The organism is Kitasatospora sp. RG8 (assembly GCF_017813315.1).
GTDB lineage: Bacteria > Actinomycetota > Actinomycetes > Streptomycetales > Streptomycetaceae > Kitasatospora.
The window spans coordinates 57,022-114,692 of sequence record NZ_JAGIYX010000020.1; the positions used below are offsets into that span (position 1 = coordinate 57,022).

Here is a 57,671-nt window from a genome sequence, read left to right on the forward strand (position 1 = left end):
CGCGCACAGTAGTTGGTCGGCGGTCGCTGCGGAGTGGATGGCTGCTCGGCAACAGCCGAGAGGCCATCCGGACGGTTCGACTCACAGCAGCTGACCCTCGGACTCAGGCAGAAGACAGGGTGTTCGACAAGTCCGTAGCCCGTCGCCAGTGGTTCAACTGCGGGTCGGTTGCGCAGGGAAGGCGGCCTTGAGACTCCAGGACCTCACCTCGCGTGTCCAGTCGAAGGATCCCGGTGCCAGGAGGCTCCTTGCCCTCGCCTGACTCGGCCACCCGGGCCCGTGCTGCCCTGAGGATGCGAGATCCGCCCGTGCAATCCCAGAAGCCCGGCGCGGAGGGGCGCCTGGCCGTGGTGCCGCGCTGTACGGCAAGGTGGGGTCCATGGCAAGTGTGGCGAATCCTGCGGCTTGGCGCTCTGTCCGCGAGGCGGCCCTCTCACAGGTGTCCTCGGAGAGTGAAGGGATCACGCTCTCGGTCCTGGGCACCCGTGCCCTTCTGCTGTACCGGATCGATGAAGGTGAGCATCGCAGGCGGGAAGCGGTTGGCGCTGAGCGGCTAAACAGCATTCCCGTGTTGGAGTGCCTGCTCGGCCTTCCGGTCGACCTTCCCGTTCCGGTGGGCTCGGTCCCGCAGCGAGTAGAGGTTCGTTGTTTCCCTCACGGAGCGGTCGAGTCGGACACGGGGCTGGTGACACGTCGAGCGGTCCGGCCGCTCGCCGTTGACCTCGCGGTTGTGTCGGCCACCGACTGGCGGCGGGGTCTCGAGCGTGCAGGCCGATTCGCACCGTTCTGCCGCCGAGCCGTCCTGCTCCGCCGGACCCCGTGCGCGGGACTGGACGAGATCTTGACGGAGGCCGCCTTCTACGGCATCGGCGTCTTCGTCCATGAGCAGGACGGGATTCGGATGGCCCTGCAACCCGAGGCGTACAGGCCGCTGCGGCACACCGCAGCGGCCTGGCACTTCGTCGAGGAGCTGTACGGACGACTTGGTGAACAGCCCGCCTCTCAGTCCGCTCCTGCGCCTGTCGACGTCGAAGGTGCCGTCGCATCGAGGAGGGACCACCGCAGCAGTTGAGGCTGGACCCTGAATCCGTTCGGCTGCTGGATGGCGGCGTTGACGAGCGGATAGCGGTTCACGGCGGCACGGCAGCGTTCCTGCCACCACCGTTGGCGGTCGGGCCCGGGCGTCAACGTCTGCAACATCTGCTGCCAGGAAAGCAACACGGACGTGTTGTGCTGTGCTGCTGGCCGAGCGTCACGATTGCTCGGGAAACTGTCCAGCGGCCGATGGCCGCAGGCCGTGCACTCGCACACTGGTGCGTGCGTCGCAGCGAAGCGGCGTGCGAGGGTCTTTCCGAGGAAGAGGGCCATCAACTCGGGGAACAGGACGGACGGGGAATCGGCGAACCCCGAGCTCTTCGTCGGCTCGCCGGGTGGCACGACGTGCCGGAGGCGCCCCGAAAGCCCGTAGCCGGCGAATGCCGCGCCCCCGGCGAGCGCGCCGAACGCCGCGAGATCGGCCCGCAGCAGGGCGGTGCCCGGTACCTGAGCCAGGACCCGGGTCAGGCCGGTGAGAGCGTCGGGGAAGCTCGCCAGTGGGTCCAACTGGCCGCCGAGCATGATGGCCTTGGATCCCGGTGCTGTGCTCAGTTCATCGATGAGACTTCCGACCAGGTCAATCTGCAACCAGCCGACGTCGATCGGTAGCGCGAGCACGATTCGAGGATCCTCGCGCACGACCACCTCGCGCACAGCAGCCCGCACAGCGGCCGTGTCCCCGGCTCGGAGGTACCCGGTTGGCGTGAGTGCCGCCGTCGCGCCGACGGCGAGCTGCTCCTGGACTGCCTGACCGAGCGGGTCGGTGGCGGGGAACTCACCAGTCCGCTGCAGGTAGGGAAGGTCTGCCGTCGCGATGCCGACCTCGTAGAACGCCGGGTCGGCGAGGAGCACGTCCTCATAGCCCTCCTCCCGTAGGTCCAGTGCCTTACTGAGAGCCTTCGGACCACCGATCACGAGCCCGCTCCGGCCTGTGTTGAGCTGGTCTCGCACCCACCCCACTCGCGTGGCGTCCACATGGATGAGCAGTCGTTCGGCGAGCAACTCCGGTTGGGTGAAACGAGCTTGGTCGATGAACCGGGACCTCCGGCGTCGGGAGGATCCACGGGAACGGGAGCGCGGGACGGAGGAGTCGGACATTGCCTCGCCTTCGAATCGGCGGAAACACTCGACGACGTACTCGTGGCTCTATTGTACGGAGCGGAGCGACACTCCGCGGTTCGCAGCGATGCCAGTGACTGGAGGAAACAAAGGAGTTGACCGAGGGTCAGGTGACTGCGGCCAGAACGACGTCATGTGTTGAGGGGCAGCGGGCGTCGTACGGCTGGTAGGGCGACCCGGTCGCCACCCAACGGGCGCGATATGCCAGGTAGTAGTCATTGCAGGCTCGACTCGAGATCGTTGAGAACGGCTAGGACCGGGCCCCAGCACATCATGACGGTGTCGTGGTCGGGGTCGATCCCGCGTTCCCGCTGCTGACGAAGGTGGACGAAGTTGCGGTACTCGCGGACGATTTTCATGAAGTCGTGAGCGTCGACCTGAATCCAGCCCCGAGACCGTGCAGTGTCGAGTAGCAGCGCCAGGCTGGCCTTTGCCGCCGGCACCGGCCTTCCTCCGTTGGGATTCGGGAATCCCTGCGCCAGGCTCGGTTCGCGTTTGGTCAGCACGTCGAGCAGTAGACCTTCGGTGAAGCTTCCGATGCCGATGAGGGCGAAGACGTACGCACCGTTGTCCGCGCAGATACGGGTCTCGTTCACCCGCTGCATGAGCTGACGAGTGATCTCGTCGCTGCTGACCAGTCGTCGGACACGTGCCTCCAAGTCGTCGGGTGGACTGAAGGTGGTCGATCGGCCGTCCTCGCCGAGCGAACCCAGCATCGGGCGGCCGCCGACGTAAGTGATCGACAGCTGCTCTGCGGCGAGAACCTGGTTGAGTCCCTGCCGGAGGAGGTCGGCGGACGCCATGCCGTCCTCGTACTCCAGCGGATCGCAGATGCGGCAGAGGAAGCGGCTGACAGCGGCTTCGTCATGGGCCGACTCCGTGATCGTCTCGGTGAGCCAGGGCACCCTCGCCGTGCCGTCGTATTCAACTGGTACGGGCCAGGCCGCTCGTTTCAGCAGCTCGGCCAGCTGGTAGCCAGGGCGTTCGAAAGGGCCGTCCGTGTCCACGACGAGTCGCGCGATGCGCTGGATGGTCATGGGATCGAGCTGGGGCATCAGATGTGCTCCTTGTCCGCGAACTGCTGAGAGTGATCGAACGCCTGGTTGAGGCGTTCGACGATGACCCGTCCTCGCTTCCGGAAGCCGAGTTCGGTCATGGCCTGACTGATCCGGGTATCACGGTCGAGCTGGTAGCCGTCGCTGAGAATCCAGCCGGCGAGTGCGCGGAGGTCCATATCGGAGTAGGTGCCGATGCTGCCACCGGGCCTCAACGACGGTCTAGGTCCTCGCCGACTCGAAGGCTCCTCTGCCCGGCGTGGAGCGGGGACCGGGTCCTGAATCACTCTGCCGCTCGGCGGTTCATCGGCCGCGCGGACGACGTCCTGCCAGACACCGACAAGTCGGTCCGTCTCGGCCTGGGGGTCAGCGAACCAGTCCGCGGCCCAGATTCGATGGAAGTGCCAGCCGAGCCGTTCCAGGTGCGCCTGGCGGAGCCGGTCACGGTCTCGTGCGCTCACTGTGCGGTGGTAGCGGTCGCCATCCGTCTCCACAGCGAGCAGCATCTGACCGGGGCGCTCCGGGTGGGCCAGTGCGAAGTCGATACGGTAGCCGGAAACGCCCCATTGCGGGACGGCGGGGACGCCCGAGGACCGCATGGCCTCCAGAACCTCCCGCTCGAACGGGTTCAGCTCGTACGACTCCTGGCGACCGCCGGACCGGGAGAGGTCACCCTGGACAGCGCAGTATTCGAGGAACAGGCGCAGCAGTTCGGGGCCGCGGTTCTTCGTCTCGGCACGCGGGCCGAAGTCGTGATGGGAGAACGAGCTGACGACCGTCATACGCTTGCGGGCGCGCGTGACGGCGACGTTGAGCCGACGCTCTCCCCCTTCGTTGTTGAGCGGCCCGAAACGTTGGGCAAGCCGGCCGTTGGCGGCCTTGGCGTACCCGATGCTGAGGATGATCGCGTCGCGTTCGTCGCCCTGTACGCGTTCGAGGTTCTTGATGAAGAAGCGTCGGCCGGGGCCTGCCTCGGGGCTGAAGTAATCCTGTAGGTCCGGCTGCTCCTCGAGGGCTCTGCGCAAGACGAGATCGATGCGATCGGCGTGCCGTTGGCCCATGGTGATGATGCCGAGGCTCAGGTCGGGGGTGCGGGCGGCGTGGTCGAGCGCCAGCTCCACTACTCGTTCGACCTCCTGAGGTGCGGAGCCGTCTTGGCCGGGCAGCGTATGGCCGTCGACGACTTCCAGACGGATCGGACTCTCGACAGCGGTCCCCGGAAACGTGACAAGCCGGTCGCCGTAGATCTCGCGGTTGGAGAAGGCGATCAGTCTCTCGTCACTGCTCCGGTAGTGCCAGCGGAGGGTGTGGACGTTGGGCAGCCGACTGCTGAGCAGGTCCAGGAGCGATTCGAAGACGCCGGGATCGTTCCCGCCCTCCTCATCAGCGTTCTCCTGGCTGTCGGTGCCGCTTAGCACGCGGCTGAAGAACGAGGTGGGCGGCAGCTGGTTCCGGTCACCCGCGACGACGACCTGGCGACCCCGCATGATCGACGTCATGGCGTCGTGCGGCAGGATCTGGCTGGCTTCGTCGAAGACCACCACGTCGAACAGCCGGGTGGCCGGTAGCACTCGGCTGACCACGAGCGGCGACATGGCCCAGCAGGGTTTGGCTGCCATCAGCACGTCGGGGGCTTTGGCTACCAGCTTACGCAGGGGCAGGTGGCGAGTCTTGCGCGCGGCCTGGTCGCGGACCACGGCGTTCTGGTCGCGATGGGCATCGCGGGCCTTTCGCAGCCGGGCCGCCACGGAGTACCGCACGCGGCCGGCGTTGGCGGCCATGTGGTCGCTGTCAGTGCGGCGGAACTGTGTGACGGCGTGATCGTGTTCCCGTCCGGTGAAGGTGCGAACGTGCTGGGAATGCATCTTGATCTCGTCGAGAACGGATGACCACCAGGCGAACTGGAACCGGGCGACCGCCGCCTCGGGCGTGGGGAGGTTCTGGGCCAGCTCGTCGAGCAGCGGGCCAAGACCGGCGGCCTCCAAGCGGTCGGTCAGCTGATTGAGTTCGGGCATCTGGTACAGCGTCGCGCGGTGGGCGTCGAGTTCTCGCACGATCTCGGCGACCTCGTCGGCGGGCTTCTGTGCCCAATCGTCGACACCGGCAAAGAGGGCCACTGCGGCGAGCCGGTCGCGAAGTTCGGTGAAGTTTTTCAGAGCGGCGCCGAGCTCAGGGACGGCGGACGGCGGCGCGCCGTCCAGCGACACGCTCTGCCAGCGGGTCCGCTGCTCCTGGGCCTGGACCAACCGGGTGTGGAGAACCCGGCGATCGCGCAGTCCGTCCCGATGGACTGCCCTGGCATCACGGACCAAGGAGCGCCGCTGCCACCAGCCGATGGGTTGCCCATGCTGCTTGCGCCAAGCTCGGTCGGCGGTGGCAGCGACGAGCCGGTCGAGCTGCGGTCCGAAGACCTCTGCAGTGAACTCCTCGAAGGTGCCGGACACGGCTTGCAAAAGGTCCAGCAAGTGCTGCCAGCCGTGGATGTCCTGTGCCTGGCACAGCCCCGCTGCGGTGATGAGTGCCTCGATCTCCCGGCGGGTGTCCACGAAGGCCGTGCCCGCCAGGTGGTCCAGTCGTTCGAGGACGGGCCGGAGTTCCGTGGCGTCCCGTACGCGGGTGCGCGCCCAGGGAGATTGGCCGCGCCGAATCTGCAGCCCCTTCCGGCTGACGAACTTGTGCAGGTCCTGCTCTACGTGTTGCCGGGCATCCCGGTCCAGCTGCCGCAGGGCACCACCACGCAGGCGCCAGCGGGTCTGTTGCTCGGACGGAACTCCCGACAGCTCCGTCAGCGCTTGGTAGGCGCTGACCCCCCACGGGGACCTCGGCTCGTGGAACTCGGAGACGTGCCGGCCGATCTGACCGCGGAAGTGCTCGAGCGAGGCGTGCAACTGATCAGGGCGCGGCGGCGGCTCCTGGCCGGACCGGTCAAGGGTCTCAAGAAGCTGTTGAGCGAGCTGGCGGCGGTTCAGCTTGTTCCCGTGGAGATCGAGAACGAGTCCGTCGAGGTCGACTTGGGCGAGTCGGTCGGTGACCGCCTCGATCGCGGCGCGTTTCTCCGCGACGAAGAGGACGCGGCGTCCCTCAGCAGCCAGTGCGGCGATGAGATTGGCGATGGTCTGGCTCTTGCCCGTTCCGGGAGGGCCCTCAATGACCACGTGCCGGCCGGCCAGTACGGCGCGGATCGCCTGCTGCTGAGAGGCATCGGCGTCGTGGACGAGGAACTCCTGCCGCGGCGGGACCTCGCCTCCCGCAGGAGAGATCTCGGAGTCCTCCAACAGCGAGCGGGCCGCCGTGCTGTCACCGGCGATGGCGGCGATGACGGGGTGCTGGGCAAGCAATGAGCTCGAGTTCTTCAGGTCGTTGACCATGGGTAACCGGTCAAAGCTGAAGGCCCCGACCACTAGGCGTTCCTCGAACGACGCGGACAGCCCGCTCCGGTGAAGGGCCTTAGCGAGGAGGTCGTATACAGCGCGCACCCGGGTCCCCGGATCCGATTGTTCCTCAAGCGTGGTTGATGCCTGGTCAGCCAATTGGTCGAGGTCGGTGTCCAGACCATACTGGCGGCTCAGCGCGTAGAACAGGACCGGATTGATCTCCGGCTCGCCGTCGACCTGAAGGACGAAGTCGTTCTCGGTGGCTGTGCGCGGCTGGATCGTCAGGGGCAGCAGCACTAGGGGAGCGCGTAGTGGGAGGACGGTGGTTGTGCCACGTGTCTTCGGCGGGTCCACGTTGAGCAGTCCGCAGGCTAGGTGGCCCGCCTCGATACCCTGTTCCTCGTCCAGTTCCTGGATCCGGCGCCGCAGGTAGCGTGCGCGGAGGCAGGCGGATTTGTGATCGGACGAATCGGGGACGAGACTCGCGAGCCGGACCTTCCGGCCGGTCAGCAGCGCGTGCTGTGCCTCGATCGAGACGGTGGTCAGGTCGAGGCTGCCAGTCTTGGTGTCCTTGAAGTGCAGCAATGTGTTGCGCGCTCCGAAATCAATGAGTTCGTCGGCCCATCGCTGAGCCTGGGAGGCCACGGCCTCCTCCCTCGCGCGGCTGGCGGTGCCGTCCACTTGCTGACCCTCCGGTCCGTCGTCTTGAGCTCACCTGGTCGGTAGGCGAACGCACCAGGGTACGGCGCAACTTGAGAGGACGAGTATGGATTCGGAGCTTGATCGGAGATTGGGGGGAGCGCATAGGAGTGCCACTTGCCTGAAGTCTTGCGCCCCCGTGCGCCGGGCAGGGATCGGGTATCTCGCAAAGGCTCACTCAGCGACAGGCGAGGTGTGGGTTCTAGGTTCCACGGCCGTCAGGTGTTTGGCCCTGCCCGCGGGTGTCGGGTCGTGGTCGGCCGACCGGCCATCTCGTTTGTGAGACGCGGGCTGACCTCTCTGAACCGTAGACAATGAGGTCTTCATGGTCGACCGATAGAATGACAGCCCGTTCGACGCGCCGAGGGCTACCACCAACGCTTCGGCCTCGTCCACGTCGACTTCGACACGCAGACGCGCACCCCGCGGGCCTCGTACGCCTGGTACCGCGACCTGATCGCCGCTCACCGGGCAAGGAGCGCGAGGTAGAGCGCGGGTCGTTCCCGGGCGAGACAGTAGACGGGGAGTCCGGCCGCACCGAACGGCCGTGGGACCGGATCCGGGAGGTCGAGCGGCGGTAGCGGGACTTCAGGCGCAACGGGGCATTCTCGTCTGCGCGCCGGCGGCTCAGTCCTGGGTGAGGGCGTCGTCGGTGGGCCAGGTGCCGTCGGCGGGCATCTCAAGGCTTTCTGCCAGCGTCTCCCGCCAAGGGGGTGGGGTGAACGGCTCGCCCCAGTAGTCGGTCACCCGGACCGCACTTCCGGCTTCGAGCTCGGCGATGGAGACGTTCCGGTACACCCGGCCGTCGCCGTAGTCGGTGCTCCACTCGACGACGACGGTGTCGCCGCAGGTGTGCCGCCTCCCCACCCCGAGTCTCAGCCCGACGAAGTGGGACTCCACCTCGGCGATCCGTGACCTCCCCCTGATGAGTTCGCCGCTCTGCGGCCACTGCCGTACCGCGTCCTCCGAAAGCTGAACGCCGAGGATGCGCTCAAGGCGGGTCGAGTGCGTGGGTTCTCCCATGGAGCGCACAGTAGAACCGATCGCCCCGCCGTCCCCGGAGGCTCGCCCTGCCCGGGCCCGGGAGTCAGGAGGGCACGTGCCAGGGCGGTCCCCGACCCCCGACGGGCGGTTCCTCCTACTCCTCCTCCGCCCAGCGGCGGCACACGCGGTCGCAGCCCTGCGCGGATCCGGAGGGCTATCGGGTCACCACGACGTGAACCGGGTAGATCCTCGGCTGCGGGTTCTGAACCCCCAGTTCGTTCAGAATCGGAACGATGACCTCGCCGAACTCCCGGAACGCCTCCTCCGACTCCCACACGTCCACGACGAGCCAGCCGTCCGCGGTGGGCGCGGCGGTGTGCGAGACGAGCCCAGGTACCGGCCAGTCCTCCGGGCTCCTGACCGGTCCCGGACGGCCTGCAACCATCTCCGCGCTCTTGTCGTACTGGGCCTCGGTCATCCCCGACAGCTCGAAAACCGCCATGATCGCCATGCCGCACTCCCTGGACACCGGTCGAACTCCGACAGGCCGAGTCGACCACCCCGGCAGCCCGCCCGCACACCGATCGAAGCGAACGGGTGTGTCCAGGGGCGTGTCGCGAGTGCCTACCGGGTCCTCCCGGTTCGCTCTGCCGCTGATGGCTCGCGGTCGGCGATGGCGTCGAAGACGTCCGCCATCGCGGCGAGGCTGTGCCCGCTCACGAAGGCGTCGCAGTGCGGGAGCGCTGCCGCGATCCCGGCGGCGAGCGGGGCGTAACCGGGCGCGGCCTTACGGGGGTTGACCCAGACGACGCGATGGGCGAGTCGGCTGAGCCGGGCCGTCTCCCGGCCGACGGCTGACGGGTCCTCGCCCTCCCAGCCGTCGGAGAAGATCACCACCACCGCTCCCCGGGCCATGCCGCGCCGTCCGAAGCGGTCGTTGAACTCCGCGAGGGCCCGCCCGATCAGCGTGCCGCCTGACCAGTCGGGGGCGGCCCGGCTCGCCCGGCGCAGCGCGGCATCCGGAGCCGTGTGCCGCAGCACCGGCGTCAGACGGGTGAGCCGGGTGGCGAAGACGAAGATCTCTGCGGTCACCCCGGACCCCGCCCGTGCGCACAGCCGGGAGAAGAACCGCACGTAGACGCGGGTGTACGGCTCCATGGAGCCGGAGACGTCGCACAGCAGCACCAGCGGTCGGCGGCGCAGCCGGCCGTGCGACCGTGCCAGCCGGACGGTCTCCCCACCGGTTCGCAGGCTGCGCCGCAGGCTCCGGCGGAGGTCGATGTGGCGCCCCTGCGGGTCGGCCTCCCGGCGGCGGGTGCGGCGCAGCGGGAGGCTGATCGCGAGGTTGTCCAACAGGCGGTCCAGCTGGGCCAGTTCGCCCGGTCCGAAGGTGCCGAAGTCCTGCTGCGCGAGTGCTTCGGCGGTGCTGCCGACCAACCGCTCCGCGCCGGTGCGGGTCGCCCGCTCGCGCGCTTCGTCGGCGGCGTCCCGGTGGAGCGCTCCACTCGGCAGGGGTGCGGCCGCGGGGCGGGGCGGTGTCGGGAAGGCGGCCGGGGGTGCGCCGGGTCCGGGTTCGAGGCCCGGGAGCGGCGGATCGTCGGGGGACCCCCTGTTGTCGGCGGGGTCCGCCCGTCCGCCGAAGAGCGCGGCGAAGACGCGGTTGAACGGCTCGATCTGTTCATGGGCCGTGACGAAGGCCAGCCGGGCCGCCCAGTACAGCGTCGGCCGGTCCACGGGCGGTAGCAGGTGCAGTACGTCCAGGAAGCGGCCCGATCGCTCGGGCGTGACCGGGACACCCGCCCGGTGCAGCGCGGCGCCGAAGCGGGCGGCGAAGGCGGGCCGGTCGAAAGGCGGGAGCCCGGCGGGCGGTGCGGCCACGGGGATCAGTTCTCGGGTCTGCCGACCAGCCAGGCGAGCCCGCGGTCGCGCACCAGGTCGATGTCCTCCCGGTACTTGAGGAGGACCCCGAGGGTCCGGTCGGCGGCGGCGTCGTCGAGCCGCTCCACGCCGAGCAGGGTGAGCGCGCCGACCCAGTCGATGCTCTCGGCGATGCCGGGCGGCTTCTGGACCTCCAGGGTCCGCATCCGGTGTACCGACGCTGCCACGTCGGCCGCGAGCGAGGGCGTGGTCCCGGGGACGCGGCGGCGCACGATCTCGACGACCCGTTCGGTGTCGGGGTAGTCGATCCAGTGGTAGAGGCAACGCCTTTTGAGGGCGTCGTGCAGGTCGCGGGTGCGATTGGAGGTGAGGACGACGACCGGTGTGACGGTGGCACGCACGGTGCCCAGTTCCGGGATGGTGACACTGGCGTCGGCCAGCACCTCCAGGAGGAAGGCCTCGAAGTCGTCGTCGGCGCGGTCGATCTCGTCGATCAGCAGCACCGCGGGCAGGGGGCCCGGGTGGGTCAGCGCGGCGAGTACCGGGCGGCGCAGCAGGAAGGCGTCGGTGAAGAGGTCGGCCTCCTCCAGTGCCACGCCCCGGCTCTCGGCGAGCCGGATGCTCAGCAGCTGGCGCGGATAGTTCCACTCGTACAGCGCCTCGGCGGCGTCGAGTCCGTCGTAGCACTGCAGCCGGATCAGCGGGCTGCCGAGGACGCCGGCCAGGGCACGGGCGGCCTCGGTCTTGCCGACGCCGGGTTCGCCCTCCAGCAGCAACGGCTGGGGCAGGCGCAACGCGAGGTAGAGCGCGGTGGTCAGGCCCGGGTCGGCGAGGTAGCCGAGGGAGTCCAGCGAGGCGTGCAGGGTCGGCGGGTCCGGTACGGCCCGCGCGACCGCCGCCCGGGCCGACTCGGTCGTCGCGGGTGTGGCGGCCCCGGTCACAGCGCCTCCGCGGGCTGGGCGGTCTCGGCCTCGAAGCGGTCGCGGCAGCCGGTCGAGCAGAACCAGTGCCGGTGCCCGCGGGCGTCCGAGTACGGGGTGTCGGCGACGACGGCGACCGTCATGCCGCAGACCGGGTCGAGCGCGGTCCGCGGTTCGGCGGACGGCGGAGCCGGTTCGGCGGTCGTCTCCTCGGTGTGTACCGACAGGGCGTGCCGCGAGGCCACCAGCTCGGCCAGGATCGACACGGCGATCTCGCCGGGCGTGCGGGCGCCGATCCACAGCCCGGCCGGCGTGTGGATCCGGTCCCGCTGCTCTGCGCTGAGGTCGAGGCCGCCGAGCACGGTGGCGCCGCGACGGCGGCTCGCGACCAGCGCGACGTACGGCACGTCGGCCCGCGCGGCACGGGTCAGCAGCCCCTCCTCCTGTCGTCCGTGGGAGGCGATCACCACGGCCGCCACGTCGGCGAGTTCCTCCGCGGTGACCTCCTCGGCGGCGGTCCGGATGTCGTACTCGAGCCCGGCGCCGAGTGCGACCAGGCTCCGGCCGATGGGGGTGTCGCCGAGCACGAGCACCACCGGATCGGGACGCAGCGGCTCCAGGAAGACCTCCAACTCGCCTCCGGACAGGCACGGGTTGGCGACCACAAGGGTGCCCGCCTCGCCTTCCTCCTGCGGCTGCGCGGGAGCGCCGGGCGAGATCCGCAGCAGCAGTGACTCACCGGTGCGCAGCAGCCGCAGCGCCTGCACACGGACGGTCGCCTCGGCGCAGACCCCGCCGACGAAGCCCTCGATCCGGCCGTCCTCCAGGACCAGCGCGGTGTCTCCCGGCTGCGCGCTGGTCGGGTGCAGCGCGCGCACCACGGTGGCCTTGACGAACGGCACCCGACTGCGCGCCAGCTCGGCCATCCGCTGCTCGACCGCCAGGCCGGCACTCATGCGGCCGCCTCGCAGAACCCGGCAGGTGCTTCGCGCGCAGACGCCTTCTGATCGCCGGCCCCGCTCCGCCCGCTCACTGCGGCGCCTCCACACCTCCGTGCATCGCCAGCCACACCCGCCCGGGGGTCAGCGGCATGTCGGCGTGCCGGACGCCGATGGCGTCCATGACCGCGTTGACGACCGCTGCGGGCGAGCCGACCGTCGCGGACTCGCCGACGCCCTTGGCTCCGATCGGGTGGTGCGGGGACGGTGTGACGGTGTAGCCGAGCTCCCAGGCCGGCACTTCCAGTGCGGTCGGCACGAGGTAGTCCATGAAGGAGCCGGACAGGCAGTTGCCGTCCTCGTCGAAGCTGATGATCTCGCTCAGCGCCATGCCGACGCCGTCGGCGAGGCCGCCGTGCACCTGCCCTTCGATGATCATCGGGTTGATCCGGGTGCCGCAGTCGTCGACCGCGACGAAGCGGCGCACCTTCACCACGCCGGTGCCCGGGTCGACGTCCACCACGCAGAGGTACGCGCCGTACGGGAAGGTGAGGTTGGGCGGGTTGTAGACCGTGGTGGCCTCCAGATGGCCCTCCACGCCCTCGGGCAGTTCCAGCACGCCGTGCGCGGCGAGCGCGATCTCCTGGATCGTCTTCGCGGCCGTCGGGTCGCCCCTGACGAACCAGCGGCCCTTCTCCCACTCCAGGTCTTCGGGGGAGACCTCCATCATGGCGCCGGCGATGATCCGTGCCTTGTCGCGGACCTTGCGGGCCACCACCGCCGCCGCGGCGCCCGAGACCGGAGTGGAGCGGCTGCCGTAGGTGCCGAGTCCGAACGGCGTCTGGTCGGTGTCGCCGTGCACCACCTCGATGTCCTCCGGCGGGATGCCGAGCTCCTCGGCGACGATCTGGGCGAACGTCGTCTCGTGCCCCTGGCCCTGGCTCTGGACGCTGAGCCGCACCACCGCCTTGCCGGTCGGGTGCACCCGCAGCTCGCAGCCGTCGGCCATGCCGAGGCCGAGGATGTCCATGTGCTTGCGGGGCCCGGCGCCGACCGTCTCGGTGAAGAACGACAGCCCGATGCCCATCAGTTCGCCGCGCGCGCGGCGCTCGGCCTGCTCGCGGCGCAGCGCGTCGTAGCCGGCCAGATCCAGCGTTTTGCGCAGGGTGGCCGGGTAGTCGCCCGAGTCGTACTCCCAGCCGGTCTTGCTCGGGTACGGGAACTGCTCGGGCCGGATCAGGTTCTTCATCCGCAACTCGGCCGGGTCGGTGTGCAGTTCGTCCGCCAGGCAGTCCACCAGCCGCTCGATCAGGAACGCCGCCTCGGTGACCCGGAACGAGCAGGCGTAGGCGACGCCGCCGGGCGCCTTGTTGGTGTAGACGCCGGTGACGGCGCAGTGGGCGGCCTCGATGTCGTACGAGCCGCTGAAGACGTGGAAGAAGCCGGCCGGGAACTTGCTGGGCTGGGCGGTCCCGTTGAACGCGCCGTGGTCGGCGATCACCGTGACCCGGACGCCGAGGATCCGGCCCTCGCGGGTCGCCGCGATCTCGCCGTTCATGTGGTAGTCGCGGGCGAAGCCGGTGCTCATCAGGTTCTCGGAGCGGTCCTCGACCCACTTGACCGGCTTCTTGGTGAGGATCGAGCCCACGACCGCGCACACGTAGCCGGGGTAGATGGGGACCTTATTGCCGAAGCCGCCGCCGATGTCCGGGGAGATCACCCGGATCTTGTGCTCGGGCAGCCCGGCGACCATCGCGTACAGGGTGCGGTGGGCGTGCGGCGCCTGGGTGGTGGACCAGAGGGTGAGTTTGCCGTCGACCGGGTCCATGTCGGCCACGCAGCCGCAGGTCTCCAGAGGGGCCGGGTGCACGCGCGGGTAGAGCATGTTCTGGGCGACGACCAGCTCGGCGCGCGCGAACACCTCGTCGGTGGCCGCCTTGTCGCCCGCCTCCCAGTCGAAGATGCGGTTGTCGGTACGGCCCTCCTGGTCGTCCCGGATCACCGGGGTGTCGGCGTCCAGCGCGTGCCGCGCGTCGACCACCGGGGGCAGCGGCTCGTACTCGACGTCGATCAGCTCGATGGCGTCGCGTGCCGCGTAGTGGTCGTCGGCGACGACGAACGCCACCTCCTGGCCCTGGAAGCGCACCTTGTCGGTGGCCAGCACCGCCTGGGTGTCCATCGACAGGGTGGGCATCCAGGCCAGGCCCAGCCCCTCCAGGGTGGCACCGGTGATCACCGCCCGGACCTTGGGGTGCGACTCGGCCGCGGAGGTGTCGACGGACACGATCCGGGCGTGCGCCAGCGGGCTGCGCAGCACGGCGCCGTGCAGCATGCCGGGCAGTTGCACGTCGTCCACGTAGTGTCCCTTGCCGCGGACGAACCGCGGGTCCTCCTTGCGCTTCAGCCGCCCGTAGCCGATCGGGCGCTCCTCCGCGGGCGCCGACCCGGTTTCCTGAACGGCGGTCATGGCGTGCTCCCCGCGCTCGCATCGGCGGCGACGGTGGCCTCCGCCGGGTGGTGCGCGGCCCACCGGACCGCGCGGACGATGTTCAAGTAGCCGGTGCAACGGCACAGTTGGCCGGAGATCGCCTCGCGGATCTCCTGGTCGGTGGGGTCCGGATTGCGGTCCAGGAGCGCGCGGGCGGTCATCATCATGCCCGGCGTGCAGAATCCGCACTGCAACCCGTGCTGCTCGATGAACCCCTGCTGGACCGGGTCGAGGCCGTCCGCGGTCTCCAGGCTCTCCACGGTGCGCACCCGGTGTCCGGCCGCCATGGCCGCCAGCATCGTGCAGCTCTTGACCGGCTCGCCGTCGAACAGCACGACGCAGGTACCGCAGTTACTGGTGTCGCAGCCCCAGTGGGTGCCGGTGAGGCCCAGGTCGTCGCGAAGGAAGCGGACCAGCAGGTGCCGGGCCTCCACCTCGGCCGTGCGGTCCTCGCCGTTGACATTGATGGTGACCTGCATCGTGAGCGTCCTTTCCGGTCCGTTCAGGTCCTTTCCGGTCCATTCCGTCCGTTCAGGCCGTGGTCGCGGCCTGCCGGGCCCGTTCGGCGGCCCGGCGAAGCGCGCGTTCGGTGAGCTCGCCGGCCAGGTGCCGCTTGTAGGCGGCGGTGCCGCGGGTGTCGGTGACCGGATCGCAGTCCTCGGCGGCGATCCGGCCGGCCTCGGCGAACGCCTCCTCGGACGGCTCGCGGCCGACCAGGCTCTCCTCGGCGCGCCGGTAGCCGACGGCCGACACGCCGACCGCCGCGAGCCCGACGCCGGCCGTCCCGATCCGCCCGTCCGCCAGCGACAGGGCGGTGCCGGCCGCCGCGATGGCCCAGTCCCCGGTCTTGCGCTCCACCTTCTCGTAGGCGCTGCCGGCGTTCGGCAGGATCGGCACGCGGATCTCGACCAGCATCTCGCCGAGCCCCACGTCCGTCTCGTACGGCCCTTGGTAGAAGTCCGCCATCGGCACCGAGCGCCGCCCTCCGTGGCCGAGCACCACCGCCACTGCCCGGACCGCCGCGCAGACCGCCGACAGGTCCTCCGCCGGGTCGGCCTGGCAGAGCGAGCCGCCGATGGTGCCCCGGTTGCGCACCGGCGGGTCGGCGATCACCCGTTCGGCGTCGTGGAAGATCGGGAGGAGCCGGCCGACCAGCTCGGACTCCAGCAGGCCGCGGTGGCGGGTGAGCGCGCCGATGCACAGCTCCGCGCCCTCCTGCCGCACGTAGTCCAGTTCACGCAGGTCGTTGATGTCGACCAGAAGCCCCGGACGGGCCAGGCGCAGCTTCATCATCGGCAGCAGACTGTGCCCGCCGGCGATGACCCTGGCCTCCTCACCGAACCGCTCCAGCAGGGCGAGAGCGTCGTCCACGCTCTCTGCCCGCCGGTACTCGAATGATGCGGGAACCTGCACGACGGCCTCCTGGTGCAGTGCCACTGGTGACGGCGGGCCCGCGGCAAGGACCGGACACCGCACGAGCGCACTGTCGCCCCGGCGGCCACCCGGGTCAACGGCGACTGAAGGGAATGCTTAAGAGCCGTCCACGGCTGACACACGGGGGTGGCCTGCTATCGCGGGAGGCGGCGATGACCCTCACACAGCTCAGGGCGTTCGTCGCGGTGGCCCGGCTCGGCTCGGTCAAGGCCGCGGCGATCTCCCTCGGGGTCAGCGAGCCCGCGGTCTCGGGCGCGGTCGCCGTGCTGCGCCGCGAGCTCGGCGACCGGCTCTTCGTCCGGGCGGCGGGCGGGATCACCCTGACGGCCGGCGGGCGGCGGCTGGCCGCGGGCGCGGCCGAGATCGTGGGCCTGGCCGAGGAGACCCGTCGGCAGGTCCGGCAGGCCGGCGCGGACAGCTCCTCCCTGCGGGTCGCCGCCACCGAGACGACCGCCGAGCAGATCGTTCCGCCGCTGCTGGAGGCCTTCGTCCGGCGGCACCCGGGCGTGGAGACCACCACCCTCGCGGTGCCGTCCACCGCGCTCGGCGAGCTGCTGTTGGACCGGCGCGCGGACGTCGCGATCAGCCCGGCCGCCGCCGAGCCCGGAGCGGTCGCCGCACCGCCGAGGCCGGACACTCTCGAACACATCCCGTTCCTCCGTATCCAGCTCGTGGTGGTTGCCTCGCCGCACCACGCCGGCGCCCGGCTGGACCACATCGGTGCAGCCCGGCTGCACCTGCCGATCGACCGGCTGTCCCGGGAGCACTGGCTGCTCGGCCCGGGCGGGCTCGACCCCGGGACGCCCGGCGGCGCCTTCCTGACGCGGCACGGCGTCGGCGACGCCGACGCGTCGATCTTCCCCAGCGCCAGCGCGGCGCTGGGCGCGGCCGTCGCCGGCGACGGGCTCTCGCTCGCCGTGCTCCACCTCGTCCGCGACGAGCTGCGCCACGGCACCCTCACCGTGGTCGCCGTGCCCGGCACCCCGGTCAACGGCGTGCTGCGAGCCGCCGCGCTGCACGGCGACCGGCGCTCACCGGCCGCGTCCGCGCTGTTCCGGTTCGTGACCACGCCCGCCGCCGTGCAGAGCCTGCTGGCACGGGCCACCGGCGTGCCGGTGGACCACTATCGGCCGACCGTCCGGGTGAGCCTGTGGAGCTGACCGGAGACGGCTCCGGCGGGAATCGCCGGGTGGTCGGTCGTCGTTGGAACGTACGTCGACGGCCGGAATTCGGGGAACCGGGCAGATCCGGGCAAGGAGGCCCGTCCACATGGAGTTCACCAACGAGTTCCGCGTGAGCCTGCCGATCGAAGCGGCCTGGGAGCTCTTCACCGACGTCGAGCGGATCGCGCCGTGCATGCCGGGGGCGCAGCTCACCGAGGTCGACGGCGACCGGTTCCACGGCACGGTCAAGGTGCGGGTCGGCGCGGTGACCGTGCAGTACCGGGGCACCGCCGCGTTCGACGAGTTGGACGAGGCGAACCACACCGTGCGGCTCACCGCCTCCGGACGCGACACGCACGGCCAGGGCAATGCCGACGCGCACATCACCGCACGGCTGGTCCCGGACGGCGACGGCACCCGGGTGACCGTCGAGACCCGGCTCAGCATCACCGGGAAGGTGGCCCAGTTCGGCAAGGGCGTCATGACGGACATCAGCCGGAAGCTGCTGGGCCAGTTCACGGCCTGCCTGGAGGAGCGGCTGGCCGCCGAGTACGAGACCGGGGGCGAGGCCGCGCCGGCCACGCAGCCGGCCGCCGAAGCCGCCGCCGGGCCGTCCGCCGCCGAACCCGCCGCCGGGCCGGCGGCACCCGTGGGGGAGCCGCAGGCCGCCCCGTTGGAGGGCGAGCCGCTGGACCTGCTCGCTGTGGCCCGCGGACCGGTGGCCAAGCGCTTGCTGCCGATCGTCCTCGCCGGGTTGGTCCTGCTCGGGGTCGCGCGTCGGCTGCGTGGGGCCTGCCGGCGTTCGCAAGGGGGACACCGTGCGTGACATCCTGGACGAGGTGTACCCGTGGTACCGCGCGGGCGAGAGCTTCGGGCTCGCCACCGTGGTCAGCACCTTCCGGAGCGCCCCCCGCCGGCCGGGTGCGGCGATGGCGGTTTCGGCCTCCGGCACGGTGGTCGGCAGCGTCTCGGGTGGCTGCGTCGAGGGCGCGGTGTACGAAGAGGCCGAGGAGGCCCGGATCTCGGGACGCCCGGTGCTGCGGTCGTACGGGGTGAGCGACGGCGACGCCTTCGAGGTGGGGCTGACCTGTGGCGGCACGATCCAGATCTTCGTCGAACCCGTGTCCAGCCGGACCTTCCCCGAACTGCCGGACGTGGTGACGTCGTTGAGCGCAGGCGAGCCCGTCGCGGTGGCCACCGTGGTGACCGGCCCGGGCGACGGCCCGGGCGCGCTCGGGAGCCGCCTGGTCGTCTGGCCGGACCGCGCCTGCGGCACCCTCGGCTCCGCCGTGCTGGACCGCGCGGTGGGGCTGGACGTCCGCGGCCTGCTCGAACACGGCACGACGGCGCTGCGCCACTATGACGCCGCGGGCCGCTGCCTGAACGGTGAGGAGTTCGCCGAGCTCGGCGAACTGTCCGTGTTCGTAGGGTCGTTCGTCCCACCGCCGCGCATGCTGGTGTTCGGTGCGATCGACTTCGCCGCCGCGGTCGCCGAGTTGGGGTCCTTCCTCGGCTACCGCGTCACGGTGTGCGACGCGCGGGAGGTGTTCGCCACCGCCTCCCGCTTTCCGCACGCGGACGAGGTCGTGGTGCGATGGCCGCACCAGTACCTGGCCGAGGAAGCCGCGGAGGGTCGGATCGACGGCCGTACGGTGGTGGCCGTCCTCACCCATGACCACAAGTTCGACGTGCCGCTGCTGGCTACCGCGCTGCGGTTGCCGCAACTGGCGTACATCGGCGCGCTCGGCTCGCGCCGAACCCACCGCGACCGGCTGGCCCGTCTGCGTGAAGCCGGCCTGGAAGAAGGGGAGTTGGCTCGGATGGCGGCCCCCGCCGGGCTCGACCTCGGTGCCCGCACGCCGCAGGAGACGGCAGTCTCCGTCGCCGCCGAGATCATCGCCGCCCGCTGGGGCGGCACCGGTCGGCCGCTCACCCGGACCGACGGCCCGATCCACACCGCCACCGCGGCCGACGAGCAGCCGCCGTCCCCGGTTGAGGCCGACTGAGGACGGGTCCGACCGTGCTGGTACCCGAAGCGGTGGGATGGTCGCGATCGGGTCCTGCTTGTCGACAGGGCGGCCCGGGGTGTCCGGGACAGCCGGCCCGGACACCCCGCCCGGACCGCCGATGAGGCGTTCAGGGGGATGCGGTGTCGTCGTCCATCGGGACGACGACGACCGGGAGGCGGGCGTGGTGGACGACCTCGGTACTGGTCGACCCGAGGGTGAGGCGTCCCCAGGCACCCGATCCTCGGGAACCGACAACGAGAAGGCAGGCGTCCCTGCTTGCCTCGAGGAGGACCTGCGCCGGACGTCCGCGTTCACACACGATCTCCACTTCCACCGGCGGGCCGCCGAGCTGTAGCTGCAGTTCCCTGACGGAGTCGGCCACGGACTGCATGACGAGATCGCGCTGCTGCGGGATGGGACCGCCGTCGGGGCCGGAGCCGGCCGTCCGCTCGAAGCCCGAGTACTGGGTCGGGGTGTACTCGAATGCACAGGCGGCCCGAAGACCGGTGCCACGCAGCTGCGCCTCGCGGAGCGCGAAGATCACGGCTTGCCGGGCTGGGGCTGACCCGTCCGTGCCGACCACGATCGGGTGGGTCGGGCGGGAGGCAGGAGTATCGGTCATCGGGAACCTCCGGCGATTCGGCGGGCGGGGAGGTACGGTCTCTGCGCAGCGAGGGCCGGGATGTCTCGGGTGCCCCGCTCGATTGCCACGTGCGCGGATCACCGTGCACCGCTGCCGATCCCTGCTCGGCCGCCCCCAGGACGCTGGTCCGAGCGGGCCTGACCAGAGGTTGGTAACCCGTGCTTCTCAGCCTGCGCCCGTTCGAGCCCGGGCACCAGCGCACGGCCGGCGTCGGTGGCAAGCGCGCCTTCCCGCAGGACGCCGGGCCCGACTCCGCGATCGGCGGTTCCTGTACGACGACCGTTGGGGGACGGTGCAGCCGGGCGACCCGCATGACGGTCGGTACGGTCCCGGGCGGCTCGATCGGACGGGCAGCCGCGGCGGGGAACCCACGCGACGGTATTCGTCCACCCGACGGGCCCTGTTACGGGCTTTTCCGGAGTAACCTGGAAAGTGCCGGAGGACTTACCGGTAGGACGATCGCGAGGAGTTGAAATATGCAGATCAGCGGAGCAGGAGCCCTGATTCTGCGACTCGTGGTCGCTAAATCCCAGCCCAGCCTTCAGGCCGGGGCATAAGGGGACCGCGGAGGTGGCGGGGGCGCAGGTGCAAATCCTGTTGTTCAGATCAGCGTTTATTCAGGGCGTGGGCCGTTTTCGCAGAGATGCGGAGGCGGCCTTTTTGTTGTTTCCGCCGGGCGGTATTCGCAGTGCGATCCCATCGCGCGGCCATAGGCGTTCGGGCCGTTTCTGCCCCTGCGATCCGGCGGGTGTCCGAGCGGTTCGGGAATGCCGTGGAAGCATGTCCGTCTCCTCGCCCGGTGACCGCGCGGGGGGCGCGATCGCCAGGGACCGGCCGACCGGATCGGGACGTGTTGTGGGCGGCTTCCCCTGGCTGCCTGCGGTGCGGCGCGCAAACGGTGGCCGACCGGTGCGCTCACCGTCGGGAGGAACAAGATGAGTCCCGCGACGACGTAGATGACGTGCGGCTGTTGGGGCCGATCGGGGTGGTCGACGGCGCGATCCGGCATCTCCTCCCACTGCGGCCCACCGGCCCACTGCAGGGCGACCTGGAAGACGGGCGGGAGAACGCCCTTCCGGGCACTGCCGGTTCGGATTCAGCTGACGGCGATTCCGCTGATGGCGGATGGGGGTGGACCAACCGGCACATCGGTGAGGACAGTGGTTGGCATGCGACTTCTCATGCTCGGTGGATCCGGCTTCGTCGGACGCGCCATCGTCAACGAGGCCCTGTCCCGGGACTGGGACGTGACCCTTCTCCATCGTGGCAACCGCCGACCGCCGTCCGGCGCCACCGTCCTCCAGGGCGACCGGACCGCCCCCGACGGACTGGCCGCGCTCGGTGCCGCCGAGTGGGACCTCGTCGTGGACACCTGGTCCGCGCGGCCCTCGGCCGTACGCGACGCGGCGGACGTGCTCGCGAAGCGCGTCGGCCGGTACGTGTACGTCTCCAGCGGATCCGTGTACGCCGACCCGGTCGACCACAGTGCCGCCGAGAACGGCGTCCTACTGGACGGCTCGCCCGACGACGGCGATGTCCCCTATCCGCAGGCCAAGCGCGGAGGGGAGCTCGCCGTCACCGGCGCGTTCGGCGAGGACCGTTCGCTGCTGCTGCGCGCCGGCCTCATCCTCGGCCCGGGCGAGGACGTCGGCAGGCTCACCTGGTGGCTGGACCGGATCGCCCGCGGCGGCCCCGTGCTCGCCCCCGGCCCGCGCGACCTGCCACTCCAGTACGTCGACACGCGTGACCTTGCGATCTGGGCCCTGGACGCCGCCGTGCGCGGGCTGTCCGGCCCGTACAACCTGGTGAGCCGGCGCGGTCACGCCACCATGGGTGAGCTTCTGGAGGCGTGCGTGGCCGCGACCGGATCGGATGCGGAGCTGCGCTGGACCGACCCCGAGCGGATCGCCGCCGCCGGAATCGCACCGTGGACGGAGCTGCCGATCTGGGCACCGCCAGGCGAGCTGCACGAGTTCCTGTACGGCGCCGAGACATCCAAGGCGTTCGCGGACGGGCTGCGCTGCCGGCCGGTCGCCGAGACCGTCGCCGATACCTGGGCGTGGCTGAAGGAACTGGGCGGAGTCTCGCCGCAGCGTCCCGACCGCCCGATCCTGGGGCTGGCCCCCGAAGCCGAGATCGCCGCACTTCGCGGTTGACGGGCTGCTGCCCACTCCGGGTTCCGGGGCGTAGACCGTAGGCCGTAGACCGACGCCGTCCCGGGGAGATCGTGCGCAGCGGCTCACGGAGCCCGGCCGTGGGCCGTTGCCACCGATGGTCGAGTACACGCGCTCGGCCCGCTGTCCGCAGCCGGCCGGGCCCACGTAGCCGGCCGGCCCACGCGAGCGGCCGGGCCGGCCGGATCGGCAGGCGCAGCCGCCCCATTGGCGAAGGCGTGCCTGCGGGTGGCCTCTCCGGCGCTCCGGACCGCCTCAACTCCACGATGACACCGCACACCTGCTGGGATCACACCATGCCTACTCTCATTGCGCCTGACGGCACCGAGCTCGCCTACCGTGTCCTCGGGGAGGGCGCCGGCGCCCCCGTGGTCTGCCTGCCCGGCGGACCGATGCGGGATTCCGTCTACCTCGGCGACCTCGGGGGCCTCCCTGCGCACCGGCGGTTCGTGTCGACCACCGTGCGGTTCCTCGGCTGATACGCCCGACCGGGCGCCGCTCGGCGGGCAGTCCGACGTGGCGGTGGCAGCGGACGGGGCCGGGGCTCCTCCTGGCGGCGCATGGGGCGGGCCGTCCGATCCTCGGCACGCCGTCGGCGTCGCGTGACGCAGGGGCAGCCATCACAACGCGTGAACTGCCCGGATCGGTCGAATCCTCAGGCTTTCCCGTACTCGTCGTGGCGGCGCAGCCAGTGGGTCTCCTCGCCCTCCTCGTGTCGGCCCATCGGCGTCCGGTCGAGGAGGCCGTAGTAGGCCATGGCGGGCTCAAGGCCGCGCGCAGTGGTGACGTACGTCCGGTGGACGGTGCCGTCCGAGAGCGCGTAGGCGCTCAGTCCGGGCCCCTCGGTGACGTACCCGGGCACGTCGGTGCCGCAGGCCTCCGCCATCTGCCGGACGGTCGGAGGGATGTCACCGTCGAGGAACGGCCTCAGCTCCTCCTCGGTGTACTGGAAGCCGAGGTCGCGGTGGAAGTCGCTGCCGGCGGTGGAGACCCAGTCGAAGCTCCAGCCCATCCGCTCCCGGTAGGCGAGGAGCTTGTCGATCGGCGCCCGCGAGGAGCAGATCAGCGTCACGTCGCGGGCTTTCAGGTGGACCGCGCTGGGGTTGAGGGTGTCCGCGATCGAGGAGCAGACCGGGCAGCCGGCCTCGTACGGCGGGCCGAACATGAAGTGGTAGACAAGCAGCTGCGAGCGCCCGCCGAAGAGGTCCGCGAGCGACTTGGTGCCGCCCTCGGTCTCGAAGCCGTAGTCCTTCTCGACCGGCACCCAGGGAAGCTCCCGCCGCTTCCGCGCGAGCTCGTCACTTCGGCGGGTGAGCTTCTTCTCCTCTGCCAGCAGTTCCGCTCGGGCCGCCTCGAACTCCTCCTGCGTGCCGATCCTGTGCTCGGGCATGGCCTATCCCTCCTGTATGGGGAGCAGGGCACCGCGTGGCGGCGTGCGGTCACCCGCGGTGGCAGCCAGCAGCGCCTGCCACCGGCTACCCGTCCGGCCGTACATCCACCGTACGCGCGCGGCGGCGGGCCTTCGAGGCCACGCGAATCGCCTGGTCGGCGTCGCGCTCACGTCGTGCTCGTGTCGTGCTCACGTGGTGATCACAGGGCGGGACGGAGGCGGGCGACCCCCGCCGTGTGAAGCAGGTCAGGGTGAACGCGGGCGCGTCGGCGGCCCGGTCGGGTGTGCGGTGGCAGGGCAGCGGGCGGCGGCAGCCGTCCGCGGGCAGGTGGGTCCTGACGGTCGGCCCGCCGTGCGAACGCCCGGTGGTGTGATGGTCGGGTGCTCCGTCAGGCGTCGCCCGGGGTCGCTCGCTAGCATGGGAGCCTGCCGAACGAGCGGCAGGAACCGGGCCCCCTTCTCCAGGAACGGGCCCGCCCCACAGGTGATTCCGCCAGCAGCCGACGCGCGGACGCACCCCGGAGGGAAGAGCCAACCGTGAGCACTGCTCCCGCCGGCGGATCCACGCGCTACCTGGTACTGGCAGCGATGATCTTCGCCGTTGCGATGACCTTCATCGACCAGACCATCGTCTCGATCGCCGTACCGAACATCCAGCAGGAGTTGAAACTGACCAGCACGGGGGTGCAGTGGGTGATCAACGCCTACCTGCTCACCCTGGCGGCGTTCTTCGCCTTCGGCGGTCGGCTCGCCGACACCGTCGGTCACCGCAGGACGGTGGTGCTCGGGGTGCTGGTCTTCGCGGGCGCCTCGGCCTGCTGCGGCTTCACACCCACCGGGAGTCTGGCCGAGGCGTGGCTGGTCGCCTTCCGTGCCGTCCAGGGCTTCGGCGGCGCCATCATGTTCCCGGCGGCGCTGGCGATCGTGGTGCAGAACTTCGCGCTGCGTGAGCGGGGGCGGGCGCTGGCCCTGTTCTTCGGCATCGCGGGCGGTCTGACCGCGATCGGACCGGTCCTCGGCGGCTACCTGACCGAATGGACCTGGCGGGCCATCTTCTGGGTGAACCTGCCGGTGGCGGCGATCGCGCTGGTGCTGACCGCGATCTCCAAGCCGGTGACGGAGAGCCGGCCCGCGCCCATGGACTACCGGGGCCTGGCCCTGATCGCCGGCGGTGTCGGGCTGAGCGTCTTCGGGTTCCAGCAGTCGCAGGTCTGGGGCTGGTCGAACCCGGCGATCTGGCTCTGCATCGTGGCCGGTGTCCTGCTGCTGGTCGGCTTCGTGATCGTCGAGAAGCGCACCGTCTCGCCGCTGATCCAGGTGGACATCTTCCGGATCCGCGCGTTCTCCGTGCAGAACCTGGTGCTCGGCATCTCGATGCTGGTCTTCGTCCCGGTGTTCTTCTTCTCCAGCGAGTATGCGCAGATCGCGCTGGGTGACTCCTCCTCGGGTGCCGGTGTCTTCCTGCTCTACTTCTTCATCGGGTTCGTGATCGCCTCGCAGATCGGCGGCCGGATGCTCGACCGGGGCGGCGCGAAGCGGCCGGTGGTGATCGGGTGCGTCCTGGCCGCGGTCGGGTTCTACCTGTGGGCGGGCGACGCGACCACGCTGAGCTTCAGCACGCAGCAGTGGGACATCGTGCTGGCCGGAGCGGGCATGGGCTTCATGCTCAGCCCCGCCAGCACGGACGCGGTCAACCGCGCCTCGCGGCTGTCCTACGGCGAGGCGACCGGCATCACCCAGACGGTCCGCAACTACGCCGCGAGCCTGGGACTGGCCGTGCTGGGCACCGTCCTGGTCACCGACCTGCGGACCCGGCTGACCGACTCCCTGGTCGCCCAGGGCCTGCCACATGCGCAGGCGGCCGCCGAGGCCACCCACCTCTCCCAGGTCCAGGCACAGAGCAGCGCGAGCGGGAGCACCGCGACCATCCCGCAGTTCTTCCGGGTCGACTTCGCCCACGCCACCCAGACGGTCCTCTACTGGATGGCGGCCATCATGGCCGTGGCCGCCGTGGTGGCGATGATCGGGCTGCGTCCGGGCGTGCAGGCCGAGACCACCGCCGACGAACGGGAGGCCCTGGCCTCCGGACGCGAGCCGGGCCAGGTCTGAGGAACTCCCAGCGGCAGTGGTGGGCTTGGCCGGGCCAGTGGTCGCTGCCCTGCACGACCGTGAGCCGGGCGCGCGGGGGAGCGGGCTGCTGCCGTCGCTGGACGTCCCCCGATCGGGTCACAGCAGAGATGCAGGGAGACGTCGGACCGCCCCGCCGGTCCCGGCGGGGCGGTCCCGGCGGTCAGCGGGAGGCGAAGTCGGCGTTCCAGGAGGCCGTGCCCGTGCGGGCCAGCCCGACCTCGGTGTAGTCGCCGAGCATGATGGCCAGGTGGCCGGAAGACCTGATCCAGCCGTCGACGGCGGCGTCGATGTCGGTGGGTCCGTAGAACGCGATCTCACCGAACCCCCTCCACGTGTAGCCGAGGCCCCGCGCGATGTTCGCCGAGTCGCAGAAGTGGCCCGACACGTGGCGCTGGTCCATCTGGTCGGCGTTGCACTTGGCGGCCTGGGCGAGCGTCTGGTTGAGGCGTACCGCCGGCTTGCCGTTCTGGGCGCGCACGGCGTTGAGCCGGTCGAGGAAGCGCTGCTCGACGGAGGTGCCCGTGCCCGTGCCCGGCCCGCTCAGGTCGAACCGCTGGGACATGCTGCCGTCACAGTTCTCGACGGTGACCTCCCGGTCGAGGCCGTGGTAGGTCAGGCAGCGGTTGTCGCGGGCGTTGTGGATGTAGGTGCCGCCCTCGGCGGCGGACTCCAGGGTCCACTGCTGGTTGTCGCCCGCCCACCAGTGGATGAACTGGGTGGACCGGCCGTCGTTGAGGTCCATCTCCAGCACGCGCTCGGTGCCGTTGACGTTGCGGGCGAAGTCCACCCGGCCGCCCGGCTTGTTGGAGATCCAGAACGAGGTGGAGGCGTTCTGGTAGTTGCGGGCGATGATCCGGGAGGCCTCGCCGTCGGCGCTGGCCAGCGAGTGGTGGTTCTGGTGGTCCTGGATCGTGATCATCTGCTCGACCACGTCCGCCTGCGCGGCGCTCGCCGGCGCGGCGAACAGCGGGAGGCTGCACACGGATATCGCGGAGACGGCGAGCGCCAGCCCCGCCAGCCGGGCGCGGGGGCGGAGGCGGGGGCGGGGGTCTCGGGTTGTGGGGTGGGACACGGGGCTCTCCTACTGTCGGTGGACCGCGCGGTTGCTGCTGCGGACACCGACAGGACACCAGGCGGGTGTTGACGATCGATCAGCACCGCGTAGACGGCCTCGGTTCGACCGCCCGCCGACCGCCCGCCGGGTGTCGGCCGGGTGTCGGCCGAGAGCTTCGGGTGGGCCCGTTCGGCGTCAGCCTGTGGGCAGGTCGCGTGTCGCCGGGAGCCGGGCCGCGCGGAGGATGCGATCGCGGGAGGCGGCGGCCTCGGCGCGCAGCGTGGGCAGGTCGACGTCGAGAACGCGGCCCGCCCATTTGCGAACCTGCCCGCCGACGAGGACGGTGTCGATGTTGCGGGCGTCGCTGCCCAGGACGACGGTGCCGGTGGCATCGTTCAGCGGCAGGTTGTTGATCTCGTCCGTGGTGATCACCAGCAGGTCGGCCTGCTTGCCGGGCGTCAGCGAGCCGGTGACCTCGGCCAGGCCGCAGGTCCGTGCACCCTGCAGGGTGGCGAAGTCCAGTACGTCGTGGGTGCCGATGCGTGCCGGCTCGCGGTCGGTGCCGTGGGCTCCGTGAACGGCCCGCATGCGCTGGACGGTGTGCAGGGCGCGCATCTGGGTGAACATGTCGCCGGCCAGGGCGACTTCGACGTCGATGCTCAGACCTGGCCGCACGCCGACCGCCAGGGCCTCGTCGATGGCGGGTACAGCGTTCTCCAGCCCGATCTGCGCGTCCGACGTGGGCGCGAGGGACACCGTGGTGCCGCTGGCCGCGATGGCGCGCCACGCGTCGGGGCTCAGCGCGGTGGCGTGGATCAGGGTCAGGTGCTCTCCGAGTAGCCCCTGCCGTTCCCAGCTGAGAATCGCTTCCGAGGACGCTTCTCCGAAGACCGCGTCCACGCTCACGCCGATGCCCAGCTCTTCTGCGGTGCGCGCGAGTTCCGGGCCGTAGGCCAGAGCGGGTCCCGCTATCCGGTCGGTGGCGAGGGCCGCGAGGCGGACGGTCGTCAGCCGGTCGGTGTACTGCGCGTGCAGGCGGGTCAGGTCGGCGGGCCACTGCCGGTCCCAGGCGCCGAAGTGCGGGCCCATCGCGGCGTGTATTCCTCGGATGCCGCTGTCGACCAGGGCTCGGACGGCGGCGTCGGAGTGGTCGGCGCTGCGTGAGTTGTGCGAGAAGTCCAGCATCGTGGTGATGCCTGCGTCGATGGCGGCCAGTGCCGCCAGCCTGGTGCCGACGTACATGTCGTGGGGCCGGTAGGCCGGGGCGTACCCGGCGAGCGTGGTGGAGACGTAGCCGGCCAGGTCGTTCACGTCGGGCATGGTCCGACGCAACTGGGCCTGCCAGGCGTGACGGTGAGTGTCCACGAAGCCGGGGGAGAGGATGGTTCCGGCGGCGTCGACCACGATCGCGTCCGTCGCGGCCCCGTGGGCGCGAAGGTCGGGGCCGACGGCGGCGATGGTGCTGCCGGTCACGAGCAGGTCGCCGGCGGCGAGGGTGCCCAGGGCGGGGTCCATGGTGAGGACGGTGGCACCGGTGAACAGGATGCGGCGCCCCGGGTCGCCGGCGGTTCGGCGCAGCCGCTCCAGCAGGGGACGGCGTGCGGTGTCGGTAGGACGGTGGACAGCGTGCATGGCGGACTTTCCGTTGGGGCGGGAATGGTGGCTGGCCGGTCGGGGCTACGGGGCCGACGGCGGGGCGTCGGCGCGGTGGAGGACCAGGTGCTCGTGGTGGAGCACGCCGTCGCGGACGTCCCCGGTCGCGGTGAACCCGGTGTCGTCGAGGTAGTCGATGTGGGAGCCGGTGACGGTGTAGCTGCCGGTGTAGGCGCTCGGCCGGTCGCCGCGGGCCTCGTCGTAGCGGCCGTCGGCCCGGAGTTCCTGGCGGACGAAGCCGTCGGCACTGACCCACAGGCCGATGTACGGGTGGAATCGATCGTTGCTCATGACCACCCAACCTGGCACCGCCCGGGGGAGGCTTCCAGGCCGCGCTGTTCCTGGGTGCGCTGCACCGTGGATCAGGGCTTCGGCCCGGTGGCACGTGGGCCTTAGCCTCAGGAGCATGCGCACTGACGAGACCCTGTCGCGTGGCAACCCCCTCGGGGAGTACCTGCGTGCCCGCCGTGAACAGCTGCCACCAGAGCTCGCGGGCATCACCGCCGTCGGCTACCGCAGGGTCTCCGGCCTCCGCCGGGAGGAGGTGGCCCTGCTCGCCGGGGTGAGCAGCGACTACTACACCCGCCTGGAGCAGGGGCGCGAGCGCAACCCCTCCCGGCAGATGCTGAACGCCGTCGCCCGCGCGCTCCAGCTCGACGAGGAGGCCGTGGCACACCTGCTCCATCTGACCGCTTCGCCCGGGCCCCGCCGCCGGCGGGGCCCGGAGCGGGTCTCACCCGCACTCCGGCAGCTGCTGGAAGCTCTGACCACCCCCGGCCTCGTACTCGGTCGCTCGCTGGACGTCCTGGCGCTCAACCCGTCCGCAGGTGCCCTCTACTCGGCGTTCGCGCGTACGGACAACCTGGTGCGGATGACGTTCCTCGACCCGGCCGCGCGGTCGTTCCACCGCGACTGGGACGAGGCGGCCCGCGCCTCGGTCGCCGCCCTGCGCAGCGCCGCGGGCAGGGACCGCGAGGACCGGGGGCTGACCGAACTCGTCGGCGAACTATCGCTCAAGAGCCAAGAGTTCCGGGTGCTGTGGGCCCGGCACGAGGTGCACGGCAAGTCGGGCGGCGCGAAGCGGCTGCGCCACCCGCAGATTGGCGACCTCGATCTGTGCTACGAGACGTTCACCGTCAACAGCGCCCCGGAGCAACAGCTGGTGGTGTATCAGGCCGCAGCCGACCCTGCGTCCGGTGAGGGCCTGGCGCTGCTTCGGGCCCTGGCCCCCTGATGTGGCGGCCAGGCGGCCAGGCGGCCAGGCGGGCTGCCGGGGGTAACCGGTCCACGTCGACTTCGAGACGCGGTGCCGCGCCCTGCGATGCGAGCTCGCCCGCAACGACACGGAGCCGGAGCATGGGAGGATCGCCTCACCAGCACCATCCGCACCAGAGCGGCCGTCGAAGCCGTACCAATCGTGATCGAGGAGCAGCTGTGACCGAGCAGCCCGGCCCGCAGCAGCGCATCGCCGACGCCATCCGCCCGGCCATGCTCGCCGGCCTGCAGGACGCCTCCCTGATCGGCGAGCAGGGCACCGGTCGGATCAACGAATGGGTCGACTGGATCGCGGCTGTCATCGCCGGCCAGGTCGTTCAGCCGATCGCCGCCGAGCGCGACGCCTTCGCGGACCGGGTGGACACCCTCACCGACGTCGCCAAGCGCCACAAGGAGGCGTACAAGGACGCGGCCCGGGACGTGCAGCGACTCGATGCCCGTGTCGCCGAGCTGGAAGCGGAGGTGGCGCGGCTGCGTGCAACCGGTGTCATGGCCGCCGACCCGGAGGTGGAACCCGACGCGGAATCGGTGGCGGACAGTCCCGCCCAGTCCCTCCGGGACCGGCTCCGAGCCAAGTACCCCGCGACCGCAGAGGCTCTGGACCGCCGGGATGCCGAGGCCGACCCGGCCCGGAACGCCGAGGCCGACCCGAGGCGGGACGCCGAGGACTGACCGGATTCCCCGGACGACCTGGCGCACCCGCGGAGCCGCCCCGGGCGCGACGAGCCTGCGGCACGGTGACTTCCCGGCCGGGGACACGCGGCCCGGGAACTCGGGAGCTGGGGGTCTGGGATCGCGGGGCGTAGGTCCAGCGGTAGGGCTTGGCGTCGTGTTCGTCGTAGGCCAAGACGAAGGTGGCGCTCGACGATGCCGGCGATGGGAACCTCGCGCCGCTCGGGATCCCAGGGTGTAGCCAGCACCACCCTCAAGAAGGAAACCAGTGTGATCGAGCGTCAGGGCAGGGCCGGGCAGGATCGTTCCCGTGAACACCACCTCGAACCGCAAGCGCCGTATCAGCGCTGTCGCAATCCTGGGTCTCGCCGCATCAGTGGCCGCGACCGGCACCGGACTCGCCGCCACCACCTTGCCGTCCACCGTGCACGCGACCACCGCCACAGCTGCCGCCGCGCCCACGCGGTCCTTCCAGGGCACGCTCCCCGCGCCGACCGGCCCCTACGCCGCCGGCGAGGACGTCATCCACCTCACCGACGCGAGCCGTCCCGACCCGTGGGTGCCGTCCTCCGGCCCCCGCCAACTGGCCGTCACGATGGTCTACCCGGCCGTCCCCGGGACCGGGACTCCGGCCCCTTACATGACCCTCGCCGAGGCAGCCGGAATCGTCCAGCGGCAGAATGTGCCGGCGAGCTCCGGCGTCACCCCGCAGACCCTTTCCGGCGTCACCACTCACGCCTTCGACGGCGCGCGGCCGCAGCGCGGCAAGTATCCGCTGGTGGTCCTCTCGCCCGCGTACGAGGACCCGCGCATCACGCTCACCTCGCTCGCGACCGACCTGGCCAGTCACGGCTACGTCGTCGCGCTCGTCGGCCACACCTACGAGGACAGCGGCGAGACGTTGGCGAACGGCCGGACGCCGCCGTGCGCGATCTGCGATCACCCGGAAACGCTCGACTTCGACTCCGTCGCCGCCAGCCGCGCGCTGGACGTGTCCTTCGTGATCGACCAGTTGACGCATGGCACTACCGCGTGGCGCCTGGCACACCTCATCGACAAGCACGAGATCGGCATGGCCGGGCACTCCCTCGGCGGAGCGGCGGCCGCCGCCACGATGATCGCCGACCCGCGAGTACGGGCCGGAGTGAACATGGACGGCTCCTTCCACCCGGACCCGACGCCCGGCCAGATCAACCGGCCGTTCCTCATGCTGGGTACGACCGCCAACACCGATTGGGAGCACCCCTGGGCCGCCCTCGGCGGCTACAAGAAGTGGCTGACGGTCGCCGGCGCCGACCACTTCAGCTTCAGCGACCTGGACCTGCTTCACGAGCAGGCCGGGTTCCCGACGCCGCCCCTCTCCCCGGAACGCGGGGTGGTGATCACCCGCGAGTACGTGACAGCGTTCTTCGGCCAGACGCTGAAGGGGATCCACAGTCCGCTGCTGGACGGCCCCTCGCCGAACAATCCGGAAGTACTCTTCCAGCACTAACCAGGCGCCGGCAGCGAGGCCTGCTCGTACCGGGCCCCCGGCGCGAACCGGCCCCCGTCGGGGACGGGGGCCGGTGGAGTAGGGCGGCTACGGGCACTTCTCGTCGATCTTGTACTGGAGCGCCTTCGGGTAGTCGTGCCGACTGAGCCGGACGCGGGCCAGGATCGGGGCGTGGTTGAGGTCGTTGCCGGGATCGGCGATGTCCTGCAGGAGTGAGCCGAGCTCGGCGTGGGTGGTGAGCTCGTAGCCGTGCATCCGGTCCTTGTCCGTGCCGAAGACCTCGGCCAGCTTTTCGTAGCGCCACGGGTGCAGCACGTTGTAGAAGTCGGCGCCGTTGGACGGCTTCTCCTTGTAGTAGCAGGGGCTGACCAGCATCTGCTCGATGCCGTAGAAGCCCTCGTTGTCCAGGACGAAGACCACCGGCCGCAGGTGGTGACGTACCTGGGTGGACAGCTCCTGGCAGATCTCCTGGAACGAGCCGTCCCCGACGAACACGAGCGGGCGCTTCATCGGTTGCTGCCGGCCCAGTGCCACGCCGGTGGCCGCGCCGACGGAGTAGCCGATGGACAGCCAGCTGTTCTGTGCAAGGAAGCCGGCCCGCTCGGTGATCCGCAGGTTCATCGAGCCGAGCAGCGCGAACGCCGCGTCCGAGACCACCGTGAACGGCGAGGGGGCCTGGGGGTCCCCGCCGGTGGCCTGGTGCTCCAGGAAGTGGTTGACGTGCTGGAAGAAGCTGTCGTACGTCAGTTCCGCCGGGTACCGGGCGGTGCTCAGTCCGTCCAGGAAGTCGGCCGTGCTGGCCGGGACGTCCAGGCCGGCCGCGTGGGCGAGGGCGAAGTGGTCGGCCTGGAAGGTCTGTCCCGCCAGGGCGTTGCGCAACGCCGTGATGAACCGGCCGAGCTGGACATCGGGGAAGTACCCGGCGCCGACGCTGACGCCGTCGCGTGCCGCCACGATCCAGTCGTCGCCGATCGACTGGTCGCCGCCGAGGTTCTTGGACGTGGACCAGGTCCCCAGGCCGATCCGGCAGCCCGCGTTCTTGAAGGCCGTCCGGATCTCCGGCAGGCTCGCCCTGCCGTTGTAGACGCCGGCGAACAGCGGGTGCCGCTCGGAGACCACGGACTTCGCGCCGACGGTGGTGCAGAACTGCATCCGGGTGGTCTGCACGAACTCCAGGAGCTCGTTCTCCAGCCGCCGGCGGACCAGTTCCTCGCCGGCCCAGACGATCGGTGTGCCGAACTTCCTGATCAGCTCCACCGCCGCCGTGACGGCCTTCTCCAGCATCTCGTCGTTCCGTTTGGTGAACGGCCTCTCGTGGGCGCGGAGTTCGCCCTGTGGCGGTTCGCACGGCGCGTGCCAGAGGTCCTCCATCACCTCCAGGTAGACCGGCTTGCGTTCGGTCAGGCACGCGGTGATCGCGCCGTCGATCTGTGAGGGGGCGAGTCCCGGGTTCGAGAGCACCTGTGCGTCCACCGTGACCTGCCGGTAGACGTCCAGGTTGCTCTCGCGGCGCGGGCTCATGTGCGAGGTGAGCAGGCCGACCGCCTGCTGGTTGAGCCACTGCTCGTAGGACGGCGCCGCGTTGATCGCGATCAGCGGCACGTCCTCGACGTAGGCGCCGCCGACGGTGTTGAGCAGGCTGAACGCACCCACCCCGTAGGTCACCGCGACCGCTGCGACGCCCTGTTCGCGTGCGTCCGGGTCGGCGTCGGCGACCCGGACCCGGGCGTAGGCGTCCGCGGCGTAGCCGGCGCCCATCTCGGTCGGGGTGCCGATCCAGCGCACGCCGGTGGTGGCCTGCATGATCGTCAGGAACGGGCCGAGGAAGTCCCCCGGCACCCCGAACAGGTACCGGATGCCCAACTGCTCCAGCCTGGTGGCCAGGTAGCGGGCCACCGTCCACTCGTCGGCGCCGCTCATCCGTGCATCGCCCCCTGTCGGCTCTCCGGCCGGACCTGGACCTCGGGCCGGATCTCCGGTTGCGCCGGGGGCGGCGGCGGTGGGGCCTCGTGCACGGCGATGGCCGCCCGGACGGCGGTTTCCACCGCGCCCTCGATCCAGGCGTGCTTGAGCGAGACGTGTTCGCCGGCGAAGTGCACCGGGCCCTCCGGCTTGACCACGTCGAGGTGGAAGCTGGTCATCTGGTGCGGGGTGTAGACCGCGGCCTCACCGAAGGCGTACGGGTCGCGCAGCCAGCTCTGGGTCTTCCCGTAGCCGGTGTAGAACACCTCGATCCGTCGGCCGTGCACCGACTGGAGGTTGCGCAGCGCGTAGACGTACCGCTCGTCGTCCTCCATGGAGTCCCAGCGCACCGCGTCGTCGGACCAGCTGTAGCTGGCCAGCACCACGCCGCCGCCGTCGGCGCCGGGCACCGGGTGCGAGGGGTAGTACATGAAGCGGTTCGGGTTGTCGGTGGTCGAGCCCCCGCCGAAGCAGTTGGTGGTGGGGCGCACGCTCGCCCGGAGCAGCGGGGTGTGCTGGTAGACGTCCCGCTGGGCCGGGCTGATCCGGCGCTCGTCCACGCTCGCGTGCGCGCCGAGGAGCACCTCCGGCAGGTTGCGCGGGGGCCGGTGGCCGTTGTGGGCGGCGGCCACGGCCGCCTCGGCGTCGTCCTCGCCCGCCCGCTGGTAGTACTCGTACAGGCCGGGTGCGATGGAGTCGAGTTCGACCTTCCAGTCCGCCTCGGTGAACTCCCACCACCGGCGGGAGAACTCCAGCAGCACCTTGGTGGCCTGGTCGTAGTGGGTCTCGATGATCGCCCGGCGCTTCTTGTAGGAGAACGGCGGCGTCACCTGGACGAACCGCAGGGCGGAGAACGGGACCGTGACGATCGCGAAGTCGCCCTTCCAGACGGTGGGTTCGGCCTCCGGGTCGTCCTCGGGGACGGTCTCGACGGCGACCTGCGGCCCGATCGGGCCGACGTTGCGGGCGCCCCCGCCGTCCCGACGCGGGTCCCAGTACTCCATCCGGATCATCCGCCGGCCCATCCGCAGCTCCTCCCGGAGCTCCTCGGCGAGCGCCTCGGGCAGCTTCGAACTGCCGCCCGCGATCTCCCAGTAGGTGGCGGTGGGATTGATGTCGCTGCGGCCCAGGAAGGTGTGGAAGAAGGCCAGGTGCAGCCGCGAGGTCATGTTCTCGATCGTGCCGATCGCCTCGACGGCCTCGTCGCTGAAGCCCGCGTACTCGCGGAGGAATCGGCCCATCGAGTAGCCGTCGAAGTCGCGGATCACCCGGGCCCAGCCGTCCAGCCACTCGGCGAACGGCTTGTTCACCCGCTTGCCGTCCCTGATCACCGAGTAGTAGTCGCGGACCGGTTCCAGGGCCTGGTTGACCATGTCGGTCGCGGTGATCCGCACCTCGTCGCCGGTGAGGTGGAAGCCCTCGTTGACGCAGCTCGGGTCGGCGGCGTACTCCTTGCGGCGGGCCTGGATCCGGTTGGTGCGGATCCAGGAGTTGAAGCGCTTGACCGGTTCGCGGAAGTCGGGGCTGTCCGTGCCGTACTTCCAGACCCTGCCGGGCTCGAAGGACTCGTAGACCACCGGCGGGACGGGCGCGTTCTGGTTGCCGGTGTCCGGGTCGACGTCGACGTTGAAGAACAGCTGCCGGCCCAGGCCGAGGCTGTCGACCAGTGCCAGCGTGAGCGGGTGGAAGCTGGGCAGCCGCATGGCCCCGGCCTCCGCGTACTGCTCCGGGTCGTGGAACGGTCCGTCGGGCTCGTCGTCGGTGGAACGGAAGGTCTTGATCCGCCCGCCCACCCGGCTGGCGTTGGCCTCCAGGATGGTGACGTTGTGTCCGGCGTCCTTGAGCAGCTTCCCGGCCACCAGGCCCGCGATGCCCGCGCCGATGATCAGCACGTCCTTGGGCTCGTCCGTCTCCGGGACGCCGTCCTTGATCAGGACGTCGAGGTAGCGCAGCTTCAGGTCCTTGTCGTCCGGGCCGACCAGCAGCAGCTCGCGCGCCAGCTGCCGGCAGGTCTGCCAGCGGGCGCGGTCACCGGCGGTGCCTTCGATGAGGGGGTTCTCCATGGTGTCTCCTCGGGGCGATCGGCGGTCAGGAGCCGACCGGCTTGTTGGGGAGGTCCTTGCCCTCGGCGAGGAGGCGCAGCGTGCTGATCGAGGGGGTGAAGGCGTAGAGCGCGCCCGTGGTGCGGACGAAGCGCTTCATGTCGACCGTGCCGGAGGTGCCGTCCGCGAGCCCGATCTCGGCCTTGCCGGCGAGGCCGATGACCTTGTCGAGGCCGTTGGGGACGTGCGGGGAGCCCGTCGGGTCCCCGGGAGGGAAGTTCGCGTCGTTGGCCCAGTGCTGCTGGACCAGCTCGAACTGCATTTCCAGCGACGTGCCGTAGCAGACGAACATCAGCCCGCGGTCCTTGCCGTCGTCCGCGCCGCCCTGGAACTGCGGGCCGTACGGGATGCCCCGGCGCATCAGCCGGTGGCTCTTCGGCTTGTCGTCGCCGACGCCGGCGAAGGCACGCGGGTGGGTGCGGCGGATGTGCGCGACCCAAGGGGTGTGCTTGCCGGTCGGGTCGTTCTTGTAGTCGAAGTCGTTGCGGTCGGAGCCGAGGCCGGTCAGGGCGCCGCACGGCGGTGCGAGCGGCGTGCCGTCCTTCGCGCGGCCGACCAGGCAGGCGCCGAGCCGGTCGGGGTCCATCGTCCCGGTGAAGTTCTTGACGCCCTCCACCACGGCCTTGTTCCAGCCCGCGACGTCCTGGCGCAGCCGACGCACCACCTGGAGCGAGCCGTTCTTCATCCAGGCGGGCGCCTTCCGGTCGCCCGCCTCGCTCTTGTGGCCGAAGACGAACTCGCCGGGTTCGATCAGCTCGGTCCCGGCGTGGTTGTCGCGGAAGCCCTTGTTCTCCGGGTCCTCCCGGTGGAAGTCCTTCACGCCGGGCTGGGAGATGCCGTCCTTGTAGCCGAAGTGCTCGTGGCCCTTCAGCGGGCCCGTCAGGGTGCGGCCCTGGTCCACGTGGACCCGGGTGATCTGGTGCGCGCTCTCGACCGCGTCGAGGTTCTTCAGCTTCTCCTTCAGCAGCTCCTCGGTGTCCGCGGCGACGATGAGGACGGCGTGCACGACCTTGTCGCCGGTCCCGGCGCCGAACAGCCAGTGCTTGGGGTCGCTCTCGTCGGCGTCCCCGAGGTCCCCGGCCCGTGCGGCCGCGCCCGCGCAGAACGCGGGGAAGCCGCTGAGGTCCTTCTTGACCTGGTCGGGCTTGTCGGCGACGGTCACCAGGCCCTCGAAGGTGAGCGAGACCCCGCAGCGGACGGCCGCGATGGCGGGGTCGCGGCCGAAGGCCCGGCGGGACAGCGAGAACTGCTCGTTGAAGTCCTCGGTCTCGTTCGTGGTCGCGACGGTGTTGAGGATCGCGGAGAGCCAGCCGCGGCCCTTGGCGGCGTCCGGGAAGTGCAGGTAGCGGAAGTCCGTGAAGTCCTTGTTGAACGCCGCCAGGACGTTGCCCTGGATGTCGGTGTCGGTGCGCAGCTTCGGCTGGGGCAGTTGCTCGATGGACGGCACGGCGGTGGGACGGGTGGGGGTCGTGGTCACGCTCGGGCTCCTCGCGGGAGGGGGTGTCAGGCAGAGATGGTCACAAGATGTGACAAGCCTGATACCAAACGTAGCCTCGCCGTCGAGAGTCCTGTCAACCGGAGGTCGGCCTCCCGACGGGTGCGCGCGGTGTCACCGGGCGAGTCGGGCCTGCTGCCGTCCCTGCGGCCCGCCGCCGCCCCCGGGGGCGGGGCGACCGCAGGGTTCCGGCTTCGTCAGACGGTCTGCGGCGTCAGGGCGGGGAAGGGCCGCCCGTCGAGCGTCCAGTGGGGGTCCGGGGTGATGCCGAGGGCGGCGTAGACGTGGGCTGCGACGTCGGCGTGACGCAGTTCCGGGGCGGCCGCGCCGGCGGGGATCGCGGGCCCGGAGGCGGCTATCCAGGCGGTGCGCTCCAGCGGGCTCCGGCCGCCGTGGCCGCCTTCCTCGCGGTGGCCGTGGTCGGTCACCGCGATGACGGTCCACTCCTCGGTCCGGGCGTCCGGCCGCCCGCGCACGGCGGTGAGGAGCTGTCCGAGGAGTCCGTCGGCGGTCTCGATCGCGCGGCGGTACTCGGGGCCGCAGCCGAGGAAGTGGGCGGTCTCGTCGACCGCGCCGAGGTAGACGAAGGAGGCGTCCAGGTCCTCGCCGGAGCCGAGGACCCGTGCGGCTTCGGCCGTCACGCTCCGGTCGCACTCCTCCCAGGCCTGCGGGGTGTCCTCGCGCGGGGCGATGTAGGCGAGCCGGCCCGGGGCAGCGAAGAGCGGGCCGCCCTGCCGGGCCAGGAACAGGGGTTCCCAGCCGCCGGCCGCGAAGGTCCGCAGCCCGTGGTCGGCGGCGAGCCGGGTGGTGAAGTCGGGGAACACCCCGAGCCGGTTCCCGGTGAGGTTGTTGCCCCAGACGCCGTGCTTGGCCACGCCGACACCGGTGACGATCGTGGCCCAGCAGGGGCCCGACATGGTCGGTGTGCCGTCGTCGACGTGGACGGGCGCGAGGAAGCCGGCCTGCGCGAGCCTGTCGAGGTGGGGCGTGTCCAGCAGCGGCAGCAGGTCGGGGCGGACACCGTCGATGCCGACGACCAGGACGCGGGGTGTGGCCATGTTCTCGGGTCCTCCGTGAGTCGGGTGCCGAAGGGGGGCGGAGGTGCGGAGGTCAGGTGATCCGGTGCAGCCGGATCAGGCGGCTGGCGTAGTCGCCGGCGGGCAGCCGCAGGTCGATGCCCCGCCGGGTCAGGACGGCGCCGCTGTGGGCGGTGCCCTCGTCGACGTCGAGGTAGCGGGCCGCGGGGTCCAGGGCCGGCAGGGCGAGGCCGGGGGACTGGTGGCCGAACCGGGTCGCGGGGCGCCAGGCGAGGACGGCGTGTTCACCGCCGTCCTGGGCCGCGTAGTGCACGGCCGTCACTCCGCCGGGGCCGTGCAGGCGGTGCTGGCGGCCGTGCTGGACCAGGGGGCGGATCTCCTTGTAGCGGGCGACGAATGCGGCGGCCTCGTCGAGTTCCTCCTCCGACCAGGCGGTCAGGTCGGCGCCGAGGCCGAGCGCGCCGGCCATGGCGACGTGGAAGCGGAACCGCAGGGGGGTGGTGCGGCCGGTGCTGACGTTGGGGCTGTCGGTCACCCAGGCGGCCATGGCCTGGGCGGGGAAGAGCTGGCTGAACCCGTGCTGGATGCCGATCCGGTCGACCGGGTCGGTGTTGTCGGAGGTCCAGACCTGGTCGGTGCGGGCGAGGATGCCGAGGTCGGCCCGTCCTCCGCCGCCCGCGCAGGCCTCGATGCGCAGGCCGGGATGGTCGGCGCGGAGGCGGTCCATGATCCGGTGGACGGCGCGCGTGTGGTCGATCCAGAGCCGGTCGGGGTCCGGGTCGCCGGCCCAACCGGCCTCGGTGACGACCCGGTTGGCGTCCCACTTGAGCCAGTCGACGTCGTGCTCGCGCACCAGGTGGTCCAGGGTCCGGTGGGCCCAGGCCTCGACGTCGGGGCGGGCGAAGTTCAGCATGAGCTGGTTGCGCAGCTCGGTGGCGTCGCGGGTCGCCGCGTGGACGACCCAGTCGGGACGGGCGCGGTAGAGGTCGCTGTCGCGGTTGACCATCTCCGGCTCCACCCACAGTCCGAAGGCCATGCCCAGGCGGTGCACCTCGTCGGCCAGGGGGCGCAGCCCGTCGGGGAACGCCGCCGGCCGGGGTGTCCAGTCGCCGAGGCCGGCGCGGTCACTGGTGCGGCCGCCGAACCATCCGTCGTCGAGGACGAAGAGTTCGGCGCCCACGCGTGCGGCCAGCCGGGCCAGGTGCAGCTGGCCGGCCTGGTCGACGTCGAATCCGGTGGCCTCCCACGAGTTGTAGACGACGGGCCGGTGGCGTTCGGGGCCGGGAATGACCTCGGTGCGGATGTGGGTGTGCCAGGCGCGGCTGGCGGCGCCGAAGCCGCCGGGGGTGTAGAGGCCGGCGAAGACGGGGGTGTGCAGGTGCTGTCCGGGCCGGAGGGTCCAGCTGATTCCCTCGTGGCCGAAGCCGCCGGTCCAGGTGGTGCGGCCGACCGGGTCGCGGTGCACGGTGACGCGCCAACTCCCGCTCCAGGCCAGGGCGGTGCTCCAGACCTCGCCCTGTTCCTCGTCGGCGGTGCCGTCGTCGAGGGCGAGCCAGGGTCCGGCGTGGTGGCTGGTGACGCCGCGCCGGCTGGTGAGGACGGTCTCGGCGACCGGGAGCCGGTCGCGGTGCAGCTGGAACTCGCTGTTCCAGCCGCCCACGAGGTGGCTGAGCCGGTAGTCGGGCAGTGCCGGCGCCGTCCAGGAGGCGGAGTCCAGCCGGTCGACGCCGATCGGGCCGGAGTCGTCGGCGCCGGTGTGGGTGAGTTCCGTCCAGCGCTCGATGACGTCACTGCCGGGGCGGACGCGGTAGCACAGTTCGGCGGCCAGCGGGTAGTGGCGGTCGGCCAGTCGCAGCCGCAGCTCCCCGCCCCGGACCGTGTGCCCGGTGAAGGACCACTGGGCGCCGCGGGTGCCGTCGGCGAACCGCACCTGGAGGCCGGCGGGCCCGAAGCGCGCGCCGGTCTGCGGGGCCAGCTCGTCCGGCGCGGGGTCCGCCTCGAAGCTGCTCGCGGCGGGTGAGGTGGGCGCGGGCAGTCCGTCGAGGGCGTCGGTGTCGATCTCCGCCCCCCAGTGCAGGTGCCGGGGGCTGCCGTCGGCGCCGATGCGTACGGCGTAGACGCTGTTCGGGGTCCGCAGGACCGCCAGCCCGCGGGCGGGGTCGAAGGATACGGATGAGGTCGTGGGAGGCACGGGAGGTCCTGAGGGGGGTGTCGGGCGACGCTGGGGGGGCGGGCGCGGGCCGGAAGGGTCCGCCGCCATGGTGAACGACTCTGGAAGCGCCCGGAGTTGGGCCAGAGCGTAGGACCGTCCTGACGGGAAATCAATACTGGACGAAGTTATTTATTTACCGGTAGGTTGCCGCCGTGTTTCCAAACCACTCGCAGCCGCTGGTCTCCGCTCCGGCCGAAACCGCCATCCTCGCCATGCTGCTGGCCGAGAGCCCGCTCAGCCGGGTGGAGCTGGCCCGTCGGACGGGCCTGTCCTCGACTGCCGTGACCAAGGCCGCGCGGCCGCTCATCGACGACGGCTACCTGCACGAACTCCCCCCGGAGCGCACCGCTCCGGGGGCCGGACGTCCCGTCAACCCGCTCGCCGTCACTCCCGACCGGGAGTTCTTCGTCGGTGTGAAGATCAGTGCCGACACCCTCTTCGGCACGGTCTGCGACTTGCGGGCCCGGATGCGCACCACCGCCGTCCGCCCGCTGGGCGAGCGCGACCCCGCCGCCGTGTGCGCGCTGCTGACCGACCTCGTCGCCGAACTCCTCGACGCGAGACCCGAGTACCGGGCCCGCACCCGGCACCTGGGCATCGCGGTCTCAGGCGACGTGGACCGCCCCAGGGGGCGTGTCCGCTACTCCGTGCTCCCCGGCTGGCACGACGTGCCGCTGGCCGAGACCGTCGCGGCGGCGACCGGCCTGATCGTCACCGTGGAGAACGACGTCAAGGCCCTCACCGCCGCCGAGCACTGGTACGGGGAGGGCATCGGCACCGAGTACTTCGCACTGGTCACCATCGGAGCCGGGATCGGCTCGGGGATCGTCGTCAACGGTGAGCTGGTCACCGGAGCGTACGGCGTCGCCGGCGAGATGGGGCACATCAGCATCGACCCGTCCGGGCCGCGGTGCCACTGCGGCCAGGTCGGCTGCGTCGAGGCCATCGCCTCCAGCGATGCCATCCTCGCCACCGTCCGCCGCGCCACCGGCGACCCGGACCTCGACTTCGACGGTGCCGTGCAGCTCGCCCGCGGCGGGGAACCCGCCGCCCGCGACGCCTTCGCCCGGGCCGGCCACGCGATCGGCACCGGCATCGCCACCCTGGTCAACCTGCTCGGCCCCGAGCGCGTCGTCGTCACCGGCGAAGGACTCGACACCTACGACCTCTTCGGAACGCACATCAAGGAGGCCTACGCCGCCCACTGCTTCAAGGCGGCGGCGAGGTGTCCGCTGACCCTGCGTCCGCTCCCGTGGGAGGAGTGGGCCCGCGGAGCCGCCGTCGTCGGCATCCAGGCCCTGCTTCCCTGAAGGCCTCCGGCCGATCGTCACCACGCCGACCCCTGGCAGCCCGGGATCCACCGACCACCCGATCCGAGCCTGCGGCACGACCGGTGTCCGCCACCGCCTGCCGGCCGTGAACGCCGGACACCGGCCACGCCGGACGACCACCCCCAGCCCCACACCCTCAGCCCGAAGGATGCGACGTGAACGCACAGAAATCCCGGCTCAGCCGCAGAGGATTCCTCGGCGGATCCATCCTGTTCGTCGCCGGAGCAGCGGTCGGCTGCACCAGCAACCCGACCGGCGCAGCCTCCGGCGGGGCGAAGACCACCCTGAACGTCTGGTCCCACGCCTACGGCGAGGCCGGCACCCAGCAGGCCCTCACCCGTTACGCGGCCGAGTTCACCAAGGCCAACCCGGACATCGCGGTCAAGATCACCTGGACCCCGGGCGACTACACCGGCAAGCTCAACGCGACCCTGCTCACCGACGCGGCCCCGGACGTCTTCGAGATCGGCGACTTCAACGACAGCCTCGCCTGGCACGGCCAGATAGCCCAACTGGACGACCTCTACGGCAGCGCCAAGTCCGACTTCAACCAGGGCGACCTCGACACGGCGACCGTCGACGGCAAGCTCTACGGCGTCAAGATGATCGACGACGTCATGATGCTCTACTACCGCAAGAGCGCCCTGTCCAAGGCCGGCATCACCCCGCCCGACACCTTCGACGCGCTCGTCGCCGCGGCCAAGGCCCTGACCACCAAGAACACCAAGGGCCTGTTCCTCGGCAACGACGGCCTGGGAGACAGCGCCATCCTGGCGGTGTGGTCCAACGGCGGCGACCTGGTCGCCGACGGCAAGGCCGCCTTCGGCTCCCCGCAGGCCGCCGAGGCCGTGGGCGGCCTCAAGCGCCTGCACGACGACCAGTCCCTGCTCCTCGGCTTCACCACCGACTGGTGGGATCCCGCCGCCCTCACCCAGAACGTCGTCCCGATGCAGTGGGGCGGCCTCTGGTCGATGCCCGCCGTCAAGACCGCGCTCGGCGACGACTTCGGCGTCCTGCCCTGGCCCGCCTACAAGGCCGGCGGCACGCCCGTGGTGCGCGTCGGCGGCTGGACCAGCTGCGTCAACGCCAAGGGCAGGAACGTCGACGCGGCCAAGAAGTTCGTCCAGTGGCTCTGGATCCAGCAGACCGACCTGCAGAAGGACTGGTCGGAGAACTACGGCTTCCACATCCCGCCGCGCAAGTCCGTCGCCGCCACCGCCGACAAGGTCACCCAGGGCGCCGCCAAGGAGACCGTCGACCTGGCCGCCAAGTACGGCCGGCACAACCCCGGCAGTTGGAACACCGCGGTGAGCTCCCTGTTCAGCGCGGCCGCGGCGAAGATCGTCAGCGGGCAGGGCGACGCGTCCCCGCTCCTGGCCGACGCGGCCAGGCAGGCCCAGACCGAGATCGACAAGCAGCGCGCATGACGAAGCCCGCATCCCCGGCCGTACTTCACGACCGGCGCGCCGGGAGCCGAACGGCCGGGAGCCGGGCGGCCGGGCCGCGGGGCACCGCCCCCACCCGGCGGCCGCGCGCGGACCGGCGTGCCTGGGGAGCATTCGCACTCCTCGCCGGACCGCTGCTGATCGGCCTCGGCGTCTTCAAGTACGTCGCGATCGGCTGGAGCTTCCTGCTCAGCCTCAGCGAGGCCCGCGGCACCATCGCGCTGGGCCACTGGGTCGGCCTGGACAACTACCAGGCACTGCTCTCCGACGCCGTGTTCCGCAGATCGCTCGTCCAGATCCTGCTGTTCACGCTGTTCATCGTGCCGGTGACGTTCGCCGCCTCGCTGGGACTCGCACTGCTGGTGCACCGGATCCGGCGCGGCCGGGCCCTGCTGCGCACCGCCTTCCTGATCCCGGCCGCCGTCTCCTACGTCGCGGCGTCCCTGGTGTGGAAGATGTGCCTGTTCAACGGGCTGCCGGCCGGCATCGCCAACAGCATCGGCGGATGGTTCGGCATGTCCGCCGTCCCGTGGCTGCAGACCACCTCGCCGCCGCTGTACTGGGTCGTCCTCGTCACCCTCCGCCTCTGGCTCCAGGTCGGCTTCTACATGGTGCTCTTCCTGGCCGGCCTCCAGGGCATCCCCAAGGAGATCCACGAGGCCGCCGCACTCGACGGCGCCACCGGCCTGCGCCTGCTGCGCAGGATCACCCTGCCGATGCTGCGCAACACCTCGGTGGCCGTCCTGATGCTGCAGTTCATCGCCGCCTTCCAGGCGTTCGACGAGTTCTACAACCTGTTCAACAGCGGGCTGTCCGGGGCGGCGACCGCCCCGGTCCGGACCCCGCTGGTCTATCTCTACGACACCGCGATGGGCGCCCAGAACTACGGCCTCGGATCGGCCGGAGCCTTCGTGCTCACCGCCGTCATCGTCGGTGCGACCCTGCTCCAGGGCCGGGTCACCGGCTTCGGCAAGGGGGAGGAGTGAGCGGAATGCGACACACGCGAGAGCTGCCGCGGGTACTTCGCCGGTGCGCGCGCGGGGCGCTGGCGGGCCTGCTGACGGCCGTCTTCCTGACGCCCTTCTACCTGATGCTGCGCAACGCGCTGATGGACACGCGGGGCCTGACGTCACCGGACTGGACCTGGTGGCCGTCGACCATGCACTGGGAGAACTTCAGCGGGCTCTTCAGCGACCCCGCCCTGCACATGGGCCAGGCCCTCGGCAACTCGCTGCTGATCGCCGCGATCACCGCCCCGGTGTCGACGATCCTCGCCTCCGCCGCCGGGTACGCCCTCGCGCGGATACCGGTGCCCGGGCGAGGCGTCCTGCTCGCCCTGGTGGTGGCCACGCTGATGATCCCCGGCTCGGTGACGTTCGTGCCCACCTTCGTCCTCGTGGGCTCCATGGGCGGGGTCAACACGCTGTGGGGGATCATCGCACCCGGGCTGTTCAACCCCTTCGCCGTCCTGCTCTTCCGCAACTTCTACCTCCAGTTCCCCACCGAGATCGAGGAGGCCGGACGCCTGGACGGGCTCGGCTGGCTCGGCCTCTACCGCCGGATCGCGCTGCCGTCGTCCGGGGCGATGCTGGCCTCGCTCGGCGCGCTCGCCTTCATCGACAGCTGGAACTCCTTCCTGTGGCCGCTCGTCATCGGCCAGGACCCGTCGGCGTGGACGGCCCAGATCGCCCTGTCGACCTTCCTCACCTCCCAGACCATCAACCTGCCCGGACTGTTCGCCGGAGCCGTCGTGACCGTCGCCCCGCTGGTCGCCATGTTCCTGGTCGCCCAGCGCTACATCGTCGAAGGCATCGCCACCAGCGGACTCAAGGGCTGAGCCGCCCCCGCTCCGCCCCCCTTGACTCCGGACCGCCGGTCCGGGCCGCACCATCCGAAGATCCGAGGCCCCACCCCACCCTGGAGGGGAAACCATGAGGTCAGACAGCCCGCCTCCCACCGTCCGAAGCTCCTTCGCCCGAACCCTGCCCGCCGCGGCCGTCGCGGTGGCCCTCGCCCTCGGCGGGACACCCGCTGCCGCCGCAGCGCCCCCCACCACCGCCCCGACGACCGCGTCCGCCATGACGGGGGCACAGCTCGCGGCGTCGTGGACCGGTCCGCTCAGCACCCGGGGCCGGTACATCGTCGATGCCAACGGCGACCGCTTCAAGCTGAAGGCCGGCAACTGGGCCGGCGCGCAGGGCACCTGGGAGGGCAGCGGGGACGTCAACGACCCCGCCCACAACCAGGCGGGACAGGTGTCGCACAACATCCCGCTGGGCCTGGACCGGACACCGATCGCGCAGATCCTGGCCGACTTCCACGGCCTGGGCCTCAACAGCATGCGACTGCCGTTCGCCAACGCGATGATCCACGACACCAGCACCGTGCCGGACGCGGCGGTGGCCGCCAACCCGCAGCTGAAGGGCAAGACCCCGCTGCAGGTCTACGACGCGGTGGTCGCCGCACTGACCGCCGAGGGCTTCGCGGTCATCCTCAACAACCACACCACCAGCTACCGCTTCTGCTGCGGCCTGGACGGCAACGAGCGCTGGAACAGCGGCCAGTCCACCCAGCAGTGGGAGGCGGACTGGCTGTTCATGGTGCAGCGCTACCAGGCGAACAAGCGCGTCGTGGGCGCGGACCTGCGCAACGAGGTCCGCCGCGACACCTGGGACAACCCCAACTGGGGCATGGGCGACAGCCACGACGAGTACGCCGCGTTCGAGGAGGCCGGCAACCGGATCCTCCAGACCGACCCCGACATGCTGGTCGTCATGGAGGGCATCAACTGGTCCGGGATCCCGACCCCGATCACCTGGCACGAACGACCGATGCTCACCCCGGTGCGCACCCTCTCGAACACGCTGGTCCGTTCGGACAAGCTCGTCTACGCGGCCCACTTCTACGCCTACACCGGGCCCGCCAACACCGGGGCGGAAAGCGGCCCGGGCTCCACCAACGACCCCCGCTACCAGGACTTCACCCCCGAACAGCTCGCCCAGGTCGTCAACGACGAGGCGCTGTTCGTCACCCAGTCCGGCCAGCACTTCACGGCGCCGGTGTGGATCAGCGAGTTCGGCGCGGCCGGCCGCGGCTCGGCCAACGCCAAGGAGCAGGCCTGGTTCCACAACTTCACCGACATCCTGGTGAAGAACGACGCCGACTTCGCCCAGTGGCCGGTCGTCGGCTGGAGCGACGCCAACGGCAAGCCGCAGGACAACTGGGCCCTGCTCTCCTACGACGCCACCGGCAAGCGGCTCGGCCTGGGCGACCCCGGCGACTGGCGGGCCGCCGACTGGAACAAGCTGATCAACGCGCCCGGCCTCACCGGCCCGGTGGCACCGGTCAACCACTGGAACATGCTCGACCTCGACTTCGGTGACCAGAACGTCTCCAGCCGCATGCTCGCCCAGGGCGACTGGTCCAACGGCAACCGCAAGGGCAACTGCCCCGACACCGAGCGCCTGGTCGGCCTCGGCCGCAGCGACAGCCGCGGCCTGTGCACCGACGCGGGCCGGCCCGCCGCCGGAGCCGGCGCCTGGGTGACCGTCACCGACGAGCGCTACGTCACCCACGGCGACTGGGCCCCGGGCTACAACAAGCTCCAGTGCCCCGACAACACCTACGCCGTCGGCTACAGCGTCCACGGCAACGCGATGTCCGCCCTGCTCTGCGCGCCCGCCGCGGCTCCGCTGCCGACCACCGGGCGCAACGCCTGGTTCGACCACGGCGACAACCGCCCCGCCACGGGCGGCTCCACCGCCAGCGACTGGGCACCCGGCTACTACAAGGGCCAGTGCGCCGACAACGAGTACCTCGCCGGCGTCGCCTACACCTGGAAGTGGAACCACGGCGGAGTCCCCGACGCCCTGCTCTGCCGCCCCCTGAGCTGACCTGACGACCGCCCCGACGCAAGGAGCACCACGGCAATGCCACGACTGGAGATCGCCGCAGACGGCTTCCGTCTCGACGACCGACCGCTGCGGATCATCTCCGGCGGGCTGCACTACTTCCGCGTCCACCCGGAGCAGTGGGCCGACCGGCTCCGCAAAGCACGTCTGATGGGGCTGAACACGGTCGAGACCTACGTCCCGTGGAACCTCCACGCGCCCCGGCGCGGGGAGTTCCGGCTGGACGCAGGTCTCGACCTGCCCCGGTTCCTCGACCTGGCCGCCGCCGAAGGCCTGTACGTGCTGCTGCGCCCGGGCCCGTACATCTGCGCCGAGTGGGAGGGCGGGGGCCTGCCCTCCTGGCTGCTCGCCGACGAGGACGTCGAACTGCGCAGCCGCGACCCGCGCTACCTGAAGGCGGTCGACGACTACCTCGGCGCCCTGCTGCCGCCCGTCCTCCCTCACCTCTCCACCCGCGGCGGCCCGATCATCGCCGTCCAGCTGGAGAACGAGTACGGCGCGTACGGCGACGACACCGGCTACCTGGCGGAGCTGGCGCAGATGCTGGACCGGCACGGAGTGGACGTGCCGCTGTTCACCTGTGACCAGCCCTCCGACCTGGCCCGCGGCGGCCTCGACGGCGTCCTGCGCACCGTCAACCTCGGCAGCCGGGTGGACGCCGGGCTCGCCGAACTGCGCACGCAACAGCCGTCCGGGCCGCTGATGTGCAGCGAGTTCTGGATCGGCTGGTTCGACCGCTGGGGCGGCACCCATGTCACCCGCAGCGCGGCCGACGCCGCCGCCGACCTCGACCGGCTGCTCGCGGCCGGTGCCTCGGTCAACATCTACATGTTCCACGGCGGCACCAACTTCGGCCTCACCAACGGCGCCAACGACAAGGGCAGGTACCGCCCCACCGTCACCTCGTACGACTACGACGCGCCGCTGGACGAGGCCGGCGACCCCGGTCCCAAGTACGCCGCCTTCCGTGAGGTCATCGCCAGGTACGCGCCCGTCCCCGAGCAGCCGGTACCCGCCCCCTCGCCCAAACTCGCCCCGGCCGTCGTCGAACTCACCGCCTGTGCAAGCCTCCTGGACCACCGCGAGGGTCTCGGCAGTGCGGTGCACGCCGACCGCCCGCAACTCATGGAGGAGCTCGGCCAGTCCTTCGGATTCGTCCTGTACGAGACGGTGCTCCCGGTGGCCGGGCCGGCGGTCCTGCGCATCGCCGAGGTGCGCGACCGCGCCCAGGTCTTCGTCGACGGCCAGCCGGTCGGCGTCCTGGAGCGCGAGAGCCACGAGCACGCCCTCGCCTTCCACGTGCCCCGCGGCGGTGCGCACCTGGCCGTGCTGGTGGAGAACCAGGGCAGGGTCAACTACGGGCAGGGCATGCACGACCGCAAGGGGCTGCTCGGCGAGGTCACCGTCAACGGCCTGGCCCCGGAGAGCTGGTCCAGCCGGCCGCTGCCCCTCGACGATCTGCGCGGGCTCTCCTTCACCGCGTTCGAGCCCGCCGTTCCCCCGGTCGGCCCGGCCTTCCACCGCGGACACCTCGACCTGGAGCAGCCGGCCGACGGCTTCATCGCCCTGGACGGCTGGACCAAGGGCCAGGTGTGGATCAACGGATTCGCACTCGGCCGGTACTGGTCCCGAGGCCCGCAGACCACGCTCTACGTCCCCGCGCCGGTCCTGACGGCCGGCCGGAACGAGATCACGGTGCTCGAACTGCACGGCTCCACCACCCGCACCGTGGAACTGCGGGGCACTCCCGATCTGGGCCCCACCGAAGACTGAGGCCGACGACGCCGGACCGAGGTCGACGACGCAAGACCGAGGCCGACGAGGTCGGACCGAGCCCTACGACGCCCCCGCCTCGGCATCTCCGCCCGGGGCGGGGGCAACCGACGTTCAAGGAGAGCCGGTCCAGCGGGCCGTACCTGCCGATCGGCGGGTGCGGCCCGGCCCCGATCGTCCAGGTGAGCGGGACGCGACGTCCCACCATGCGGGACGCAGCCGTTCCCTGCTGCCGCAACCCTTGACGGGGCGGCGATGCGGGAAGAGACTCCGAGACGCAGATCCTCTAGCGTGGGCGGGAGAGCCGTGAGGCGAGTGGAGCCGGTGACCGACGGCGTGGCCCACGCCGTCCGGCTGCTCCCGGTGCTGACGCACCGTCGCCACATCGATCTGCAGCGGGTGTGCAGCAGCATGGCCTGAGTGCCGGCTCCCCGCGGTCCGGCGACCACTCCCGTCCGGCGGCCGCCTCTCCAGTCCGGCGGCCGCCTCTCCAGTCCGGCGACCACTCCCGTCCGAGCCCACGGGGCGATCGCCTCTCCTGAGCCCGTCCTTCACCCCGCTCCTCACCCGCCTGATCAGTCCGATCAGTCCGATCAGTCGTACGCGCGTCCGCGTACCTCCGACGCCCGGGAGACCCATGTCCTCCTCGTTCCCCTCCGTCGAGCCCTCCCTCCGTGGGCGAATCGGCCACGATGCCCGAAGCGGGTACTACCCCGCGCCCCACCGCTACCGCCTCCACCTCGCGCTCTCCTGTCCGGACGGTCTGCGGATCGCCGTCACCCACAGCCTGCTCGGCCTCGACGACACCCTTCCGGTGACGCTGCTGCCGGCCCTGCCGGACGCGGGTGACGACGGCTACCTCGCGCTGCGACCGCTGTACGAGGCGAGCTCGCATCGTCACCCAGGTCCGGCGACCGCACCGGTGCTCAGCGACGACTGGAGCGGACGGATCGTCAGCAACGATCCCGCCGGGATCCTCACCGACCTGGCCCGGCGGTTCGCCGGACCCGACCTGTACCCGCGCGGCGCCGAGACCGCGATCGAGACGGTCGGACTGCTGTGCGAGCGGAGCATCAACGCCCCGGCCCAAACTGCGGGTCGGACCGACACCGACCCGGCCGCGCGGGGGACGGCCCTGCACGTCCTGATGGACGGGCTGGCCCGGATCGAGCGCCGCCTGGACGACCGGGCCCACCTGCTGGGGGAGGAGCCGACCCTCGCGGACGTACGGCTCTGGGTGACCCTGGTCCAGCTGGACACCGTGCATCGCTGGCACCTCGACGCCGCCGCCGTGCACCGCATCGCCGAGCACACCGGGGTGTGGGCCTACGCCCGCCGACTGGCCGGCCACCCCGCCTTCGGACGTCACCTCGCCCTGGACGACATCGCCCTCCGCCACCACGCGCGCTGCCAGGGCAGGGAGGGCGCCGGAGCGGCGATGCAGATCGTGGACTGGGCGGAGCACGCCCAGTCGCGGGCGCAGCAGCCCGGCTGAGGGCGGGATCGGGCCCCGGTGGGGGCCCGGCTCGACGGGTGCAGTGGCCGCAGCGGACGCCGAGGGCTTCTCCCGGACCGGGCCTCACCCGACCGGCGGCTCCTCGGGCGGCGCGTCCGGCGGCGCGTCGGGGGGCCCGCCGTCCGGATACGCCCGGACGGCGTCGATCAGGTTGCCGAAGACGTTCTCGGGCGGGATCCGCTGCCAGAGCTCGTAGACCTTCAGGGTGTCCACCAGGGCGGAGTCGGGACGCGCGAGGACGAACGTGACGCCGCGCACGGCGAGGAAGTCGAGCAGGCCGTGGAGGCGGATCCCGGCGGAGTAGTCGACGTCGGCGATGCCCGCGGCGTCGAGCACCAGCCAGCGGACCGGATCGGGCGCGTTGTCGACGAGGGCCGTGACCTCGTCGGCGAAGCGGCTCGCGTTCGCGTAGAAGAGCTCCGCGTTGAACCGGAAGACGATCAGGCCGGGCGCGCTCTCGATCCCGGGCCCGGCGGCCGTGTACGTCGGCACGCCCTCGCCGGTGACGCCGACGACGAAGTCCTTGGGCCGGTACTCCCGGCGGATGACCTCGAACAGGGACAGCGCGAGGGCCAGCAGGACGCCCTGCTCGACGCCGATGCCGAACACCGCGAAGGCGGTCGCGACGGCCACGACGAACTCGTTGCGGCGCCGGGTGCGGATCTGGCGGAGACCGCGCAGGTCGATGAGGTCGAGGCCCACCAGGAACACGATCGCGGCCAGCGTCGCGAGCGGCATGTCGGCCAGCAGACCGGTGAAGACCAGCGCGACCAGGAGCGAGATGAGCGCCATCGTGAGGTTGGCGACCTGCGTCCGGCCGCGTTGCTGGTCGAGGATCTCCGTCTTGGTCGGGGAGCCGTTGACGACGAAGGTCCCGCTGAGCCCGGCGGCGATGTTGGCGACCGAAAGGCCGACCAGGTCGCGGTCGACGTCGACGCGGTCGCCGTGGCGGGTCGCGAAGCTGTGCGACGTGGCCGCGCTCTGCGCCAGGATCATGACGAAGCAGGAGACCGCCACGGTGAAGACCGCGGACACGTCGCCGGGGGCCAGCCCGGACGGCAGGCCGAACGGCGGGAAGCCGCCCTCGACGGCACCGACGACCGCGACCCCGTGGCCGGAGGCGTCCGTCGCCGTGGACACGGCGATCAGCACGACCACCGCCACGATGGAACCGGGGAACCGGGGCAGGAACCGTTTGAAGGCCACGATGATCACGATGGTGGCGGCGCCGAAGGCGAAGGTGCGCCAGGAGACCTCGTCGAGGCGTGACATCCAGGACCACTGCTGCTGGAACCAGTTGCCGCGGCCGCCGGGGATGCCGAGCAGGTCGGGAATCTGAGCCGTCGACACCTGGACGCCGACACCCGTCAGGAACCCGATCAGCACGGCGGCCGACAGGAAGTCGGCGAGGAAGCCCAGCCGGAGCAGGCGCGCGACGGCCAGGATGGCGCCCGACAGGAGGGCGGTCAATCCGGCCAGCCCGACCCACTGCGGCGAGCCCGGGACGAGACCGTTCACACCCAGCCCGAGCAGCCCGGCGGAGAGGATCGCCGCGGTGGCGGAGTCCGCGCCGACGACGAGCAGCTTCGACGAGCCCAGCAGGGCGAACGCGACCGCCGGGAGGATCAGTGTGTACAGGCCGGTGACGATGGGCATGCCGGCGATCGAGGTGTACCCCATGACCTCGGGGATCGCGACCGCGGACAGGGCCACCCCGGCGAGCACGTCGCGGCCCAGCCACGCCCGCCGGTACCCGCGCAGCGACACGGGGACGAGCCTCGTCATGCCAGTCACGTGGGCACCTCGACAGCAGCCGGAGAACGCGGACGCTCCCATGGTGGCCGCCGGAAGGCCCCGGTACCGGTATTCGGTCCGAGTCCGCGGTGTCGGCGGCGGTTCCCACTCGGGGCGCGAGTCACGTCCCCACCCGGGGCGGAGGCACCGTCCCTACTCGGGGTGGTAGGCGGTGAGCAGCAGGGCGATGTCGTCGGAGCGGCGCGGGGAGCGTCGGGCCTTCCGCAGCAGTTGGTCGGCGAGTTCCTCGAGGTCTCCGGCGCGGGCGTGGGCCAGCGAGGCCCGCAGGTCGTCGATGCCCAGATCGATGTCGCTGCCGCGTTCCTCGACGAGGCCGTCGGTGTAGAGGGCGAGGATCGACCCGCGGGGAAGGTCCAGCCGGGTCTCGGGATAGGTGCTGGTGCCGTCGACACCGAGGAGCGGGCCGCCTGCCAGCTCCAGGACGTCCGTGCTGCCGTCGGGGCGGCGCAGCAGGGGCGGGCAGTGCCCGGCGCGGACGGCGTAGGCGCGGTCGGTGCCCGGTTCGACGCGGATGTAGCAGCAGCTGGCGAGCAGTCCGGGGTCGAGGCCGACCAGGATCCGGTTGGTGCCGGCCAGGACGGCGCCGGGTGAGTGACCGGCCGTGGCGAAAGCCCTCACCGCGCTGCGCAGTTGGCCCATGGTGCCGGCTGCCGCGATGTTGTGGCCCTCGACGTCCCCGACCACGAGGGCCACCCCGTCACCGGTGGGGATCACGTCGTACCAGTCGCCGCCGATGTCCATCCCGCTGGTGCCGGGCAGGTACCGGCCGGCGGTGCGGATGCCCGGCAGGACGGGCAGGCGGTGGGGCAGGAGCGCGGTCTGCAGGCCGTGGGCGAGCGCGGACTTCGCGTCGTAGAGGCGGGCGCGTTCGAGTGCCTGGGCGATCAGGCCGCTGAGCGCGGTCAGGATGCCGCGGTCCTTGGTGGTGAGGTGGTGGATGTCGTCGAAGCCGAGGATGCAGGCGCCGACGGGACGGTTGGAGGCGATGAGCGGCAGGTAGGCCCAGGCCCCGACGCCTTCCACGGAGTCGGCCGGGAAGGCGTCGACGGGATCCCCCGGGGACTCGATGAACAGGGGCACGCCGAAAGCGGGCGCCTGCGTTCCGGGCAGCGGGGCGTTGAGCGGTCTGCCTTCCAGCCGGTGCAGGAAACGGTCGTGGTGGCCGGTCCGGAAGCGCAGGTGCAGCCGGCCTTCCTCGATCACGTAGACGGCCAGGTGCTGTCCGCCGAAGGCCGGCAGGAGCTGGTCGGCGACGACCTCGCACACCTCGTCCATGGTGACCGCCTCGGTCAGCGCGCTGCCGAGCTGCATCATGCGGTAGATGGCGCCGAGGCGCGCGGGTGCGGTCCGGGCCGTCGGCCGGCCGGGGGCGGAATGCCCGGGCCCGGGAGGGGGTGGAGCACCGGTCGGTTCCTCGGAGCCCACCGGTGGCCCGGCCGCTGCCGACGGCGGTTGCGGGGGGCCGGAGGGCACCACTCTGCCGGTCACCCCGTTCGCGTCCGGATGGAGGGAGAAGGCCAGCCACCGGTCCGGCGGGCGGCAGACCAGAAAGGTGGTGGGCTGCTGCGAGACCATCGCGGCCCGGTGCCGGTCCTCGTAGGTGGGATCGGACAGCCAGGGGAGGACGTCCCAGAGGCAGCGGCCGAGCAGCTCCGGGCCGGGCACCCCGAGCAACTGCTCAAGACTGCGATTGGCATAGGTGACCTGGCCGTCCGGGGCGAGGGAGAAGAGCCCGTCCCGGAGCCGTTCCACCGCCGTGACGGCCGCGGCGCCGGCCCCGGCGTCGAGCACGCTCCCGACCAGGTGGGAGCGGACCTCCCTCCCGGGTGCCTCCGGTACGCGACCCCACAGCTCCACGGTGCGGTACCCCTCCGCCGTGCGGACGCGCAGTCGCCGGGCGAGGACCCTCCCGTCCGTGATGGCCGCGCGGGCCGCGGCCCGGAGCGAGAGCCGGTCGCCGGGGTGGAGCCGGGAGGCCAGCGTCTCGGCCCGCCCGTCGAACGCGCCGGGCGCGAGGCCGAAGATCGCGCACAGCTCGTCGTCGGCGACCACGGCCCCGGTGTCGAGCCGCCAGTCGAAGAGGCCGACCCGCACCGCCGGTACGTCGGGAGCCGGGACCTGGAGGGGGACCGTGGTGGCGTCGTACTCGGGGGTGCCTCCGCGGGACCGGAGGTCGGTGAGGGTGGCGCCGAGGTGGTTGGCGATGGTCCGCAGGTGGCGGAGCTGGGCCTTCGACAGCCCCGCGTGCCCGGGTGTCGCCGCCCACACCACCGCCAGTGCCCCCAGGCTCTCCGGCCCCGCCCTGACCGGCACCGACGCCGAGCCGAACCGGTACGGCAGGGCCACCGAGAGCTGGGGATAGCGCCGCATCGTCTCCTCGGCGTCGGCCAGGTGGACCGTCCGGCCCGATCGGTAGGCCACCGCCACCGGAAGAGGGCTGTTGACCGGGATGAGCCACCAGCCGCCGAGCAGGGAGGGCGGTGTGCCGCACGTGGCCGCCAGTACGATCGAGCGGCCGTCCCGGGAGCGGAGGAAGACGCTGCCGGCGTGGGCGGCGCTCTCCCCGACGGCCTTGACCACGGCCGTCACCAGGGCGTCCTCGCATTCCGCCTGCAGACTGCCGGCCGCCGCCGCACCGGCCGCGTGCCCGGGACGGCCGACTCCCGCCGCGGCGCCCGCGTCCGGGCGGGCCGAGGTGGCCCCGGTATGCGGTCCTGCCTGCTCCGCGGGCTCGTACCGACTCATGCCTTCCGATCTACGTCCGGCCGACGCCGCTGTCAAGGCCGACCGGGTGGGCGGGCCCGTCCTGCCGGCCCCGCCCACCACCGTCGTGCCTGACGGCGTGGCCCGGCCGACGGGACGAGCGGCCCGGATGCCCGTCCGGGGCGGGGCGGCGTGCTGTTCGGGGCTCGGCTCCGGACCGAGCGTCGGTACGGCCGCGTACTGTGGCGCCCGACGGACGGGAGGGGAGCCGGTGCGCAGGGTGGCGCCGGAGACGTTCCGGCTCACGACGGGGGACACCGTCGGGTGGCCTGCCGGAAGGCGCTGCGAGCGAGCGGGTGCTCGCACGCCGTGCACCGCGGAGGCCCGGATCGCGGTCGCCCGCCGACCTCGGACGTCACTCGGTGCGCAGCGCCGTGACCGTACGGGCGCGCGCGGTCCGGACGGCGGGCAGCAGCGCGCCGACGACGGCGATCACCAGGCCGCCTGCGCCGAGCATGGCGAGCTCCGCCGCCGGGAAGACGTGGACGGCCGCGCCGGGGAGGTGCAGCCCGGCGTGGTGTCCCATGGCCGGCGCGGTGACCGCGTGCAGCGCGACGCCCGCGAGCAGCCCGATGGCGCCGCCGACCAGTCCGCCGGGGGTGACCGATGCCATGACCATCGCGACGGTCTGACCGGGCGTCATGCCGAGCGCCTTGGCGATGCCGATCTCACGGACGCGCTCGTGCGTGTCGAGAACGACGGTGTTGAGCACCCCCAGGCCCGCCACCGCGACCAGCATCAGGGTGAGCAGGGCGGTCAGCGTGTCGAGGGCGGCGATCACGTCGCTCGACCCCGTGCCCCGGCCGGTCCCGACGGTGACGCCCAGCGGTGTGAGCTCCGCGCTCAGCCCGTCGAGGTAGCGGGCGACGTCGCTGCCCTGCCGCACGGTGACGTAGTAGCCGCGGGGCGCCACGTCGGTGAACGTCGCGGCGTGGGCGAGGACTTCGTTGGTCTGTGCGTGCGGGTCGAAGACCTCGCCGACGATCCGGACGGGGACCGTCCGGCCGTGGTCCTCCAGCCGGACGGTGTCCCCGACCCGCGCGCCGGCCGCGGTCAGGAAGGTGGACGGGGCGACGGCCTCGCCGGGGCTCCGGAACCAGCGTCCGGAGACCATCCGGTAGCCGGCCCCGGAGGCGTCACCGTCGAACGCGAAGACCCTGGTGGTGCCGGCCACGCCCGCGACGGTCACCTCCGTCTGCCCGACGCTGTAGTACGACCCCGTCTCCGCCCGGCCGTTGACCGCCCGTTCGACCGCGGTGGCCAGGGTGGCGGGATCGCTGGTGGGCGACGAAGTGCCGGGCCGGGGGAGAAGGTGTACGGCGACGTCGCCGGAGTCGTGGTTCTTGGCGGTCTGCACCCAGTTCGTCGTGGCGGTGATGCCGACGGCGAAGGTGGTTGCGGCGGTGCCGAACACGATCGCCGCGAGCATCCCGGCCGCCCGCGCGGGGCGTGCGAACGGGAGCGCGAGGCCGAGGGCGAGCGGGCCGGGGAGCGGGAGCCGGGCGGTCAGCCGGGTGACGCGCCTCCCGTGTCCGCCGCGCGTGGTCCGGCCGACGGCGAGTGCGTCGACGGTGCGCAGCCGGCCGGCCCGCAGTGCGACGGCCCACGCGGTGAGGGCCGCCAGGCCGAGCGCGCCCGCCACGACGGCGAGATCGACCCACGGCGCCACGACCGTGCCGGTGGTGCCGTAGACCTGTGCGGTGGCGGAGAGCACCGGGACGGCCAGGGCGTTGCCTGCGACGACGCCCAGTGCGGTGCCGGCCGCCGCGGGGATCAGCGCCTGGCCGACGTAGGAGCGCACCACCTGGGCCGGGGTGAAACCGACGGCCTTGAGGATGCCGATGCGCCGCGTGGCCGTACCGACCGCCCCGGCGACGACCACGCCGACGATCAGCAGCGACATCAGGACGCCGAGCAGGCCGAAGGCGATGAGCAGGGGCACGAACAGCGCGGTGTTGCGGTCGGAGCCCTGCTTGGTGGTGAGCCAGGACTGCGTGCCGCGCAGCGCCCCCGCCGGGGCTGCCGCGGTGAGGGTGGCCCGGTCGGCGGCGATCCGGGCCTCGGTGTCCGCGGCGGCGAAGCGGTAGAGCATCTGGTAGCCGCCGGTGGTGCCGGGGCCGGTCAGCGCGGTGATGCCGGACGGTGCGACCCAGCCGTCGCCGCTGCGGCCGACCGAGCGGGCGAAGCCGACGACGGTGAGCGCGGGACCGCCGGGGAGTCCGGGGAGGCGCAGCACCGTGCCCAGTTCCCCGACGGGGCTGTCGTAGTCGACGGACAGGACGATCTGGCCGGGGCCCGCCGGCCAGCTTCCCCGGAGCAGCGTGACGCGGTCGACCGGGCCGTCCGGGTCGGCCCGGGCGACGATCCGCAGCGGCGGCAGGGACATACCGGCGGGAAGGCCGACGTCCGCCTGCGGGTCGACCGTCGTGGTGCGGAACGGGCCTGCGGCGGTCGTGACGCCGGCCGCCCGGGCGGTCTCCCGGAGCTGTGGCCCGGTGGCCAGGGCGGCGTCGAACTCGGCCGTCAGATGGGCCCCGCGCTGCGCGGCGAAGGCCCGGTCGAAGGGCGCGCCGGAGGCCACCAGCAGTGATCCGCCGAGGACGGACGCCGTCACCGCGATCACCGTGGCCAGCACGATCACCACCGTCTGAACCCTCCGGCGGCGCACGC

The 57,671-nt window shown here is 71.6% G+C and carries 40 protein-coding genes and 2 pseudogenes (1 of these 42 running past the window's edge); 18 read left to right on the plus strand and 24 right to left on the minus strand.

What is annotated here, in order from left to right; translation table 11 throughout:
- Positions 1-12: pseudogene (locus tag J5Y04_RS44010) on the plus strand (family 1 glycosylhydrolase) (its annotated part extends 117 nt beyond the left edge of the window); the annotation flags it as partial.
- A gap of 990 nt (positions 13-1,002) precedes the next feature.
- On the opposite strand, the gene J5Y04_RS26505 reads toward J5Y04_RS44010, so the two are convergent.
- From J5Y04_RS26505 to J5Y04_RS26515, 3 genes are all read right to left on the minus strand, one after another.
- Positions 1,003-2,097 carry a hypothetical protein gene (locus J5Y04_RS26505; RefSeq protein WP_209414912.1) on the minus strand — a complete coding sequence of 365 codons (1,095 nt, stop codon included), beginning with the start codon at positions 2,095-2,097 and terminating at the stop codon, positions 1,003-1,005.
- Positions 2,098-2,429: 332 nt separating this feature from the next.
- Positions 2,430-3,269, minus strand: a complete 840-nt coding sequence (locus J5Y04_RS26510) for a hypothetical protein (RefSeq protein ID WP_209414913.1) — start codon at positions 3,267-3,269, stop codon at positions 2,430-2,432.
- A complete protein-coding gene (locus J5Y04_RS26515; protein ID WP_209414914.1) occupies positions 3,269-7,324 on the minus strand; it encodes an AAA domain-containing protein in 4,056 nt (1,351 codons plus the stop codon). Before J5Y04_RS26515 ends, J5Y04_RS26510 begins: the two co-directional genes overlap by 1 nt.
- A gap of 378 nt (positions 7,325-7,702) precedes the next feature.
- On the opposite strand from J5Y04_RS26515, the pseudogene J5Y04_RS44015 reads away from it, so the two are divergent.
- A pseudogene (locus tag J5Y04_RS44015) lies at positions 7,703-7,831 on the plus strand (family 1 glycosylhydrolase); the annotation flags it as partial.
- Between the two features lie 138 nt (positions 7,832-7,969).
- Here the strand turns inward: J5Y04_RS44015 and J5Y04_RS26525 are convergent.
- From J5Y04_RS26525 to J5Y04_RS26560, 8 genes are all read right to left on the minus strand, one after another.
- Positions 7,970-8,365 (minus strand): hypothetical protein, encoded by a 396-nt coding sequence (locus tag J5Y04_RS26525; RefSeq protein WP_209414915.1) that lies wholly within the window; start codon positions 8,363-8,365, stop codon positions 7,970-7,972.
- 175 nt (positions 8,366-8,540) lie between these two features.
- Positions 8,541-8,837 (minus strand): hypothetical protein, encoded by a 297-nt coding sequence (locus J5Y04_RS26530; protein ID WP_209414916.1) that lies wholly within the window; start codon positions 8,835-8,837, stop codon positions 8,541-8,543.
- A gap of 113 nt (positions 8,838-8,950) precedes the next feature.
- On the minus strand, positions 8,951-10,204 hold the full coding sequence (locus J5Y04_RS43635; protein ID WP_209414917.1) for a VWA domain-containing protein: 1,254 nt from the start codon (positions 10,202-10,204) through the stop codon (positions 8,951-8,953).
- 5 nt (positions 10,205-10,209) lie between these two features.
- Positions 10,210-11,145, minus strand: coding sequence for a MoxR family ATPase (locus J5Y04_RS26540; protein ID WP_307853299.1), 936 nt, complete (start codon positions 11,143-11,145; stop codon positions 10,210-10,212).
- Positions 11,142-12,080, minus strand: a complete 939-nt coding sequence (locus J5Y04_RS26545) for an XdhC family protein (RefSeq protein ID WP_209414918.1) — start codon at positions 12,078-12,080, stop codon at positions 11,142-11,144. Before J5Y04_RS26545 ends, J5Y04_RS26540 begins: the two co-directional genes overlap by 4 nt.
- A 73-nt stretch (positions 12,081-12,153) precedes the next feature.
- On the minus strand, positions 12,154-14,529 hold the full coding sequence (locus J5Y04_RS26550; protein ID WP_209414919.1) for an aerobic carbon-monoxide dehydrogenase large subunit: 2,376 nt from the start codon (positions 14,527-14,529) through the stop codon (positions 12,154-12,156).
- Positions 14,526-15,029, minus strand: coding sequence for a (2Fe-2S)-binding protein (locus tag J5Y04_RS26555; RefSeq protein WP_209414920.1), 504 nt, complete (start codon positions 15,027-15,029; stop codon positions 14,526-14,528). The genes J5Y04_RS26550 and J5Y04_RS26555 overlap by 4 nt, the downstream gene beginning before the upstream one ends.
- A gap of 52 nt (positions 15,030-15,081) precedes the next feature.
- Complete coding sequence (locus J5Y04_RS26560) at positions 15,082-15,963, minus strand: xanthine dehydrogenase family protein subunit M (protein ID WP_209414921.1); 882 nt, start codon at positions 15,961-15,963, stop codon at positions 15,082-15,084.
- Between the two features lie 173 nt (positions 15,964-16,136).
- Between J5Y04_RS26560 and J5Y04_RS26565 the strand changes: the two genes are divergently transcribed.
- The 3 genes from J5Y04_RS26565 (at position 16,137) to J5Y04_RS26575 (ending at position 19,153) form a co-directional block, all read left to right on the plus strand.
- The gene (locus J5Y04_RS26565) at positions 16,137-17,144 is read left to right on the plus strand and encodes a LysR family transcriptional regulator (protein ID WP_209414922.1); all 1,008 of its coding nucleotides are present in this window, start codon (positions 16,137-16,139) and stop codon (positions 17,142-17,144) included.
- A 109-nt stretch (positions 17,145-17,253) separates the two neighbouring features.
- Positions 17,254-17,973, plus strand: coding sequence for an SRPBCC family protein (locus J5Y04_RS26570; RefSeq protein ID WP_209414923.1), 720 nt, complete (start codon positions 17,254-17,256; stop codon positions 17,971-17,973).
- Positions 17,966-19,153 carry an XdhC/CoxI family protein gene (locus J5Y04_RS26575; RefSeq protein WP_209414924.1) on the plus strand — a complete coding sequence of 396 codons (1,188 nt, stop codon included), beginning with the start codon at positions 17,966-17,968 and terminating at the stop codon, positions 19,151-19,153. The genes J5Y04_RS26570 and J5Y04_RS26575 overlap by 8 nt, the downstream gene beginning before the upstream one ends.
- Before the next feature lie 130 nt (positions 19,154-19,283).
- On the opposite strand, the gene J5Y04_RS26580 is transcribed toward J5Y04_RS26575, so the two are convergent.
- On the minus strand, positions 19,284-19,778 hold the full coding sequence (locus J5Y04_RS26580; RefSeq protein WP_245205467.1) for a universal stress protein: 495 nt from the start codon (positions 19,776-19,778) through the stop codon (positions 19,284-19,286).
- A gap of 1,190 nt (positions 19,779-20,968) precedes the next feature.
- Between J5Y04_RS26580 and J5Y04_RS26585 the strand changes: the two genes are divergently transcribed.
- Together J5Y04_RS26585 and J5Y04_RS26590 are read left to right on the plus strand one after the other, a co-directional pair.
- Positions 20,969-21,955 (plus strand): NAD-dependent epimerase/dehydratase family protein, encoded by a 987-nt coding sequence (locus J5Y04_RS26585; RefSeq protein WP_209414926.1) that lies wholly within the window; start codon positions 20,969-20,971, stop codon positions 21,953-21,955.
- 314 nt (positions 21,956-22,269) lie between these two features.
- The gene (locus J5Y04_RS26590) at positions 22,270-22,452 is read left to right on the plus strand and encodes a hypothetical protein (protein ID WP_374106109.1); all 183 of its coding nucleotides are present in this window, start codon (positions 22,270-22,272) and stop codon (positions 22,450-22,452) included.
- A 176-nt stretch (positions 22,453-22,628) separates the two neighbouring features.
- Here the strand turns inward: J5Y04_RS26590 and J5Y04_RS26595 are convergent, their stop codons facing one another.
- Positions 22,629-23,363, minus strand: coding sequence for a DUF899 domain-containing protein (locus tag J5Y04_RS26595; protein ID WP_209414927.1), 735 nt, complete (start codon positions 23,361-23,363; stop codon positions 22,629-22,631).
- Positions 23,364-23,900: 537 nt separating this feature from the next.
- Here J5Y04_RS26595 and J5Y04_RS26600 point away from each other — a divergent pair.
- Positions 23,901-25,472 (plus strand): MFS transporter, encoded by a 1,572-nt coding sequence (locus J5Y04_RS26600; protein WP_307853300.1) that lies wholly within the window; start codon positions 23,901-23,903, stop codon positions 25,470-25,472.
- Between the two features lie 181 nt (positions 25,473-25,653).
- Here J5Y04_RS26600 and J5Y04_RS43640 read toward each other — a convergent pair whose 3' ends face one another.
- The 3 genes from J5Y04_RS43640 to J5Y04_RS26615 all read right to left on the minus strand — a co-directional run bounded on the left by J5Y04_RS43640 (position 25,654) and on the right by J5Y04_RS26615 (position 28,491).
- A complete protein-coding gene (locus tag J5Y04_RS43640; RefSeq protein ID WP_209414928.1) occupies positions 25,654-26,565 on the minus strand; it encodes a CAP domain-containing protein in 912 nt (303 codons plus the stop codon).
- Between the two features lie 177 nt (positions 26,566-26,742).
- The gene (locus tag J5Y04_RS26610; protein WP_209414929.1) at positions 26,743-28,179 is read right to left on the minus strand and encodes an amidohydrolase family protein; all 1,437 of its coding nucleotides are present in this window, start codon (positions 28,177-28,179) and stop codon (positions 26,743-26,745) included.
- Positions 28,180-28,224: 45 nt separating this feature from the next.
- Positions 28,225-28,491, minus strand: coding sequence for an Atu4866 domain-containing protein (locus tag J5Y04_RS26615; protein WP_209414930.1), 267 nt, complete (start codon positions 28,489-28,491; stop codon positions 28,225-28,227).
- Positions 28,492-28,606: 115 nt separating this feature from the next.
- Here J5Y04_RS26615 and J5Y04_RS26620 point away from each other — a divergent pair, with 115 nt between their 5' ends.
- The 3 genes from J5Y04_RS26620 to J5Y04_RS26630 all read left to right on the plus strand — a co-directional run bounded on the left by J5Y04_RS26620 (position 28,607) and on the right by J5Y04_RS26630 (position 31,639).
- Complete coding sequence (locus J5Y04_RS26620; RefSeq protein ID WP_209414931.1) at positions 28,607-29,434, plus strand: helix-turn-helix transcriptional regulator; 828 nt, start codon at positions 28,607-28,609, stop codon at positions 29,432-29,434.
- A gap of 200 nt (positions 29,435-29,634) precedes the next feature.
- The gene (locus tag J5Y04_RS26625; RefSeq protein WP_209414932.1) at positions 29,635-30,147 is read left to right on the plus strand and encodes a hypothetical protein; all 513 of its coding nucleotides are present in this window, start codon (positions 29,635-29,637) and stop codon (positions 30,145-30,147) included.
- A gap of 310 nt (positions 30,148-30,457) precedes the next feature.
- The gene (locus J5Y04_RS26630) at positions 30,458-31,639 is read left to right on the plus strand and encodes an alpha/beta hydrolase (protein ID WP_307853301.1); all 1,182 of its coding nucleotides are present in this window, start codon (positions 30,458-30,460) and stop codon (positions 31,637-31,639) included.
- 87 nt (positions 31,640-31,726) lie between these two features.
- Here the strand turns inward: J5Y04_RS26630 and J5Y04_RS26635 are convergent, their stop codons facing one another.
- The 5 genes from J5Y04_RS26635 to J5Y04_RS26655 all read right to left on the minus strand — a co-directional run bounded on the left by J5Y04_RS26635 (position 31,727) and on the right by J5Y04_RS26655 (position 40,426).
- Positions 31,727-33,559 carry an alpha-keto acid decarboxylase family protein gene (locus J5Y04_RS26635; RefSeq protein ID WP_209414933.1) on the minus strand — a complete coding sequence of 611 codons (1,833 nt, stop codon included), beginning with the start codon at positions 33,557-33,559 and terminating at the stop codon, positions 31,727-31,729.
- Positions 33,556-35,664 carry an FAD-dependent oxidoreductase gene (locus tag J5Y04_RS26640; RefSeq protein ID WP_209414934.1) on the minus strand — a complete coding sequence of 703 codons (2,109 nt, stop codon included), beginning with the start codon at positions 35,662-35,664 and terminating at the stop codon, positions 33,556-33,558. Before J5Y04_RS26640 ends, J5Y04_RS26635 begins: the two co-directional genes overlap by 4 nt.
- A gap of 25 nt (positions 35,665-35,689) precedes the next feature.
- A complete protein-coding gene (locus tag J5Y04_RS26645; RefSeq protein ID WP_209414935.1) occupies positions 35,690-37,180 on the minus strand; it encodes a Dyp-type peroxidase in 1,491 nt (496 codons plus the stop codon).
- A 215-nt stretch (positions 37,181-37,395) separates the two neighbouring features.
- Positions 37,396-38,256, minus strand: a complete 861-nt coding sequence (locus J5Y04_RS26650; protein ID WP_209414936.1) for an alkaline phosphatase family protein — start codon at positions 38,254-38,256, stop codon at positions 37,396-37,398.
- A gap of 52 nt (positions 38,257-38,308) precedes the next feature.
- Positions 38,309-40,426 carry an alpha-galactosidase gene (locus J5Y04_RS26655; protein ID WP_307853302.1) on the minus strand — a complete coding sequence of 706 codons (2,118 nt, stop codon included), beginning with the start codon at positions 40,424-40,426 and terminating at the stop codon, positions 38,309-38,311.
- 173 nt (positions 40,427-40,599) lie between these two features.
- On the opposite strand from J5Y04_RS26655, the gene J5Y04_RS26660 reads away from it, so the two are divergent.
- The 7 genes from J5Y04_RS26660 (at position 40,600) to J5Y04_RS26690 (ending at position 50,402) form a co-directional block, all read left to right on the plus strand.
- The gene (locus J5Y04_RS26660) at positions 40,600-41,757 is read left to right on the plus strand and encodes an ROK family transcriptional regulator (protein ID WP_307853303.1); all 1,158 of its coding nucleotides are present in this window, start codon (positions 40,600-40,602) and stop codon (positions 41,755-41,757) included.
- A gap of 176 nt (positions 41,758-41,933) precedes the next feature.
- Complete coding sequence (locus J5Y04_RS26665) at positions 41,934-43,205, plus strand: ABC transporter substrate-binding protein (RefSeq protein WP_209414938.1); 1,272 nt, start codon at positions 41,934-41,936, stop codon at positions 43,203-43,205.
- A complete protein-coding gene (locus tag J5Y04_RS26670) occupies positions 43,202-44,209 on the plus strand; it encodes a carbohydrate ABC transporter permease (protein ID WP_209414939.1) in 1,008 nt (335 codons plus the stop codon). The genes J5Y04_RS26665 and J5Y04_RS26670 overlap by 4 nt, the downstream gene beginning before the upstream one ends.
- A 5-nt stretch (positions 44,210-44,214) precedes the next feature.
- A complete protein-coding gene (locus J5Y04_RS26675) occupies positions 44,215-45,060 on the plus strand; it encodes a carbohydrate ABC transporter permease (protein WP_209414940.1) in 846 nt (281 codons plus the stop codon).
- Between the two features lie 94 nt (positions 45,061-45,154).
- Positions 45,155-47,116, plus strand: a complete 1,962-nt coding sequence (locus J5Y04_RS26680) for a glycoside hydrolase family 5 protein (RefSeq protein ID WP_305852867.1) — start codon at positions 45,155-45,157, stop codon at positions 47,114-47,116.
- Positions 47,117-47,152: 36 nt separating this feature from the next.
- On the plus strand, positions 47,153-48,907 hold the full coding sequence (locus J5Y04_RS26685; protein ID WP_209414941.1) for a beta-galactosidase: 1,755 nt from the start codon (positions 47,153-47,155) through the stop codon (positions 48,905-48,907).
- A 637-nt stretch (positions 48,908-49,544) separates the two neighbouring features.
- Entirely contained in the window at positions 49,545-50,402 is an 858-nt protein-coding gene (locus J5Y04_RS26690; RefSeq protein ID WP_209414942.1) for a glutathione S-transferase C-terminal domain-containing protein, read from the plus strand.
- An 84-nt stretch (positions 50,403-50,486) separates the two neighbouring features.
- Here the strand turns inward: J5Y04_RS26690 and J5Y04_RS26695 are convergent, their stop codons facing one another.
- From J5Y04_RS26695 to J5Y04_RS26705, 3 genes are all read right to left on the minus strand, one after another.
- A complete protein-coding gene (locus J5Y04_RS26695) occupies positions 50,487-52,208 on the minus strand; it encodes a SulP family inorganic anion transporter (RefSeq protein ID WP_245205495.1) in 1,722 nt (573 codons plus the stop codon).
- Between the two features lie 162 nt (positions 52,209-52,370).
- Positions 52,371-54,983, minus strand: a complete 2,613-nt coding sequence (locus J5Y04_RS26700; RefSeq protein WP_209414944.1) for a SpoIIE family protein phosphatase — start codon at positions 54,981-54,983, stop codon at positions 52,371-52,373.
- Between the two features lie 373 nt (positions 54,984-55,356).
- On the minus strand, positions 55,357-57,645 hold the full coding sequence (locus J5Y04_RS26705) for an FtsX-like permease family protein (protein ID WP_307853305.1): 2,289 nt from the start codon (positions 57,643-57,645) through the stop codon (positions 55,357-55,359).
- Positions 57,646-57,671 lie beyond the last annotated feature (26 nt).

Coding starts and splice junctions, on each gene's coding strand:
- J5Y04_RS26510 (WP_209414913.1), bottom strand. CDS start 3,269: ATGCCCCAGCTCGATCCCATGACCATCCAGCGCATCGCGCGACTCGTC.
- J5Y04_RS26525 (WP_209414915.1), bottom strand. CDS start 8,365: ATGGGAGAACCCACGCACTCGACCCGCCTTGAGCGCATCCTCGGCGTT.
- J5Y04_RS26530 (WP_209414916.1), bottom strand. CDS start 8,837: ATGGCGATCATGGCGGTTTTCGAGCTGTCGGGGATGACCGAGGCCCAG.
- J5Y04_RS26545 (WP_209414918.1), bottom strand. CDS start 12,080: ATGAGTGCCGGCCTGGCGGTCGAGCAGCGGATGGCCGAGCTGGCGCGC.
- J5Y04_RS26550 (WP_209414919.1), bottom strand. CDS start 14,529: ATGACCGCCGTTCAGGAAACCGGGTCGGCGCCCGCGGAGGAGCGCCCG.
- J5Y04_RS26555 (WP_209414920.1), bottom strand. CDS start 15,029: ATGCAGGTCACCATCAATGTCAACGGCGAGGACCGCACGGCCGAGGTG.
- J5Y04_RS26565 (WP_209414922.1), top strand. CDS start 16,137: ATGACCCTCACACAGCTCAGGGCGTTCGTCGCGGTGGCCCGGCTCGGC.
- J5Y04_RS26570 (WP_209414923.1), top strand. CDS start 17,254: ATGGAGTTCACCAACGAGTTCCGCGTGAGCCTGCCGATCGAAGCGGCC.
- J5Y04_RS26580 (WP_245205467.1), bottom strand. CDS start 19,778: ATGACCGATACTCCTGCCTCCCGCCCGACCCACCCGATCGTGGTCGGC.
- J5Y04_RS26585 (WP_209414926.1), top strand. CDS start 20,969: ATGCGACTTCTCATGCTCGGTGGATCCGGCTTCGTCGGACGCGCCATC.
- J5Y04_RS26590 (WP_374106109.1), top strand. CDS start 22,270: ATGCCTACTCTCATTGCGCCTGACGGCACCGAGCTCGCCTACCGTGTC.
- J5Y04_RS26595 (WP_209414927.1), bottom strand. CDS start 23,363: ATGCCCGAGCACAGGATCGGCACGCAGGAGGAGTTCGAGGCGGCCCGA.
- J5Y04_RS26610 (WP_209414929.1), bottom strand. CDS start 28,179: ATGCACGCTGTCCACCGTCCTACCGACACCGCACGCCGTCCCCTGCTG.
- J5Y04_RS26615 (WP_209414930.1), bottom strand. CDS start 28,491: ATGAGCAACGATCGATTCCACCCGTACATCGGCCTGTGGGTCAGTGCC.
- J5Y04_RS26620 (WP_209414931.1), top strand. CDS start 28,607: ATGCGCACTGACGAGACCCTGTCGCGTGGCAACCCCCTCGGGGAGTAC.
- J5Y04_RS26635 (WP_209414933.1), bottom strand. CDS start 33,559: ATGAGCGGCGCCGACGAGTGGACGGTGGCCCGCTACCTGGCCACCAGG.
- J5Y04_RS26640 (WP_209414934.1), bottom strand. CDS start 35,664: ATGGAGAACCCCCTCATCGAAGGCACCGCCGGTGACCGCGCCCGCTGG.
- J5Y04_RS26650 (WP_209414936.1), bottom strand. CDS start 38,256: ATGGCCACACCCCGCGTCCTGGTCGTCGGCATCGACGGTGTCCGCCCC.
- J5Y04_RS26670 (WP_209414939.1), top strand. CDS start 43,202: ATGACGAAGCCCGCATCCCCGGCCGTACTTCACGACCGGCGCGCCGGG.
- J5Y04_RS26675 (WP_209414940.1), top strand. CDS start 44,215: ATGCGACACACGCGAGAGCTGCCGCGGGTACTTCGCCGGTGCGCGCGC.
- J5Y04_RS26680 (WP_305852867.1), top strand. CDS start 45,155: ATGAGGTCAGACAGCCCGCCTCCCACCGTCCGAAGCTCCTTCGCCCGA.
- J5Y04_RS26685 (WP_209414941.1), top strand. CDS start 47,153: ATGCCACGACTGGAGATCGCCGCAGACGGCTTCCGTCTCGACGACCGA.
- J5Y04_RS26690 (WP_209414942.1), top strand. CDS start 49,545: ATGTCCTCCTCGTTCCCCTCCGTCGAGCCCTCCCTCCGTGGGCGAATC.
- J5Y04_RS26695 (WP_245205495.1), bottom strand. CDS start 52,208: ATGACGAGGCTCGTCCCCGTGTCGCTGCGCGGGTACCGGCGGGCGTGG.
- J5Y04_RS26700 (WP_209414944.1), bottom strand. CDS start 54,983: ATGAGTCGGTACGAGCCCGCGGAGCAGGCAGGACCGCATACCGGGGCC.